Source organism: Silvimonas sp. JCM 19000, from assembly GCF_054652575.1.
This window is the reverse complement of the sequence record NZ_BAAIHC010000007.1, coordinates 1-57,499: the sequence shown is the minus strand read 5'-3', so window position 1 is coordinate 57,499 and position 57,499 is coordinate 1. Positions and strand designations below refer to the sequence as shown.

General features: G+C 59.9%; 56 protein-coding genes (1 of these 56 cut by a window edge). 19 read left to right on the top strand and 37 right to left on the bottom strand.

The window, feature by feature from the left end:
* Positions 1–190 carry the end of a peptide deformylase gene (gene def, locus ACYQ1A_RS08535; protein ID WP_499361685.1) on the top strand. 344 nt of this gene lie to the left of the window's left edge, so 190 of the gene's 534 nt are visible here — the last part of the coding sequence; the start codon falls outside the window, past its left edge; it ends in the stop codon at positions 188–190.
* Positions 191–271: 81 nt separating this feature from the next.
* On the opposite strand, the gene ACYQ1A_RS08530 is transcribed toward def, so the two are convergent.
* Positions 272–475 carry a hypothetical protein gene (locus ACYQ1A_RS08530; protein ID WP_152969209.1) on the bottom strand — a complete coding sequence of 68 codons (204 nt, stop codon included), beginning with the start codon at positions 473–475 and terminating at the stop codon, positions 272–274.
* Positions 476–826: 351 nt separating this feature from the next.
* Positions 827–1,036 (bottom strand): transcription antiterminator/RNA stability regulator CspE, encoded by a 210-nt coding sequence (gene cspE / locus ACYQ1A_RS08525; protein ID WP_053938488.1) that lies wholly within the window; start codon positions 1,034–1,036, stop codon positions 827–829.
* Positions 1,037–1,460: 424 nt separating this feature from the next.
* Between cspE and ACYQ1A_RS08520 the strand changes: the two genes are divergently transcribed.
* The 6 genes from ACYQ1A_RS08520 (at position 1,461) to ACYQ1A_RS08495 (ending at position 6,590) form a co-directional block, all read left to right on the top strand.
* Positions 1,461–2,768 (top strand): NAD(P)/FAD-dependent oxidoreductase, encoded by a 1,308-nt coding sequence (locus ACYQ1A_RS08520; RefSeq protein ID WP_062224030.1) that lies wholly within the window; start codon positions 1,461–1,463, stop codon positions 2,766–2,768.
* Positions 2,769–3,325: 557 nt separating this feature from the next.
* A complete protein-coding gene (gene purE, locus ACYQ1A_RS08515; protein WP_499361684.1) occupies positions 3,326–3,811 on the top strand; it encodes a 5-(carboxyamino)imidazole ribonucleotide mutase in 486 nt (161 codons plus the stop codon).
* The gene (locus ACYQ1A_RS08510) at positions 3,808–4,074 is read left to right on the top strand and encodes a hypothetical protein (protein WP_053938485.1); all 267 of its coding nucleotides are present in this window, start codon (positions 3,808–3,810) and stop codon (positions 4,072–4,074) included. Before purE ends, ACYQ1A_RS08510 begins: the two co-directional genes overlap by 4 nt.
* A gap of 5 nt (positions 4,075–4,079) precedes the next feature.
* A complete protein-coding gene (locus tag ACYQ1A_RS08505) occupies positions 4,080–5,219 on the top strand; it encodes a 5-(carboxyamino)imidazole ribonucleotide synthase (RefSeq protein ID WP_499361683.1) in 1,140 nt (379 codons plus the stop codon).
* Positions 5,216–5,638, top strand: coding sequence for a fosfomycin resistance glutathione transferase (gene fos / locus ACYQ1A_RS08500; protein WP_062224028.1), 423 nt, complete (start codon positions 5,216–5,218; stop codon positions 5,636–5,638). The genes ACYQ1A_RS08505 and fos overlap by 4 nt, the downstream gene beginning before the upstream one ends.
* A gap of 70 nt (positions 5,639–5,708) precedes the next feature.
* Complete coding sequence (locus tag ACYQ1A_RS08495) at positions 5,709–6,590, top strand: phosphoribosylaminoimidazolesuccinocarboxamide synthase (RefSeq protein WP_499361682.1); 882 nt, start codon at positions 5,709–5,711, stop codon at positions 6,588–6,590.
* Between the two features lie 1,012 nt (positions 6,591–7,602).
* Here ACYQ1A_RS08495 and ACYQ1A_RS08490 read toward each other — a convergent pair.
* The gene (locus tag ACYQ1A_RS08490) at positions 7,603–9,057 is read right to left on the bottom strand and encodes an ammonium transporter (RefSeq protein WP_499361681.1); all 1,455 of its coding nucleotides are present in this window, start codon (positions 9,055–9,057) and stop codon (positions 7,603–7,605) included.
* Positions 9,058–9,084: 27 nt separating this feature from the next.
* Positions 9,085–9,423 (bottom strand): P-II family nitrogen regulator, encoded by a 339-nt coding sequence (gene glnK, locus ACYQ1A_RS08485; protein ID WP_053938482.1) that lies wholly within the window; start codon positions 9,421–9,423, stop codon positions 9,085–9,087.
* Between the two features lie 270 nt (positions 9,424–9,693).
* Between glnK and ACYQ1A_RS08480 the strand changes: the two genes are divergently transcribed.
* Entirely contained in the window at positions 9,694–9,954 is a 261-nt protein-coding gene (locus ACYQ1A_RS08480) for an accessory factor UbiK family protein (protein WP_053938481.1), read from the top strand.
* A gap of 358 nt (positions 9,955–10,312) precedes the next feature.
* Here the strand turns inward: ACYQ1A_RS08480 and hslU are convergent, their stop codons facing one another.
* A complete protein-coding gene (hslU, locus tag ACYQ1A_RS08475; RefSeq protein ID WP_499361680.1) occupies positions 10,313–11,641 on the bottom strand; it encodes an ATP-dependent protease ATPase subunit HslU in 1,329 nt (442 codons plus the stop codon).
* Between the two features lie 148 nt (positions 11,642–11,789).
* Here hslU and yedA point away from each other — a divergent pair, with 148 nt between their 5' ends.
* A complete protein-coding gene (gene yedA / locus ACYQ1A_RS08470; RefSeq protein ID WP_499361679.1) occupies positions 11,790–12,680 on the top strand; it encodes a drug/metabolite exporter YedA in 891 nt (296 codons plus the stop codon).
* Positions 12,681–12,753: 73 nt separating this feature from the next.
* Positions 12,754–14,316 (top strand): DUF3369 domain-containing protein, encoded by a 1,563-nt coding sequence (locus ACYQ1A_RS08465; RefSeq protein WP_499361678.1) that lies wholly within the window; start codon positions 12,754–12,756, stop codon positions 14,314–14,316.
* Positions 14,317–14,489: 173 nt separating this feature from the next.
* On the opposite strand, the gene ACYQ1A_RS08460 is transcribed toward ACYQ1A_RS08465, so the two are convergent.
* The 17 genes from ACYQ1A_RS08460 to mraZ form a co-directional block, all read right to left on the bottom strand.
* Positions 14,490–14,678 (bottom strand): hypothetical protein, encoded by a 189-nt coding sequence (locus ACYQ1A_RS08460; protein ID WP_499361677.1) that lies wholly within the window; start codon positions 14,676–14,678, stop codon positions 14,490–14,492.
* Between the two features lie 6 nt (positions 14,679–14,684).
* Positions 14,685–15,599 (bottom strand): UDP-3-O-acyl-N-acetylglucosamine deacetylase, encoded by a 915-nt coding sequence (gene lpxC / locus ACYQ1A_RS08455; RefSeq protein WP_062222553.1) that lies wholly within the window; start codon positions 15,597–15,599, stop codon positions 14,685–14,687.
* Between the two features lie 245 nt (positions 15,600–15,844).
* Positions 15,845–17,029: a cell division protein FtsZ gene (gene ftsZ, locus ACYQ1A_RS08450; RefSeq protein ID WP_499361676.1), complete on the bottom strand. Its 1,185-nt coding sequence runs from the start codon at positions 17,027–17,029 to the stop codon at positions 15,845–15,847.
* 156 nt (positions 17,030–17,185) lie between these two features.
* Positions 17,186–18,418 (bottom strand): cell division protein FtsA, encoded by a 1,233-nt coding sequence (gene ftsA / locus ACYQ1A_RS08445; protein ID WP_201782442.1) that lies wholly within the window; start codon positions 18,416–18,418, stop codon positions 17,186–17,188.
* Positions 18,419–18,504: 86 nt separating this feature from the next.
* Positions 18,505–19,251 (bottom strand): cell division protein FtsQ/DivIB, encoded by a 747-nt coding sequence (locus ACYQ1A_RS08440; RefSeq protein WP_499361675.1) that lies wholly within the window; start codon positions 19,249–19,251, stop codon positions 18,505–18,507.
* Between the two features lie 2 nt (positions 19,252–19,253).
* On the bottom strand, positions 19,254–20,171 hold the full coding sequence (locus tag ACYQ1A_RS08435; protein WP_499361674.1) for a D-alanine--D-alanine ligase: 918 nt from the start codon (positions 20,169–20,171) through the stop codon (positions 19,254–19,256).
* Positions 20,172–20,181: 10 nt separating this feature from the next.
* Positions 20,182–21,588, bottom strand: a complete 1,407-nt coding sequence (murC, locus tag ACYQ1A_RS08430) for a UDP-N-acetylmuramate--L-alanine ligase (protein ID WP_499361673.1) — start codon at positions 21,586–21,588, stop codon at positions 20,182–20,184.
* Positions 21,585–22,658 (bottom strand): undecaprenyldiphospho-muramoylpentapeptide beta-N-acetylglucosaminyltransferase, encoded by a 1,074-nt coding sequence (gene murG / locus ACYQ1A_RS08425; protein WP_499361672.1) that lies wholly within the window; start codon positions 22,656–22,658, stop codon positions 21,585–21,587. The genes murC and murG overlap by 4 nt, the downstream gene beginning before the upstream one ends.
* Entirely contained in the window at positions 22,651–23,841 is a 1,191-nt protein-coding gene (ftsW, locus tag ACYQ1A_RS08420; RefSeq protein WP_499361671.1) for a putative lipid II flippase FtsW, read from the bottom strand. The genes murG and ftsW overlap by 8 nt, the downstream gene beginning before the upstream one ends.
* Positions 23,838–25,262: a UDP-N-acetylmuramoyl-L-alanine--D-glutamate ligase gene (murD, locus tag ACYQ1A_RS08415; RefSeq protein ID WP_499361670.1), complete on the bottom strand. Its 1,425-nt coding sequence runs from the start codon at positions 25,260–25,262 to the stop codon at positions 23,838–23,840. Before murD ends, ftsW begins: the two co-directional genes overlap by 4 nt.
* A gap of 13 nt (positions 25,263–25,275) precedes the next feature.
* Positions 25,276–26,349, bottom strand: coding sequence for a phospho-N-acetylmuramoyl-pentapeptide-transferase (gene mraY, locus ACYQ1A_RS08410; RefSeq protein ID WP_499361783.1), 1,074 nt, complete (start codon positions 26,347–26,349; stop codon positions 25,276–25,278).
* A 14-nt stretch (positions 26,350–26,363) separates the two neighbouring features.
* The gene (locus ACYQ1A_RS08405) at positions 26,364–27,767 is read right to left on the bottom strand and encodes a UDP-N-acetylmuramoyl-tripeptide--D-alanyl-D-alanine ligase (RefSeq protein ID WP_499361669.1); all 1,404 of its coding nucleotides are present in this window, start codon (positions 27,765–27,767) and stop codon (positions 26,364–26,366) included.
* Positions 27,764–29,245, bottom strand: a complete 1,482-nt coding sequence (locus tag ACYQ1A_RS08400; protein WP_499361668.1) for a UDP-N-acetylmuramoyl-L-alanyl-D-glutamate--2,6-diaminopimelate ligase — start codon at positions 29,243–29,245, stop codon at positions 27,764–27,766. The genes ACYQ1A_RS08405 and ACYQ1A_RS08400 overlap by 4 nt, the downstream gene beginning before the upstream one ends.
* Before the next feature lie 2 nt (positions 29,246–29,247).
* Positions 29,248–31,089 carry a peptidoglycan D,D-transpeptidase FtsI family protein gene (locus ACYQ1A_RS08395; RefSeq protein ID WP_499361667.1) on the bottom strand — a complete coding sequence of 614 codons (1,842 nt, stop codon included), beginning with the start codon at positions 31,087–31,089 and terminating at the stop codon, positions 29,248–29,250.
* A complete protein-coding gene (gene ftsL / locus ACYQ1A_RS08390; protein WP_499361666.1) occupies positions 31,086–31,391 on the bottom strand; it encodes a cell division protein FtsL in 306 nt (101 codons plus the stop codon). The genes ACYQ1A_RS08395 and ftsL overlap by 4 nt, the downstream gene beginning before the upstream one ends.
* A complete protein-coding gene (gene rsmH, locus ACYQ1A_RS08385; protein WP_499361665.1) occupies positions 31,388–32,317 on the bottom strand; it encodes a 16S rRNA (cytosine(1402)-N(4))-methyltransferase RsmH in 930 nt (309 codons plus the stop codon). The genes ftsL and rsmH overlap by 4 nt, the downstream gene beginning before the upstream one ends.
* Entirely contained in the window at positions 32,314–32,751 is a 438-nt protein-coding gene (gene mraZ, locus ACYQ1A_RS08380) for a division/cell wall cluster transcriptional repressor MraZ (protein WP_062221380.1), read from the bottom strand. The genes rsmH and mraZ overlap by 4 nt, the downstream gene beginning before the upstream one ends.
* Positions 32,752–33,065: 314 nt before the next feature.
* On the opposite strand from mraZ, the gene ACYQ1A_RS08375 reads away from it, so the two are divergent.
* The 8 genes from ACYQ1A_RS08375 (at position 33,066) to udp (ending at position 40,547) form a co-directional block, all read left to right on the top strand.
* On the top strand, positions 33,066–33,299 hold the full coding sequence (locus tag ACYQ1A_RS08375; RefSeq protein WP_499361664.1) for a protein MIGRI: 234 nt from the start codon (positions 33,066–33,068) through the stop codon (positions 33,297–33,299).
* Positions 33,300–33,330: 31 nt separating this feature from the next.
* Positions 33,331–34,278 carry a protein-methionine-sulfoxide reductase catalytic subunit MsrP gene (gene msrP / locus ACYQ1A_RS08370; RefSeq protein ID WP_499361663.1) on the top strand — a complete coding sequence of 316 codons (948 nt, stop codon included), beginning with the start codon at positions 33,331–33,333 and terminating at the stop codon, positions 34,276–34,278.
* A gap of 341 nt (positions 34,279–34,619) precedes the next feature.
* Positions 34,620–35,894 (top strand): NupC/NupG family nucleoside CNT transporter, encoded by a 1,275-nt coding sequence (locus ACYQ1A_RS08365; protein WP_499361662.1) that lies wholly within the window; start codon positions 34,620–34,622, stop codon positions 35,892–35,894.
* Between the two features lie 95 nt (positions 35,895–35,989).
* Complete coding sequence (gene deoC, locus ACYQ1A_RS08360) at positions 35,990–36,763, top strand: deoxyribose-phosphate aldolase (protein ID WP_499361661.1); 774 nt, start codon at positions 35,990–35,992, stop codon at positions 36,761–36,763.
* Positions 36,764–36,765: 2 nt separating this feature from the next.
* Positions 36,766–38,088 carry a thymidine phosphorylase gene (gene deoA / locus ACYQ1A_RS08355; RefSeq protein ID WP_499361660.1) on the top strand — a complete coding sequence of 441 codons (1,323 nt, stop codon included), beginning with the start codon at positions 36,766–36,768 and terminating at the stop codon, positions 38,086–38,088.
* A gap of 13 nt (positions 38,089–38,101) precedes the next feature.
* Complete coding sequence (locus tag ACYQ1A_RS08350; protein ID WP_499361659.1) at positions 38,102–39,328, top strand: phosphopentomutase; 1,227 nt, start codon at positions 38,102–38,104, stop codon at positions 39,326–39,328.
* A 19-nt stretch (positions 39,329–39,347) separates the two neighbouring features.
* A complete protein-coding gene (locus ACYQ1A_RS08345) occupies positions 39,348–39,755 on the top strand; it encodes a cytidine deaminase (protein WP_499361658.1) in 408 nt (135 codons plus the stop codon).
* Between the two features lie 18 nt (positions 39,756–39,773).
* A complete protein-coding gene (udp, locus tag ACYQ1A_RS08340; RefSeq protein ID WP_499361657.1) occupies positions 39,774–40,547 on the top strand; it encodes a uridine phosphorylase in 774 nt (257 codons plus the stop codon).
* Positions 40,548–40,629: 82 nt separating this feature from the next.
* Here the strand turns inward: udp and ACYQ1A_RS08335 are convergent, their stop codons facing one another.
* Genes ACYQ1A_RS08335 through ACYQ1A_RS08290 form a run of 10 tightly spaced genes read right to left on the bottom strand, consistent with a single transcriptional unit; the run spans position 40,630 to position 53,201 of the window.
* A complete protein-coding gene (locus ACYQ1A_RS08335) occupies positions 40,630–41,763 on the bottom strand; it encodes an MraY family glycosyltransferase (RefSeq protein WP_499361656.1) in 1,134 nt (377 codons plus the stop codon).
* 48 nt (positions 41,764–41,811) lie between these two features.
* Positions 41,812–42,681, bottom strand: a complete 870-nt coding sequence (locus ACYQ1A_RS08330) for a glycosyltransferase (protein WP_499361655.1) — start codon at positions 42,679–42,681, stop codon at positions 41,812–41,814.
* Complete coding sequence (locus tag ACYQ1A_RS08325; protein WP_499361654.1) at positions 42,678–43,775, bottom strand: glycosyltransferase family 4 protein; 1,098 nt, start codon at positions 43,773–43,775, stop codon at positions 42,678–42,680. The genes ACYQ1A_RS08330 and ACYQ1A_RS08325 overlap by 4 nt, the downstream gene beginning before the upstream one ends.
* Entirely contained in the window at positions 43,772–44,710 is a 939-nt protein-coding gene (locus ACYQ1A_RS08320; protein ID WP_499361653.1) for a glycosyltransferase family 2 protein, read from the bottom strand. The genes ACYQ1A_RS08325 and ACYQ1A_RS08320 overlap by 4 nt, the downstream gene beginning before the upstream one ends.
* A complete protein-coding gene (locus tag ACYQ1A_RS08315; RefSeq protein WP_499361652.1) occupies positions 44,707–45,807 on the bottom strand; it encodes an O-antigen ligase family protein in 1,101 nt (366 codons plus the stop codon). The genes ACYQ1A_RS08320 and ACYQ1A_RS08315 overlap by 4 nt, the downstream gene beginning before the upstream one ends.
* Positions 45,804–47,024, bottom strand: coding sequence for a CDP-glycerol glycerophosphotransferase family protein (locus ACYQ1A_RS08310; RefSeq protein ID WP_499361650.1), 1,221 nt, complete (start codon positions 47,022–47,024; stop codon positions 45,804–45,806). The genes ACYQ1A_RS08315 and ACYQ1A_RS08310 overlap by 4 nt, the downstream gene beginning before the upstream one ends.
* Positions 47,021–48,415, bottom strand: coding sequence for an SDR family NAD(P)-dependent oxidoreductase (locus tag ACYQ1A_RS08305; protein ID WP_499361648.1), 1,395 nt, complete (start codon positions 48,413–48,415; stop codon positions 47,021–47,023). Before ACYQ1A_RS08305 ends, ACYQ1A_RS08310 begins: the two co-directional genes overlap by 4 nt.
* Positions 48,412–49,644, bottom strand: coding sequence for a lipopolysaccharide biosynthesis protein (locus tag ACYQ1A_RS08300; RefSeq protein WP_499361645.1), 1,233 nt, complete (start codon positions 49,642–49,644; stop codon positions 48,412–48,414). Before ACYQ1A_RS08300 ends, ACYQ1A_RS08305 begins: the two co-directional genes overlap by 4 nt.
* 28 nt (positions 49,645–49,672) lie before the next feature.
* Positions 49,673–50,869, bottom strand: coding sequence for a GumC family protein (locus ACYQ1A_RS08295; RefSeq protein ID WP_499361644.1), 1,197 nt, complete (start codon positions 50,867–50,869; stop codon positions 49,673–49,675).
* A gap of 1 nt (position 50,870) precedes the next feature.
* Positions 50,871–53,201: a polysaccharide biosynthesis/export family protein gene (locus tag ACYQ1A_RS08290; RefSeq protein WP_499361642.1), complete on the bottom strand. Its 2,331-nt coding sequence runs from the start codon at positions 53,199–53,201 to the stop codon at positions 50,871–50,873.
* Between the two features lie 642 nt (positions 53,202–53,843).
* On the opposite strand from ACYQ1A_RS08290, the gene ACYQ1A_RS08285 reads away from it, so the two are divergent.
* On the top strand, positions 53,844–54,299 hold the full coding sequence (locus tag ACYQ1A_RS08285; protein WP_499361640.1) for a hypothetical protein: 456 nt from the start codon (positions 53,844–53,846) through the stop codon (positions 54,297–54,299).
* Between the two features lie 113 nt (positions 54,300–54,412).
* Here the strand turns inward: ACYQ1A_RS08285 and gloA2 are convergent, their stop codons facing one another.
* The 5 genes from gloA2 to ACYQ1A_RS08260 form a co-directional block, all read right to left on the bottom strand.
* On the bottom strand, positions 54,413–54,796 hold the full coding sequence (gene gloA2 / locus ACYQ1A_RS08280) for an SMU1112c/YaeR family gloxylase I-like metalloprotein (protein ID WP_499361639.1): 384 nt from the start codon (positions 54,794–54,796) through the stop codon (positions 54,413–54,415).
* Positions 54,797–55,098: 302 nt separating this feature from the next.
* On the bottom strand, positions 55,099–56,322 hold the full coding sequence (locus ACYQ1A_RS08275; RefSeq protein WP_499361637.1) for a type II toxin-antitoxin system HipA family toxin: 1,224 nt from the start codon (positions 56,320–56,322) through the stop codon (positions 55,099–55,101).
* Positions 56,319–56,633: a helix-turn-helix domain-containing protein gene (locus ACYQ1A_RS08270; RefSeq protein WP_499361636.1), complete on the bottom strand. Its 315-nt coding sequence runs from the start codon at positions 56,631–56,633 to the stop codon at positions 56,319–56,321. Before ACYQ1A_RS08270 ends, ACYQ1A_RS08275 begins: the two co-directional genes overlap by 4 nt.
* 162 nt (positions 56,634–56,795) lie before the next feature.
* Entirely contained in the window at positions 56,796–57,203 is a 408-nt protein-coding gene (locus tag ACYQ1A_RS08265; RefSeq protein WP_499361635.1) for a helix-turn-helix domain-containing protein, read from the bottom strand.
* Between the two features lie 87 nt (positions 57,204–57,290).
* A partial coding sequence (locus ACYQ1A_RS08260; RefSeq protein WP_499361634.1) for a hypothetical protein occupies positions 57,291–57,499 on the bottom strand: 209 nt, incomplete at its 5' end.

Genomic DNA, 57,499 nt, shown 5'->3' with positions numbered 1-57,499 from the left:
GATCCGCTATCAGGGCTTTGATCCGGAAGGCAATGTGATCGATCGCGTGGCCGAGGGTTTTCATGCCCGCGTGGTGCAGCATGAATGCGATCATCTGTGGGGCGTGCTCTATCCGCAGCGGATCACGGATATGACGAAATTCGGCTACGTGGACGTGCTGTTTCCGGGACGCGAAGACAAAGACGACTGAGCGCACGCGCCACGCAAACGCCGGACGCAAAAAAGCCTGCAACGTGTGCAGGCTTTTTTCATGATCGGGATCAGTCGGGAATTATTCGACGATCAGAACCAGATCGGAAACAGATTCAACGCTTTGCTTGCCCGGACCCCAGCAAACTTTAGCCTTGCTGCCCTTTTGATAAACCACCAGACCGTCAACGGCTTCTTCGCGGCCGATGCCAGCGGGGCGATTCACGCGGTCGTTACGGGCAAATTGTTGTTCAGTCTTGCCAAAGAAAGGGATGCTGATTGCCATGATTTGATACTCCAGTGAGTTCTTGAATGTTTTCGTCTTTGAGTGATGCCAGTATACATCAGTCGTACCTTTACTACGTAGTTTTTTTACGTGTAACGATAAGCGGCAACTACCAAAATGAACGGTCAAGAACCTCACAAACATCGCCACAACCCGCATTAAACCGTGACAAATGTCGTAGTGCTGGCCGGAGACAACTACAAAATGCGTAGTAATTCTGCAATATAAAATGTAGTTTTCGGCCAATAACGCGAAACTACACTTTTAATCGGCACTTGTCGTACTCAACGCCAGGCGCAAAAAAACCGCAGCGGATGGCTGCGGTTTTGATGTGGCGCTGACCGGGTGTGATCAGATAGCGCGGATGGCGCTGGCCTGCAGACCCTTGGGGCCTTGCTTGACTTCAAATTCAACGCGCTGTTGTTCTTTCAGCGTTTTGAAACCTTGACCGGTGATTTCGGAGAAGTGCGCGAACAGATCAGCACCGCCGTTGTCGGGGGTGATAAAGCCGAAGCCCTTGGTGTCGTTGAACCACTTGACGGTGCCGGTAGTAGTAGACATTGCTACATTCCTTTAAAACAAAAACAAAAAACGATAGAGATAAACCGGGTGGCGCAAGATGCGCATCAGCCCGTTTGCTGCTGCATAAGACGACCAGGAAAAGTACCGGAAACCAACGAGATACCACGCAAGGCGCGGTCAGGGGAAAACCGAGGACACACTGAATCGAAACTGCGGTTTGCGAAGATACACAGGTTTATCTGAAGTGTCGATGACCGCCAGGTATCCGGATGCGCGGCAGCCGCATCGCTTGTTTGCCGCAAACGTCTATATATAAGCGCACAACGTCGCGCAACCTGTAGCCAAGTGACTGTATCCTACGTAATTATTTTGTTTTCAAAGCAGGGTGGGCCTGGGCATCCTCTCTTGAAACCAAGATGGGCGGATTACGCCTATAAAAAAGATCACATTCCTGGGAATCACTATGAATACAGCATCAGCGCACCGCATCGTTATCGTGGGGGGGGGCGCGGGCGGTCTGGAACTGGCAACGCGGCTTGGTCATACGCTAGGACGTAGCGGCAAAGCGCGTGTAACGCTGGTTGATGGCTCTCCGACGCATATCTGGAAGCCTCTTTTGCACGAGGTAGCCACCGGCGCTTTGAACACCGGTGAAGACGAAGTCAACTACTTCGCGCATGCCCACCAGCATGGTTACGAATTCGAGTACGGCTATATGAAAGCCCTCGATCGCGATAGCAAAACCATCCAGATTGATGACGTCATCGACCATGACTGCACTGTTTTACGTAGTGCCCGCACGCTCGGCTACGACACTTTGGTGCTCGCGGTTGGTGCCGTCGCCAACGATTTCGGTACACCGGGCGTACAAGAACACTGTATGCAACTGAATACGCGCGATGATGCAGACCGTCTGCGCCGCGCCATTCTGTCGCAATCCTTCATGGCCAGCGCCGACGACCAACCGCGCCGCGAATTGCGCATCGGCATTATCGGCGCCGGCGCCACCGGCGTTGAACTGGCCGCTGAAATCCACCACGCGATCACCGAAATCCACAATTACGGTTCGCATATGTCGCCGGACCAATTGCGCATCAGCATCGTCGAAGCTGCGCCGCGTATTCTGGCAGGCGCACCGCAAGCCCTGTCTGATTACGCCACCGAAGCGCTGCAACGCCGCAATATCGCGGTACTGGTCAACAGCAAAGTAGCGGCCATCCACGCCCGGCACATCGAACTGGCGGATGGTAGCGAGATTCCGGCCGATATTCTGGTCTGGGCAGCGGGCGTCAAAGCCGCGCCGTGGCTCTCGCAACTGGGGCTGCTGACTAACCGCAATGGTCAGATTGAAGTGACTTCCGTACTGCAAACGGTGAGCGACAAGCATATCTTTGCGATCGGCGACTGTGCCTTTGCCCGCGACGGCGAAGGCGGCCCGCCGCTGCTGGCCACCGCCCAGGTGGCGCACCAGCAAGCGCGCTGGCTGGCCAATATGCTGGAGAACTACTTTGCGGGCCGAGAAGTGCAGCCGTTCCGCTTCAAGCCGCAAGGCATCATGGTATCGCTGGGCAAACACACCGCTGTGGGCAGTCTCGCCGCCGTGGTCGGCCCCAAGCGCGACTATTATGTGGAAGGCCGCGGCGCCAAGCTGATCTACGCCTCGCTCTACCGCATGCACCAGGCCGCCGTACATGGCTGGCCGATGGCGATGTTGCTGTATCTTGGCGACAAACTGCGCCGCATCGCGCAACCGGCATTGAAGTTGCATTAAGCCATCAGTAAAAAACAGGGCGCGTTATCCAGACGGAAATGCGCCCGAATTTTTGGGTGCAGTGAGTGTGGCGATGGCTTGGGGTGGTGGGTCTTGACCCACCCTATGCAACAGCGCAGCGCATTGCCGATGTCGACAGACTGTGCTCGTCAGCAGTTGTCCCGAGCGGCGTGGAAGGGGATCGCGCCGGAGCGCAGGAAGCGGATTGGGCGGAATGCCCATGAATATTTCGAGGGAGCGGCGGTTCGCTAGCGCTGATTCGCAAGAGGTGCCCGCGCAGTAGCCATCCGCCAAAAAAAAACGCCGGCCTGGCAGGTCGGCGCGTAAACAGAGGATGGAAACGAAACCGCGCGGCAAAGTGCCGCGCAACCTGCATCCTCGGCGACTGGCTACCGCTGGTCATTAACACGATCCAAGTATTGACAGCGCCCGCGCAATCCGTATACCGCGCGGGCATGCTGTTTATGTGTAGGTTTTCCGGCTGATCGGCAGGGCGCAACTGGCCCGCGTTCGCCGTTTACAGCTAGTATTCAGCGTTTTGGGCAAAGGACTCGGGCATGGCGCAGGTGGGCGTAGTAATGGGCAGCAACAGTGATTGGGAAGTCATGCGGCATGCTGCTGACCAACTGGCTGCGTTCGGGGTCGAATTTGAAGCGCGCGTGGTGTCGGCACACCGCACGCCCGATCTGATGTTTGAATACGCCGAAAGCGCGCGCGCGCGTGGCATCCAGGTCATCATCGCCGGTGCCGGTGGCGCGGCGCATCTGCCTGGCATGATCGCCGCCAAAACCACGCTGCCTGTGCTCGGCGTGCCTGTGCCATCGCGCTATCTGCGCGGCGAAGACTCATTGTTGTCGATCGTGCAGATGCCCAAGGGCGTGCCGGTAGCCACCTTTGCGATTGGCGAAGCGGGCGCCGCCAACGCCGCGTTGTTTGCCATCGCCATGCTGGCCAACACTCAGCCCGCACTGGCCGAAGCCCTGGCGGCATTCCGTCAGAAGCAGACGCAAACCGTGCTGGATATGGCCCTGCCGCTGGAATGATTCCGGACGAGCTGACCCGCTGGCAACGCGTGATTGACGGCGGGTGGTGGCGCTGTGTGCTGTGGAACGGCGTGGTGTGCTGGGGCGTGCCCCTGACCGTGTTGTTGTCTGCAGTGCGCACGCTAACTGGTATTAGTGGAAGTATTATTTCAGAGCTATTACGCACGTTTCCCTTTGGTTTGGCCGCAGGTTTCGTCTACGGACTGGCCTTATGGGGCTACGCGCAGTTGCAGATTGTTAAAGCTAGACATAAAAAGGATTGATTTTGATGGTCAACAAGCCGATTTTGCCACCCGCCATGCTGGGTATTCTGGGGGGCGGGCAACTTGGCCGCATGTTTACCGTAGCCGCCAAGACCATGGGTTACCAGGTGACCGTGCTCGATCCCGATCCCAACGCGCCCGCGGCGGATTTTGCCGACGTGCATCTGGCGCAACCGTATACCGATGTGCACGCGCTGGCCGAACTGGCCAGAACCTGCGCCGCCATCACCACCGAATTTGAAAACGTCAACGCCGACAGCATGCGCTGGCTGGCGCAACAAGGCATTCCGGTCAGCCCGTCTGGCGAATGCGTGGCCATTGCGCAAGACCGCATCGCCGAAAAGACCTTTATCCGCAATAGCGGGCTGGATACCGCACCGTTTCTGGCCATCCGCAATTCGGGTGATCTGGATGTCGATCTGAGCCCTTACCTGCCCGGCATTCTTAAAACGGCGCGTCTGGGTTACGACGGCAAGGGCCAGGTGCGCGTGCAGACGCTCGAAGAAGCCCGCCTGGCGCTGTCGAACATGAAGCATCAAGCCTGTGTGCTGGAGAAAATGCTCCCCTTGGTGGCGGAAGTTTCGGCCATCGTCACCCGTACCCGCGCGGGCGAAGCCACGTGCTTCCCCGTTGCAGAAAACCAGCACAAGAACGGCATTCTGGATGTCTCTATCGTGCCCGCGCGCATCAGCGCAGAACTGCTGGACCAGGCGCGCAGCATGGCGCTGCAGCTGGCCGAAAAGCTCGATTACATCGGCGTGCTGGCAGTGGAATTCTTTGTGCTGGAAGGCGACCGCCTGGTTATCAACGAAATGGCGCCGCGTCCGCATAACTCGGGCCACTACACGCTCGACGCCACGCTAACCAGCCAGTTTGAGCAGCAAGTGCGCGCCATGTGCGGCCTGTACCCGGGTAAAACCGATCTGCTGCGCCCGACCGTCATGGTCAATCTGCTGGGCGATACCTGGGGCGAAAACAATGCCGCGCCGCATTGGGAAGTCCTGATGACCGCACCCAATACCAAGCTGCATTTGTACGGCAAGAAGGAAGCGCGCATCGGCCGCAAGATGGGCCACTTTAATGTGCTAGCCGATAGCGTCGACGCCGCGCTCGAACAAGCCGAAGCCATCAAAGACACGCTATGAGCGGCGTGTCTGCCACCGGGCTTAACCATCTGACGCTGGCCGTCACTGATCTTGACCGGTCGGTGGCGTTCTATCGGCGCGGTCTGGGCGCACGCCTGGCGGCGCAGTGGGATCGCGGCGCCTATCTGGCGCTGGGCGATTTGTGGTTATGCCTGAGCCTGGGCCAGCGCGATCTCGCGCACGATTACACGCATTACGCCTTTGGCTGTGTGCCCGAGCAATTTGGTGCGCTATGCGAGCAATTGCGCGGCGCGGGCGCGACCGCCTGGCAGGACAATCGCAGCGAAGGCGAGTCGTACTACTTTCTGGACCCCGATCAGCATCGCCTGGAGCTCCATATCGGCGATCTGACTACCCGCCTGAACGCCTGTCGCCAACGGCCCTATGCCGGGATGACCTTTGGCGAGCTGGCGCCATAAGCGCGCCAGACTGACCGCAGCATGCTTCAGGCATAATTCTTTTTTTTGCCCCCTCACGGAGAACGGCGCCATGTCTTCTGGCCTGACCACCACCAACCTCACCAGCCTGAAAAAGATTTATTCGGGCAAGGTGCGCGATCTGTATGAAATCGATGGCCAGCGCATGCTGATGATCGCCACCGACCGCCTTTCGGCGTTCGACGTGATCCTGGCCGAGCCGATTCCCGAAAAAGGCAAGATCCTGACCGCGATTTCCAATTTCTGGTTTGAAAAGCTGCGCGACCTGGTGCCCAGCCACTTTACCGGCGAGCAACCGGAAGACGTGGTCGACCCGATCGACCTGCCGCAAGTGGAAGGCCGCGCCGTGGTGGTCAAACGCCTGCAAGCGGTGCCGGTAGAAGCTGTGGTGCGCGGTTATATCGTCGGCGGCGGCTGGAAAGACTATCAGGCCACCGGCAGCGTCAGCGGCATCAAATTGCCCGCAGGCCTGGTCGAAGCCGACAAACTGCCGGAGCCGATCTTTACGCCGTCGACCAAAGCCGCTGTGGGCGACCATGACGAGCCCATCTCGTTTGAGCAATGTGCGGATCTGATCGGCGCAGAACTGGCGGCCAAGGTTCGCGATACTGCCATCAAGCTATATAAGGCGGCATCGGAATATGCGGCCACGCGCGGCATTATCATCGCCGACACCAAGTTTGAGTTCGGCCTGGATGAAGACGGCACGCTGTGCCTGATGGACGAAGCACTGACGCCCGATTCCAGCCGCTTCTGGCCCGCCGACCAATACCAGCCCGGCAAGAACCCGCCCAGCTACGACAAGCAGTTCGTACGCGACTGGCTGGAAACCACCGGCTGGAACAAAACCCCACCCGCTCCCGCCTTGCCGGAAGACGTAGCACTGCGCACCGCCGCCAAATACCGCGAAGCGCTGGACAAGCTGACCGCGTAACCAGCACCAGCCGCGCCGGCGCGTTAGTCCGGCGAGCCGGCGGCGCTGCCGGCAGCATCCTTGCCAGCAAAAATGTGCGTTGCCCTACGGGTAACGCACCCTACCCATCATGCTTGCGCACCCGGCAGAACCGGCCGCAGGCGCGCATCCTCTGCATTCTTCTCTTTGGCTTTGAGTGGTGGGTCCAGACCCACCCTATCCAGCCCCACCCAGCCCGCGACAGATCAGCGCATCACCAAGCGGCAGCGCAGCGCCCCGCCAAAGGGCAAAGGCGCAGCCAAGCCCTCCGCCTCGCAACAGCGCAGCGCATTGCGTACCCGCAAAGCCGCATCGGGTCGAATTATGGCGCAGGCAGTTTGCAGACCGCCGGAGCGCAGGAAGCGTAAACGTACGTCCTTGTACGTGCGCATTCCGAGCACCGCCGGGCTGCAAAATGCCTCGCCAGAATCGACCAACAGAGCAAAGGCGCAGCCAAGCCCCCCGCCTCGCAACAGCGCAGCGCATTGCGTACCCGCAAAGACGCATCGGGTCGATTATGGCGCAGGCAGTTTGCAGACCGCCGGAGCGCAGGAAGCGTAAACGTACGTCCTTGTACGTGCGCATTCCGAGCACCGCCGGGCTGCAAAATGCCTCGCCAGAATCGACCAACAGAGCAAAGACCGCCGGAGCGCAGGAAGCGTAATCGTACGTCTTTGTACGTGCGCATTCCGAGCACCGCCGGGCTGCAAAATGCCTCGCCAGAATCGACCAACAGAGCAAAGACCGCCGGCGCGCAGGAAGCGTAAACGTACGTCTTTGTACGTGCGCATTCCGAGCACCGCCGGGCTGCAAAATGCCTCGCCAGAATCGACCAACAGCTGCAAAAAAAAAACCCGCCTTGCGGCGGGTGAAGGTACGACTCTGCTCTTTTGGGATAAACCCACCTGCATATATTTACAAACCAGCTAACACGCCTCGCATACCGCAGCGAACCCCCGGCAACCGAACTTGCCGCAATCCGCCGCGCTACGACTTACTCCACGCGCTCGCCATGCAGGGTTACATCCAGACCCTCGCGTTCTTCTTCTTCAGTTACGCGCAGGCCCATCACAACATCAATAATCTTCAGCAGTACGAAGGTCAGCACGCCGCTGTAGATCAGGGTGCACAGCACGCCCTTGATCTGCAGAACCACGTTGCCATCCACACCGCCGATATCTTTTACCGCAAACACACCGGTCAACACCGCACCCAGGATACCACCCACGCCGTGCACACCGAATGCGTCGAGGGAGTCATCGTAGCCCAGTTTGTGTTTCAGCCACGTTGCGGACCAGAAGCAAACGACACCCGCCAGCAAACCGATGATCAACGCACCGCCCACGCCCACAAAACCAGCAGCCGGGGTGATGGCAACCAGACCTGCAACGGCGCCAGAGATGATGCCCAGTACCGAAGGCTTGCCCTTGGCGATCCACTCGGCAAACATCCATGCCAGTGCGGCCATGGCAGTTGCAACTTGCGTGGTCATCATGGCGAAGCCGGCGCGGCCATCAGCAGCCAGTGCGGAGCCGGCGTTAAAGCCGAACCAACCCACCCACAGCATCGAAGCACCGATCAGCGACAGCACCAGATTGTGCGGTGCCATGGCTTCCTTGCCGTAGCCGACACGCTTGCCCAGTACTAAAGCACAAACCAGGCCAGCTACACCGGCGTTGATGTGTACGACCGTACCACCAGCAAAATCAAGGATGCCAGCGGTGGCCAGCCAACCCGTCGGTTCCCACACCATGTGCGCAATCGGTGCATACACGATGATCGACCACACGCCCATGAACACCAACATGGCAGAGAACTTCATACGGTCAGCAAATGCACCGCAGATCAGCGCCGGGGTGATGATGGCAAAGGTCATTTGATAGACCATGTACACCGATTCCGGGATCGACTGTGCCAGGTGGCTGACGGTCAGCGTGGTAGCCGACGCGCCCTTCACATAGGCCATGCCAGACAACATGACGCGGGAGAAGCCGCCGATAAAGCTATTGCCCGGCGTGAAGGCCAGCGAATAACCAATCACGACCCAGATCACGGTGATCAGCGCGGTGATGGCAAAGCTTTGCATCACGGTGGCCAGCACGTTCTTTTTGCGCACCATGCCGGCATAGAACAGCGCCAGGCCCGGGATGGTCATGAACAGCACCAGCGCGGTGGAGGTCAGCATCCATGCAGTGTCGCCACCGCTGATCTTGGACGAATCAACCGAGAACGGCGCAGTCGGTGCCGGTGCGGCAGCAGGCGCCGCAGCGGCTGCAGAAGCATCAGAGGCAACAACAGCGGCAGCCGGCGCCGGTGCAGCGGCAGATGCGTCGGACGCGATAGCGGCCGCAGCATCAGACGCGGCAGGCGCTGAAGCATCGTCGGCAAAGCCGGGGGCAGCCACAAACATGGCGCCCAGCAACGCGACCATTGCAAATAGTTTTTTCATCGGGGCATCTCCTTCCCTTATTTTTGCTTAAATCGCAGATTCGCCGGTTTCGCCAGTGCGGATACGCACCACGGATTCCAGTTCAAATACAAAAATCTTGCCGTCGCCGATCTTGCCGGTGTTCGCCGCTTTCTCGATGGCTTCGACGGTTTGATCGAGCAGATCGTCAGCAATGGCGACTTCGAGTTTGACCTTGGGCAGAAAATCAACCACGTATTCCGCACCACGATACAACTCGGTATGGCCCTTTTGACGGCCAAAGCCCTTCACTTCGGTTACGGTCAACCCGGCAACACCAATTGCTGACAGGGCTTCACGAACCTCATCAAGCTTGAATGGCTTGATGATGGCGGTAACAAATTTCATGGGTTTGCTCCTCATGTCCCGGTAACGACAGTGCAACATGAGCAACAAGCATGCCATGTGCCGCAAAGCCCGAAAAATACCGGCTTGTCGGAGAAAAACCGACACGCCGCACCAGAAGCGCGCGCCACGAACCAACGTGGAAAACAGCCGGGCACAGTTTCGGTGCGGCAGGCCTTGTCAGAAACATAGTGCACATCACGTCAGCCCGCCATCAGCGCGGGCGCGTCTGCTACACTGCAAAAAATCCAGCAAAAACCCGGAGAAACCATCATGTTGAAAGACAAGTTTTTTGACGACATCGCCAGCCGCATTTCCGATGCCATCGCCAACAGCCCGGCCAAAGACGTAGAAAAGAACGTGCGCGCCATGATGAGCACGGCGTTTAACAAGATGGATCTGGTCACGCGCGAAGAATTTGATATCCAGCAAGAAGTGCTGGCCCGCAGCCGCGAAAAACTGGCGGCACTGGAAGCCCGTATTCTGGAACTGGAACAACGCGTGACTGGCGGTAACCCGCAAGACAGCCTGTAAGGCTGTTTCTTAAGCACAAATTCGGCGCAGGACGGGCTGCGCGGTTGATCATCTGGACGGTCAGTCGCGTAATGCCCTGAAGTGGCGCTTGCAATAAAAAAGGCGATGCCGTGGCGGCATCGCCTTTTTTACGCGGATGAGGAACGTTGAAGCCCGTGGATGAAACCCGCAACCCTTGGCGTTCTGATTGCTGGCTTTGGTGGGTGGGTCATGACCCACCCTATGCATCGCAGCTCACGCTGGAAAAATTGGTGGCATAGGGTGGGTCTAGACCCACCGTCAAAGCCGCTGAGAGATTTGCCATTGCATGCTTCTTTGGCAACTTTGGAAGGTGGGTCTCGACCCACCCTATGGGGCATCACAACATAAACCGCGCCAGATCCTCGTTGCCCACCAGCGGGCCCAGTTTGGCGCTGACGGCGGCGGCGTCCAGTGTTACGGCGCCGGTCCTGGCCTCGTACGACAAATCTTCCAGCAGCTTTTCCAGCACGGTCGACAAGCGTCGCGCGCCGATGTTTTCGGTGCGCTCGTTCACCTGCCACGCAATTTCGGCAATGCGCTGGATGGCGTCTTCGCTAAACGTCAGCGCCACACCCTCGGTTTGCATCAGCGCCTGATATTGCTTGACCAGACAGGCATCCGTTTGAGTCAGGATGCGTTTGAAGTCATCCACAGACAGCGATTCCAGCTCAACGCGAATCGGAAAGCGGCCTTGCAGCTCGGGGATCAGATCAGACGGCCGCGCCAGATGGAACGCACCCGATGCAATAAACAGAATGTGATCGGTGTTGACCATGCCGTACTTGGTGCTCACGCTGGTGCCTTCCACCAACGGCAGCAGATCGCGCTGTACGCCCTGGCGGCTGACTTCGCCGGCGCTGCCTTCGGCGCGGCTGGTCACCTTGTCGATCTCATCGATAAACACGATGCCGTTCTGCTCCACCGAGCGCAGCGCTTCGGCGCGGGCGTCTTCTTCATTCACCAGCTTGGCGGCTTCTTCATCGGTCAGTCGCTTCATTGCTTCGCTGATCTTCAGCTTCTGCTTTTGCGTCTTGCCCGCCATCGCGCCTTTAAACATGTCTTGCAACTGGCTGGTGAAATCTTCCATGCCCGGCGGGCCCATCACGTCCATGGTGGGTGCAGCGGCGGCCACTTCGATTTCGATTTCTTTATCGTTGAGCTCGCCTTCGCGCAGCTTTTTACGAAATTTCTGCCGGGTCTCGCGGCCCGCTTCGTCTTGCTGCGGGTTGGGCGCAAACGGGCCCTTGGGTGGCCCGGGCACCAACACATCGAGGATGCGGTCTTCGGCGGCGTCCTCAGCGCGCACGCGATTACGCTGCATGGCGCGTTCACGCGCGCCTTTAACCGCCACTTCGATCAGATCGCGGATGATGCTGTCGACGTCTTTGCCGACATAACCCACTTCGGTGAATTTGGTGGCTTCCACCTTGATAAACGGCGCATCGGCCAGCCGCGCCAGGCGACGGGCGATTTCGGTTTTGCCCACGCCGGTGGGTCCGATCATCAGGATGTTCTTGGGGGTAATTTCGTGGCGCAGCGGCTCAGCCACTTGCTGGCGGCGCCAGCGATTGCGCAAGGCGATTGCCACGGCCTTTTTGGCGTCGTGCTGGCCCACTATGTGTTTATCCAGCTCGTGGACAATCTCGTGCGGCGTCATGGTGGTCATCAGGAATTCCAGGCAGATTTGGCTGCAGCGGAGGCAGCGATAGCCTTCAAGGTTCAGGCTGTGACGGCGATTTTCAAGGTCGGCTGTGGCGTGCAGCCGCGGCGCCAGGCTGGCATGATGGGCAGCTCCTTGCCTGACTGCTACCGCCGTGTCCGATACCCGCCCCGCTGTTCATCCCACCTTGTTGTTGCTGTGCCTGGCCATCGTGTACGTGGTGTGGGGTTCCACCTATCTGGGCATACGCATCGGGCTGGAAGGCATTCCGCCGTTGCTGCTTTCAGCGGTGCGTAACCTGAGTGCCGGCGCCATTTTGCTGGCCTGGCTGCGTTGGCGCGGCGCGCCGTGGCCCACGCTGCGACAGTGGCGTAATGGCGTGATCATCGGCTTTATGATGATGAGCGTCGGCAACGGCTTTGTCTGCGTGGCCGAGCAGTCGGTGCCGTCCGGCATCGCCGCACTGGTGGTAGCCAGTGGGCCCATTTTTGCCATCCTGTTTGGCTGGCTGTTTGGCACCCGTCCGCGGGTGATTGAATGGATAGGCGTTGGCTTGGGCTTTGCCGGCGTGGCCTTGCTCAATCTTGATCTGCGCGCCGCAGCCAACCCGGTGGGCGTGATTATCGTGGTCATTGCCGCCGCCAGTTGGTCGTTTGCCACCATCCTGCAGCGACGGCTGGACATGCCGGTCGGCACCTCGGCGGCGGTGCAGATGCTGGGCGGCGGCGCTTGTCTGATCCCGATGGCGGCCATCCATGGCGAAAGCTGGCCCATGCATGTCCCCACGCAAAGCTGGCTGGCGCTGCTCTATCTGATCGTGTTCGGCTCCATCATCACCTATAGCGCGTTTGTCTACGTCATTACGCATTCACGCCCGGCGCTGGCCACCAGCTATGCCTATGTGAACCCCGTGGTGGCGGTGGGCCTGGGCGCGGTGTTTGCGGGCGAACAGGTCAGCTTGCCCTTGGTCCTTGGTATGTTGGTCATTCTGGCCGGCGTGGCGCTGATTGTGCTGGGCCAGCGTAAGACCGCCGGCAACAAGTAAGCACCCACGCCCGATGGCGCTTGTTTTCTGACTGCTGTTTCTATCTATACTCTTGTCATAACAAGGGGGCAGCATGTCACAAGAAGATGACTGGTTAATTGACGACGACGACGCGGCGACTGAAGCGCCTGCGCTGGAGCCCTGGAATGTGCTGATCGTCGACGACGAGCCCGACATCCATCACGTCACCCGGCTGGCACTGGCCAATATCAATTTTCTAGGCCGCCCGCTCAATTTGCTGTCTTGTTATTCCGGCAACGAGGCGCTCGATTTTTTGCGCACGCGGGATGACATCGCGCTGGTCTTGCTCGATGTGGTCATGGAAAGCGAAGACGCTGGCCTGCGCGTCGCGCGTGCCATTCGCGAAGACCTGCGCAACCGGCATATCCGCATTATCTTGCGCACCGGCCAGCCCGGCGTGGCGCCCGAGCGCCAGGTTATCGAAAGCTACGATATCAATGATTACAAAGCCAAAACCGAGCTGACGCGCGACAAGTTGTTCACCGCGGTACTGGGTACGCTGCGCTCGTACAACGACATCATGTTGATCGAGCAGCAAAAACGCATGCTCGAGGCCAATCGGCGCGGCCTGCTCAAGGTGATTGATGCGTCCAGCACCATCTTCCAGCAGCAGTCCATCGTGCAATTTGCCCAAGGCGTGCTGGAGCAGCTGCAATCGCTGCTGTTCTTTGAGCAAGAAGCGTTGTTTGTGGTGGTGCATGGCGGAATGGCGGCCTTGTCGACCGATGACGATGTGCGCGTCATCTATGCCACCGGTGGCTACGAACAATATCGCGGCCAGGCCTTATCGACAGTGGAGCATGAGCGCTTTGGCAACAGCATCCGCGCCGCCATCACCACCGAGCAAAGCGTATTCGCGCCCGATCATTTCATCGGCTTTTTCAAATCACAGCACGGGCCGGTCAATCTGCTGATCATTGATGGCCCGGTGGCCCTGTCGCACGCGGATCGTGATCTGGTTGAGCTGTTTTGCCGCAATGTCAGCATCGCCTATGAAAACCTGATGCTGTCGGCGGAAATCGAAAATACCCAGCGCGACATTATTTATCAGCTGTCTGAGGTGGTGGAAACGCGCTCGCAAGATACCGGCAACCATATCCGGCGCATGGCGGAGTACGCCGGTTTGTTGGCGCTCGAGATGGGAATGAGCGAGCAGGATGCCGAAATTATCCGGGCGGCCACACCGCTGCACGATATCGGCAAGGTGGGCATCCCGGACGCCATCCTGCACAAGCCAGGGCCGTTGGATGCCGAAGAGCGCAAGGTGATGGATACGCATTCGGCGCTGGGTTTCGCCATGTTGCGCGATGCACGACCGCGGATTTTGCAGACCGCGGCGATTATTGCGCATCAGCATCATGAACGCTGGGACGGTAGCGGTTATCCGGGTGGGCTGGCGGGCGAGAATATCAATATCGCGGCACGGATTACCGCGCTGGCCGATGTCTACGATGCGTTAACTCAAACCCGCGTGTACAAACAACCGTGGCCGCGCGAGCAGGTACTGGACGCCATCCGCGCCGGCAGCGGCACCCAGTTTGATCCCGCCGTGGTCGACGCCTTCTTCCGGCTGCTGCCGCAATTTGAATCACTGCAAAAAGAAGTCGGGGCATAGGGTGGGTCTGGACCCACCCCTCAAAGTACCTGGACGCGCCAATGTGGCGCGGGATGCAATCGCGCAATTTTCAGCGGCGTAAGACATGCATGTCTGGAAGGTCGGTGACGCCAATTGCGACGGTTCGAGCACATATCTTTGGCGGTGGGTAGACGGGGACGCCGAGTCCCACCCTATGGGTAGCCCATCGCCCGCTGAATAATCAGCCCGCCAAAAAACACCACCAGCAGCGCCAGCACAAAATACAGCACCCACGTGATCACCCTGATCCAGTAACGATCACGGGTGCGTTGGTATTTAAACGCGGCAAAGCCGATCAAGATCACGGCCAGGATAAACAGCAGCCGGATGAGGGCAAACATGGGCGCTCAGATGGTCAGCGGCGGCAGGGCGTGGAAGGACGAGGGCACTTTGCTGTCGTCATCAAACGTTACCAGCTCAAAGTTGTCCGGATCGGCCAGCAGCTCGCGCAGCAGCTTGTTGTTCATGGCGTGGCCCGATTTGTACCCGGAGAACGACGCAATCAGCGGATGGCCCAGGATATACAGATCACCAATCGCATCCAGCAGTTTGTGCCGCACAAACTCATCATCAAAGCGCAAACCGCCGTCGTTCAGCACACGATATTCGTCGATGACGATGGCGTTATCCATACTGCCGCCGCGCGCCAGGCCGTTCATGCGCATGTATTCCACTTCATGGATAAAGCCGAAGGTGCGCGCGCGCGCGATTTCGCTGATGTAGTTGGTGTTGGCAAAGTCGATGGTGATCGACTGCAAAGATTTCTTGAACGCCGGGTGTTTGAAGTCGATGGTCAGCGCCGCTTTATAGCCATCAAACGGCTCCAGTTTCACCCACTTGTCGCCTTCCACCACATGTACCGGCTGCAACACGCGCACAAAGCGCTTGGGCGCGTTCTGCATCACCACCCCTGCCGATTGCAGCAGATAGATAAATGGTGCGGCCGAGCCGTCCATGATGGGCATTTCGGGGGCGTCGACTTCGACCAGCACGTTATCGATACCGAAACCGGCAAAGGCCGACATCAGGTGCTCGATGGTGCCGACGCGCACGCCGTCCTTGACCAGGGTCGAGGACAAACGTGTGTCGTTGACCAGATCCGGACCGACCTTGAAGCTTTCCGATCCGGGTAAATCAGAGCGGCGGAACACAATGCCGTGCTCAGCGGGCGCCGGCTTCATCACCAGCGTAACGCGCTCGCCGGAATGCAGACCGACGCCGACGGCGCGAACCGTGGATTTCAAAGTGCGTTGCTGAAACATGGAATTCCCCGCCCATTCAAGAATGACAATCGCTAAGGACGCAATTCTAACAGCCCCGGGCAATGGGCTGGATTGATCATCCCAATATCGGCGATTGGTGGAATTTATCCATTTTGATAAATCAATAAAGACAACAGCGCGCGCGCCGGCTTAAAAACGCTGGAGACGCGCACAGGCACGGTGCCATTCGGCAACCGTGCCTGCCCCGGGTCAGGGGGTAGAGCTTTACAGCGATAGCGGAATAATCAGTCTGCCTGACGACGCAGGAAGGCCGGGATATCCATATCGATGTTGTTCAGCGCCGGGCGAGCAGCCGGGGCATCGGCGGTCTCGCTGGCACTGCCGCCGCGACGCGTACGCCAGATGGCGGGCGTGTCGTAGTCTTCGGCGTTAAAGCCCATGTTGTCGGTGCCGGTGCGTTGTTGCTGGCCGCCTTGCACCACTTTCAGCTTGTTGTTGTTTGACTCGCGTGCGCCAAGGCCGGTGGCGATCAGCGTAATGCGGATCTGGTCGCCCAGGCTTTCGTCGTACACCACGCCATGCTTGACCTGGGCATCGTCGGCCACGTGGGCGTTGATGATTTCCAGCGACTGGCGGATTTCGCTCTTCTTCAGCGTAGTACGGCTGGCGCTGAAGTTCACCAGCACGCCGCGCGCACCGTTGAAGTTGATGTTGTCCAGCAGCGGGCTGCGGATGGCTTCCTCAGTAGCAACCACGGCGCGATCGGCACCGCTGGCGGTGGCCGAACCCATCATGGCCATGCCCATTTCACGCATCACCGTTTTCACGTCGGCAAAGTCGACGTTGATCAGGCCCGGGTAATTGATGATTTCAACAATCGAACCCACGGCGCTGCGCAGGACGTCATCGGCGGCGCGGAAGGCTTCGTCGATGGTGACATCTTCGCCCAGCACTTCTTCCAGCTTCTGGTTGGATACCACGATCAGCGAATCGACAAACTTGGCCAGTTCGTCGATACCAACCTGTGCCACTTTCTGGCGCATGCCTTCATCGATGCCCGGCTTGGTGACCACGCCGACGGTCAGAATGCCTTTCTCGCGCGCCACTTGTGCAATCACAGGGGCAGCGCCGGTACCGGTGCCACCGCCCATGCCGGCGGTAATAAACAGCAGATCAGCGCCTTCAATCAGATCGGCGATATGGTCGCGATCTTCTTCGGCGGCCTGACGACCAATATCCGGATTGCAACCGGCGCCAAAACCACGGGTGAGCTCAGCACCCAGCTGAACTACGTGGTCGGCGCGTGCCAGCTTCAATACTTGCGCATCGGTGTTGGCCGAAATGAACTGAACGCCTTGCATGGCGTTGTCGATCATGTTGTTGATGGCGTTACAACCGGCGCCGCCAACCCCAATGACCTTGATGTTAACGAGGTGTGCAACCTCTTGAACTTCAAACGTAAGTGCCATCTGAATATCTCCTCTGACCCTGCATGACTGACCCGGAATTCCAACTGCAAATTACGGAAAAAAAGGTTGATAAATGCCCGTTTTTGCTTCGACTACTTTTATTTTCTTAAGCGTGTACTGCGTGTTCCCTGCCTGGACCAAGCTGCCGTCCTGACATCAGAAATTGTTCTGGAACCACGATTTCATGCGGCCCAACATATCGCCGAACGAGCCATCTTTGGCACGGCCGACCGGGTTCTTGATGTACTGCTCGCGGGCGATCAACAGCAGACCTACCGCGGTGCTGAAGCGCGGGTTCTTCACCACTTCAGCCAGACCACCGACGTACTTGGGATGCCCCAGGCGCACCGGCATATGGAAAATCTCTTCACCCAGCTCCACCATCCCCGGCATCAGCGCCGCACCGCCGGTAATGACGATGCCGCTGGAAAGCCGGTCTTCAAAGCCGGCGCGACGCAGTTCGGCCTGCACCAGGCTGTACAACTCTTCCACGCGCGGCTCCACCACTTCGGCCAGCGTATGGCGGCTCATCTGGCGCAGCCCGCGTTCGCCCACGCCCGGCACTTCGATCATTTGCTGCGGATCGGTCATATGGCGCAACGCCACGCCGTATTGCAGCTTGATGGTCTCGGCCTCACCGGTCGGGGTGCGCAGCGCCATGGCGATGTCGTTGGTGATCTGGTCACCGGCAATGGGGATGACCGCGGTATGGCGGATGGCGCCATTGATAAACACCGAGATATCCGTGGTGCCGCCGCCGATATCCACCAGACACACGCCCAGTTCTTTTTCGTCTTCGGTCAGCACGGCATAGGCCGACGCCAGCGGCTGCAACACCACTTCGGCAATTTCCAGGCCGCAGCGACGCACGCACTTGGTGATGTTCTGCACCGCCGAAACCGCGCCAGTGACGATGTGCACGCGCACTTCCAGCCGCACGCCGGACATACCCAGCGGCTCTTTGACGTCTTCCTGGCCGTCGATGATGTATTCCTGCGCCAGGATGTGCAGCACCTGGTGGTCGGTTGGAATATTCACCGCGCTGGCGGTCTCGATCACGCGGTCCATATCAGCCTGCGTGACTTCCTTGTCCTTGATGGCGACCATGCCGTGCGAGTTGATGCCCTTGATGTGGCTGCCGGCGATGCCGGTGTAGACCTCGCGGATTTTGCAGTCCGCCATCAATTCAGCTTCACCCAGCGCCGACTGGATGGCATTCACCGTTTTCTCGATGTCCACCACCACGCCACGCTTCAGACCTTTGGACGCGGCCGAACCCAGACCGACCACATTGAGTGATCCGTCGTCCTGGATTTCGGCCACCACCGCCACCACTTTGCTGGTGCCGATATCGAGGCCCACGATGAGGTTTTTGGTATCCCTGGTCACTGACAACCTCTTTGCAATCTTTGATCCATCACATTCATAAACAGCCGGGCTGGCTCTCTCAAATACTCACTCGACCCGGTTGTGCCTTACGCCGGTGCTACCTTGGCGCCTTTGGCGGGCGGTGCGGGCTTGTAGCCAGGCAACCGCACGGCAAAGCCGTTGGGATAGCGCAAATCTACATAGGCAAACGGCTGGGTCTCGCCCAGTCGCGCCAACGAACCCGGCCATGCGCCGGCGAAGCGCGCAACCCGGTCCATCACTTCATTACGACCCACCTCGACAATCACTTGCCGGTCCAGCTCAAAGCGCCACGCGCGGCGGTCAGATAACCACACATGCGTGGGATGTTTGCCGATGGGCGCCAATGCCTGCTTCAGCTGGCCATAGCCGTCCACCATCAGTTTTTCTGTGCCCTCCGGGCCTTCCAGCACCGGTAGCTGATCATTGCTGGCGGCATCAAAGCGCTCGCCATAGTTGTTCAACAACGCCACCGAACCCCAACGCGCAATGGCGTGTTGTTCTTCGATATTCACTTCCAGCCGGTCGGGCCAGCGCCGGCGCACGCTCACCTGGCGCACCCACGGCAGCTTTTCAAATGCCTGCCGCGTCTTGTCCAGATCCAGCGTAAAAAACGTGCCCTTCAGATCGTTACGGATTACGTACTGCAACTGCTCGCGGGTGACGTGGGCCAGGTCGCCATCCACCTTGATGCGCTTGACCGGAAACAACGGCGAATGCACGCCCAGAAACACCAGCGAATAAAACAACAGCAACACCGCCAGCGCCGTCAGCAGGTTGGCAAACCACATCAGCAGTTGCGGCTTATCCCACATGCTTAAGCGTTTCCTTCCAGCGTGGTGGCCAGAATATCCACCACCAGGTCTTCGTAACTGATGCCAACCTGGCGGGCCGAAATCGGAAACAGACTGTGGCTGGTCATGCCCGGCGCGGTATTCACTTCCAGCAAATAATGCTGACCAGCTTCATCCATCAAAAAGTCGACACGGCTCCAGCCTTTGCAGCCAATTACATTGAACGCCGTCAGCACATCGCGGCTGATGCGCGCTTCCTGCTCGGCGCTCAAGCCACACGGGCAGCGATACACCGTGTCGTCGCGGAAATACTTGGCCTGGTAGTCATAAAACTCGGTGGCCGGTTCGATCTTCACAAACGGCAGCACGCGCTGGCCCAGCACCGAGGCGGTGTATTCGCCGCCACCGACAAACTGTTCGGCCAGCACCAGGCGGTCGTACTTGCGTGCCTCGGCAAAGGCCGCCGCCAGTTCGCCCGGCTGCTTGACCTTGATCACGCCCACGCTGCTGCCTTCCGACGCCGGTTTTACAAACAGCGGCAGGCCCAGCTTTTTTTCCACGGCGGCAAAGTCGGTCTGCTCGTCGATCAGCTCAAAATCAGGGATAGGCAAGCCCATGGCTTTCCAGATCAGCTTGGTGCGCAGCTTGTCCATGCCGATGGCCGAACCCATCACGCCGGGGCCGGTATACGGCACGCCCAACACTTCCAGCGCGCCTTGTACCGTGCCGTCTTCGCCAAACGGGCCATGCAGAATCAAAAAGGCGCGGTCGTAACCTTCGTCTTTCAGCGCCTGCAACGGCTTTTCGGCCGGATCAAACTTGTGCGCGTCCACACCTTTGCTTTGCAAGGCGGCGAGCACGCCCGTGCCGCTCATCAACGAGACTTCGCGCTCGCTGGAGTTGCCGCCCATTACTACCGCTACTTTTCCGAATTGCTTCATCGTCCGGTTCTCATTGCTGCGCCAGCTTGCCGGGGACCGCCCCGATCGAGCCCGCGCCCATGGTGATTACAACGTCGCCATCCTGCGCCGCCGCCAGAATCGCCTGCGGCATATCCAGGATGTCTTCAACAAATACAGGTTCCACTTTGCCCGCTACGCGCAAAGCGCGGCTCAAGCTGCGGCTGTCGGCGGCAACGATGCGCGGCTCGCCGGCGGCATACACCTCGGCCAGCAACAGACCATCGACGGTCGACAGCACTTTGACGAAATCCTCAAAGCAATCACGCGTCCGGGTATAGCGATGCGGCTGGAACGCCAGGATCAAACGGCGGCCAGGAAACGCGCCGCGCGCAGCGGCCAAGGTGGCGGCCATTTCCACCGGGTGATGTCCGTAGTCATCCACCAGGGTAAAGCTGCCGCGGGCGTTGCCATCTGCCGCGGGCGGCAACGCCACCTCGCCATAACGCTGAAAGCGGCGGCCCACACCGGTAAAGCCCGCCAGCGCTTGCTGGATGCTGCATTCGCTGGCGCCTACCTCCAGACCAATACCGATCGCGGCCAGCGCGTTCAGCACGTTGTGACGGCCCGGCATATTCAGCGTGATTGGAATGCGTTTGGTTTCGCCGTTTTCCCATACCGCATCAAACTGCATGCGACCGCCATCGGCGACAATGTTTTCGGCACGCAAAGTGGCGTCGGGGCTGGTGCCATAGGTGGTAATCGGGCTGGTCACTTCCGGCAGGATGGCGCGCACATGCGGATCATCAATGCACAGCACGGCGCGGCCGTAGAACGGCAGATGGCGCAGAAAATCGACGAACGCGCCTTTGAGCTTGCCGAAATCATGTTCGTACGTGTCCATGTGATCGGCATCGATGTTGGTCACCACCGAGATCACAGGGTTCAGATATAAAAACGAAGCATCCGATTCATCGGCTTCGGCCACCAGAAAATCACCCTGGCCCAGACCGGCATTGCTGCCCGCCGAATGCAGCCGGCCACCGATCACAAAGGTGGGATCAAGCCCGGCCGCTTGCAGCACGCAGGCGGTCAGGCTGGTGGTGGTGGTTTTGCCGTGCGTACCCGCGATGGCGATGCCCTGCTTCAGCCGCATCAGCTCGGCCAGCATCATGGCGCGCGGCACCACCGGCACCTTGGCCTCACGCGCGGCCATGACTTCCGGGTTCTGTTCATTGACGGCGCTGGAGATAACGACCACGTCCGCGCCTTTGATGTAATCCGCCGCATGGCCCTGATGCACGATGGCACCGGCGTTGGCCAGGCGTTGCGTGGTGGCGTTGCTGCCCAGGTCCGAACCGCTGACCTCAAAACCCAGGTTAAGCAGAACCTCAGCGATGCCGGACATGCCGACGCCACCGATGCCCACAAAATGGATGTGTTTGACTTTGTGTTTCATGCTGCCAGTTCCTCTAACACCCGCACCACCTGTTGGGTAGCGTCAGGACGCGCCAGCGTGCGGGCCACTTCGGCCATACGCAGGCAATCAGCGCGGTTTGTCTGTTGCAACAACGCGGCCAGCCGCGCTGCGGTTAAATCGGTTTGCGCGATCAAGCTGCCGGCACCGGCATCGCTCAAATAACGTGCGTTACCGGTCTGGTGGTCATCCACCGCGCTGGGGTACGGCACCAGCACGCTGGCGGCGCCGACGCAGGCCAGCTCGGACACGGTGAGCGCCCCGGCGCGGCAGATCACCAGATCGGCCTCGGCGTAAGCGCTGGCCATATCGGCGATAAACGCCACGCAATCGGCCTGCACACCCGCTGCGGCGTAATTGGCGCGCAACGTTTCAATATTCTTTTCGCCCGCTTGGTGAATCACGCTGGGGCGTTGTTCCGGGCTCAGCAAGGCCAGCGCCTGCGGCACTTCGCTGTTGAACACTTGCGCGCCCAGGCTGCCGCCCACCACCAGTACTTTCAGCGGCCCGCTCCGACCGGCAAAACGCGCGGCCGGTTCCGCCACATCAAGGATCGCGCCACGCACCGGGTTGCCGATGCAGGCGCGGTTTTCGCCCGCAGCAAAGGCGCCGGGGAAGGCAAACAACACGCGGTTGGCGATGCGCGCCAGCGTCTTGTTGGTTAAACCGGCCACCGAGTTCTGTTCGTGGATGACCAGCGGCAGCCACATCAAGCGTGTGGCCAAGCCGCCAGCAAAGCCGGTAAAGCCGCCAAAGCCGATCGACACATCGGGCCGGAAACGGAAGATAACCACCACCGCCTGCAGCAGCGCGCGCAATTGCACCCACGGCTGGATCAGTTTCTTCAGCAAGCCCTTGCCGCGCACGCCGGTGATCTTGAGCGTTTCCAGCGGAATGCCATGCTGCGGCACGATGCGGGTTTCCATGGCACCACTCGCGCCCAGCCACACCACCTCCCAGCCTTGCTGGCGCACAGCATCCGCCACCGCCAAAGCCGGGAAAATATGGCCGCCCGTGCCGCCTGCCATCACCAATAACGTGCGTTTACTCACGGCGCACCCCACGGATCAGCTGACGGTTTTCAAAATCGACGCGCAGCAATACGCCCAGCGCCAGCAGATTGGCCACGATGCCGGAGCCGCCAAAGCTCAGCAGCGGCAAGGTCAGACCCTTGGTGGGCATCAGGCCCATATTCACGCCGATATTGATAACCGACTGCACCGCAAACCAGATGCCGATGCCTTGCGCCACCAGCGCCTGATAAGCACGGTCGAGCTTGGCCGCCTGCACGCCAATCAAAAATGCGCGCAGCACGAGGAAAGCAAACATCAGCACCACGCTGGCCACGCCAATAAAACCCAGCTCTTCGGCGATGATGGCCATCAAGAAGTCGGTATGCGCTTCGGGCAGATACGACAGTTTTTCCACGCTGGCGCCGAGGCCCACGCCGGTCCATTCGCCACGGCCAAACGCGATCAGCGAGTGGCTGAGCTGATAGCCTTTGCCGAACGGATCTTTCCACGGGTCCAGAAAGCCCAGTACGCGCTGCATGCGGTAGGGCGAGCTGACCACCAAGCCGACGAAACCGGCGGCCAGCGCCACGATCAGGCCCGCAAACAAGCGCCAGTTAAAGCCACCAAGGAACAGCAGGCCCATGGTGATGGCGGTAATCACGGCGAAGGCGCCGAAGTCCGGCTCCAGCAGCAGCAAGCTACCCACCACCAACATCACCACCAGCATCGGCAACAGACCGCGGGTAATGCTCTCGATCAGCTTGCCGCCCATAAACGCGGCTTTGCGCACGGTGTAATCGGCGGCGTACAGCGGCACCACAAACTTCATGATTTCGGACGGTTGCAGGTTGATGACCACAAGGGACAACCAGCGGCGGCTGCCGTTCACTTCGCGGCCGATCCCGGGGACCAGCACCACACCCAGCAACAACACGCCCAGGATAAACAGCGCTGGCGCGTACTGCTGCCACGTCTTGGTCGAGATATTGAAGGCGATAAAGCCGCCGATCAGCCCCACCACCAGAAAGATCACGTGGCGGGTGACGTAATAGGTGGAGCGAAAACCGGTGTCTTTATCCACTTCAGCCTGGGCGATCGAGGCGGAATACACCATCACCAGGCCAAAGGCGAGCAGCAGCAGCGTGCACCACAGCAGCGCCTTGTCATAAGACGCCATGCTGGGTCGAACGCGCTTGAGGGCCTGGTAGAAAATGTGTTTCACGCCGATGCTCCGGCACGCGCTTTGACCGCGGCGATAAACACGTCGGCGCGGTGCTTGTAGTTGCGGAACATATCCAGGCTGGCGCAGGCCGGCGACAGCAGCACGGCGTCGCCCGGTTGCGCCAGGTTGGCGGCGATATCGACGGCCATTTCCAGCGTCGGCACTTGCAGCACCGGCAGGAAGGCTTCGTCGTCATCATCTTCGTCATCACCAATCGCGATATACGGTGAGGACGCGTCGTTGAGCACTTGCGCCAGGATAGGCGCATCGCGGCCGATCAGCACCACGGCGCGGCAGACGCGTTCGCAGGCAGGCAGCAAGGGGCGGAAATCCTGGCCTTTGCCGTCGCCACCGGCGATCAACACCACCGGCTGCGTCATGCCTTTCAGCGCCGCTTCGGTGGCGCCGACATTGGTGCCTTTGGAATCGTCGTAATAGGTCACGCCGTCGATTTCGGCGACGAACTCAACGCGGTGCGGCAAGCCTTTGAAGGACTTGAGTGCAGCCACCAGCGGACCAGTCGGCAGGCCAATCGCGCGGCACAGCGCCACGGCGGCCAGCGCATTGACGGCGTTATGCAAACCGGCCACCGGCAGCTCATCGGCGCGCAGCAATTCAAAATCGCCGCAGCGCAGGCTGGTGCTTTCGCTGACATCGACCAGACCGTATTCGCTGCCGTTACGCGGTGCATCGGCGCCAAACCAGACCACATTGCGGCCCGCCACGGCCATGCCGCGGCACCTGCCGTCTTCCCGATTCAACACCATGCTGCCCAGGCCGTTGAACACACGCGCCTTGGTGGCGGCGTAGTCGGCCATGCCGCTGTAGCGGTCCAGATGGTCTTCGGTCACGTTAAGCACGGTGGCGGCATCGGCTTGCAGCGAGAACGTGGTCTCCAGCTGAAAGCTCGACAGCTCCAGTACAAACACATCGGGCAGGCTGCCTTTGTCTTGCCATTGCGCTAGCGCGTCCAGCACCGGCAAGCCGATGTTGCCCGCTACCACAGTCTTCAGGCCGGCGGCTTCGCACATCTTGCCGACCATGGTGGTGACGGTGGATTTGCCGTTGGAACCGGTAATGGCAATCACCTTGGCCGGGCTGCCCGCAATGGCCTGGGCAAACACTTCGATATCCCCGATTGCGGGTATGCCACGGGCCACGGCAGCAGCCACGTTGGGTTCGGCCAAAGGCACGCCGGGGCTAAGGACGAGCACATCGGCATCGGCAAACGTGGCAGCGCTAAATGCGCCCAGCCGCGTTTGCACAGCGGGCAACGCGGCTTTAAGCGCATCCAGGTTGCGCGGGGCGGTGGCGGTGTCGGCCACGCTGACGCGCGCGCCATGCGCAGCCAGCCAGCGGGCGGCCGCCAGGCCCGAATCCCCCAATCCCACCACGATGCAGTGTTTACCTTGCCATGCCATGTTCGTCTCTGCCTTAACGCAATTTCAAAGTGGCCAGACCTGCCAGCACCAGCAACAAAGTGATGATCCAGAAGCGGACCACCACCTGCGTTTCTTTCCAGCCTTTCAGTTCGTAGTGGTGATGCAGCGGCGCCATGCGGAACACGCGCTTGCCGGTCATCTTGAAGCTGGCCACCTGGATCATTACCGAAAGCGCTTCCACCACGAACACGCCGCCCATAATCAGCAGCACGATTTCTTGCCGCACAATCACGGCCACCGAACCGAGGCCCGCGCCAAGCGCCAGTGCGCCGACGTCGCCCATAAAGACTTCAGCCGGGTAGGCGTTAAACCACAAAAAGCCGAGGCCCGCGCCGGCCATCGCCGCGCAGAAAATCACCAGTTCACCCGCGCCGGGCACATGCGGCACACCCAGATAGCGCGAGAACACGGCGTTACCGGCTACATAGGCAAAGATGCAGAAGGCGCTGGCAACAAACACGGTGGGCATGATGGCCAGGCCATCGAGGCCATCGGTCAGATTGACGGCGTTGGAGGTGCCGACAATCACAAAGTAAGTGAGCACGCAGAAGCCGATCGCGCCAAACGGATACAGGATTTCTTTGTAAAACGGGATGATGAAACCGGTGTGCGAAGGCAATTGCCCGGCATTGACCAGAAACACGCCCGCGCCGATGGCGATGGCAGATTGCCCGATCATCTTGGCCCGAGCGCTCAGACCCTTCGGATTACGCAACGCTACTTTCTTGTAATCGTCGATAAAGCCGATGACGCCGGTGGTCAGCGTAACGATCAACACCAGCCAGATGTATTTGTTGGTCAACTCACCCCACAACAGCGTGGTGATGGCAATGGCCAGCAGAATCAGCGTGCCGCCCATGGTGGGCGTGCCTGCTTTAACCAGATGGGTTTGCGGGCCATCGGTGCGCACGGCCTGGCCGACTTTCATTTCGGTCAGTTTGCGGATCACCCACGGGCCCAGCATCCACGAGATACCGAGCGCGGTAATCATGGCCAGCACCGCGCGCAACGTGATGTAGTTAAACACGTTAAAAGCGCGGATCGATTCGGCGAGCCATTGCGTCAGTAGCAACAACATGATCAGTGGTCCTCTTTATTATTTTTGTTTTCGGCGCCGCCTTGCAGCGCTTTGACTACGCGTTCCATCTGCATAAAGCGCGAGCCTTTGACCAACACCAGCGTCTGCGGCGTAACGGCGGGCGTCACCGCGACCAGCAGGTCTTCCAGATTGTCGTAATGCGTGCTGCCATACGCGGCAGCGGCCAGGCGCATGCCGTCGCCCAGCGTGAACAACTGATCGATGCCCTGTGCTTTGGCGTATTCGCCCACTTCGGTATGCATGGCCGGGCCGTCATTACCCACTTCGCCCATATCACCAATAATCAGCAGCGAAGGTTGGCCGGTGTTTTTGGCCAGCAGCGCCAGCACGTCGATGGCGGCGCGCATCGAATCCGGGTTGGCGTTGTAGGTGTCGTCGATCAGCAGTGCGCCGTTGGCGGCGGCTTTGCGTTCCAGGCGGCCTTTGACCCCGGTATGGGCGGACAGACCGCTGACAATCTGGTCGATGTCGAGGCCCGCGCCATAACAAGCGGCGGCGGCAGCCAGCGCGTTACGCACATTGTGTGTGCCTGGCACCGGCACAAAGGCGATGCGCTCATCCACCGGCACGCTGAGGATGAATTCAGAGCCGTCGGCGCGGCTGATGATCTCGCGCGCACCGACGTCGGCGGCGCCGATGCCAAAGCTGATTTGACGATGGCCAGCGGCCAGGTTGCTCCACAGCTCGGCGTGCGGGTCATCGATATTGATGACCGCAGTGCCGTTTGGCTTGAGGCCCGAGAAAATCTCGCCCTTGGCGCGTGCTACGCCATCCACCGAACCCAAGGCTTCCAGATGCGCGCGCAAGGCATTGTTGATCAGCGCGACATCGGGTCTGGCCAGTTTCGTCAGATGCTCGATTTCGCCGAAATGGTTCATGCCCATTTCGATCACGGCAAAGCGATGTTCCGGCGTCAGGCGTAACAGCGTCAGCGGCACACCAATGTGGTTGTTCAGATTACCGCGCGTGGCCAGTACAGCGGCCTCGCCATAGGCGGTGATCAGAATGCGCGCGATCAGTTCTTTGACCGTGGTCTTGCCCGCGCTGCCGGTTACGCCTATCAGCGTGACCGTCATCCGCTCACGCCAGGCACTGGCCAGATCGGTCAGGCCTTGCAGGGTATCCGGCACCAGCAACTGATTGCCGCCCGCGCCTTCGATTACATGGTCGACCATGACTGCGGCCGCACCTTGTGCCAGCGCAGCGGCAGCAAAGTCGTGGCCATCAAAACGCTCACCCCTGAGCGCCACAAACAGATCGCCGGGCTGAATGTCGCGGCTGTCGGTGGTGACGCGGTCGAAGGTAACTTTTTCGAACGAAGCCGCAGCATCACCGTGCAGGGTACCGGTGGTGGCGACGGCGGCTTCGCGCAAGCTGAATATCATGCTTGCTGCTTCCTTTGCAGTGCAGCGCGCGCCTCTTCGACATCGTCGAAGTGATGGCGCACGCCGTTGATTTCTTGATAAGTCTCGTGGCCTTTGCCGGCGATCAACACCACATCGCCCGCTTCAGCCACCGCAATCGCATCACCAATCGCGGTTTTGCGATCGATGCTGACGGTGTAATGGTCGTCGCCGCTACCGGGCACGCCACCGAGGCCAGCCACAATCTGGTCGACGATGCGCGCCGGGTCTTCGGTGCGCGGGTTGTCGCTGGTAATCACCACGTTGTCGGCGTGGTCGCAGGCGATGCGTGCCATCAGCGGGCGCTTGCCCGGATCACGGTCGCCGCCACAGCCGAACACACAGAACAACTTGCCGCCATCCATGCTGGCGCGCAGCGTGGACAGGGCTTTTTCCAGCGCATCCGGCGTGTGGGCGTAATCGACGATCACTAGCGGTTGGTGGCCGCCGCCCAAGCGCTGCATGCGGCCTGCGGCGGGTTCGATTTTCTGCAGTACTTCGGCTGCGTCGTTGAGCGGCACGCCGGACGCCAGCAAAGCGCCCAACGCCGCCAGCAAATTGGAGGCGTTAAAGCCACCGATCATGCTGCTATGCACGCGGCAACGGCCAAACGGGGTGTCGATTTCCAGCTCGATGCCGTCCAGCGAGGTCTTCACCCACAACGCACGGATATCGCCGGTGTTCAGGCCGTAGGTCAGCACTTGCGGCGCGGCGCACTGGTCGGCCAGTTGGCGGCCGAATTCGTCATCGACATTAATGACCGCGCTTTTCAGGCCTTCCCACTGGAACAGCCTGGCCTTCTCGGCGCCGTAGCTGGCCATGTCATGGTGGTAATCCAGATGATCACGCGTCAGATTGGTAAACACCGCCACATCAAACGCCACGCCATGCGCGCGCGCCTGCGCCAGGCCGTGCGATGAGACTTCCATCGCCACGGTGCTGACATCGGCGGCTTTGAACCGGGCCAGCCACTGTTGCAGGCTGAGCGGGTCGAGGGTGGTGTGGCTGGAATCGGTGATTTCGCCCCACACGCCGTTGCCCATCGTGCCCAGCACCGCGGATTTCTGGCCCAGCAGCGTAAACGCCTGGGTCAGCCAGTGCGCAATCGAGGTTTTGCCGTTGGTGCCGGTGATGCCAATCACGCGCATGGCTTGCGACGGATTGCCGTGCAGATGCGCCGCCACAATGCCGGCCTGCGCGCGCAATTGCGGCACGGCCAGGTTGGACACGCTCCATTCGGGCCGCCAGGCAAAGTCTTCGGCTTCCCAGATCACCGCAGATGCGCCCGCGGCGATGGCTTGCGCAATGTAATCGCGGCCATCCACATATTCGCCCTTGAAGGCGATGAACACGTCGCCCGCGTTCAGCTTGCGGCTATCGCTGCTGAAAGCGCGCCCGGCCACCAGGGTTTCGATGGCGGCGAGGTCGAGCGCGGGCAGGGTCCAGGTTTGCGGCTTCATGTTTATTCCCTCGAATCCGATTCGTCAGGGGCGGGGATCAGAATATTGTCGGTCGGCGCATCGGGCGGTACGCCCAGCAGACGCAAGCTACCCGCCATGACATTGCTGAAGACGGGGCCGGCCACCGAGCCACCAAAATGCTTGCCGGCGGTGGGGTCATCGATCATGACGGCGATGATCAGGCGTGGATCAGACGCGGGCGCCATGCCGATAAACGAGGCCACGTAACGGTTTACGTACACGCCGCCTTCCAGTTTGTGCGAAGTGCCGGTTTTGCCCGCCACGCGATAACCCACCACGCGCGCCGGCATGCCGGTGCCGCCCGGTTGCACCACGCTTTCCATCATGTTGCGCATTTCCAGCGCGGTTTCCGGCTTGATCACTTGCTTGCCGGGCACGGGCGCGACCAGCTTGGTAAAGGTAATCGGATGAATCTGGCCGCCATCGGCAAACATCTGATAGGCGCGCGCCATCTGCATCAGGCTGACCGAAATACCGTTGCCGAAGGCCATGGTGGCTTGTTCAATCGGCCGCCAGTTTTTCCAGTTGCGCAAAATGCCGCCCGCTTCACCGGGAAAGCCACTGTGCGGCACTTCGCCAAAACCGGCGTTGTGATAGGCGTTCCACATATATTCACGCGGCATCATCAAAGAGATACGCGCCGCGCCCACGTTGGACGATTGCTGGATGACCTGGGCAATGCTCAGCACGCCGCCGTGGTGGGTGTCGTGAATGGTGTTGGGGCCGATGGCCATGGTGCCGTTGAAGGTATCGACGCGCGATTCGGGCGTCAGCTTGCCCGCGTCCATCACCGCCGAAATCGTCACCGGCTTCATCACCGAACCGGGCTCATAGATATCAGTGAGCGCGCGGTTGCGGCGTGCGGCCGGGTCGATGCGTTCGCGGCTGTTGGGGTTGTATGAAGGCGCGTTGGCCAGCGCCAGCACTTCGCCGCTCTTGGCGTCGAGCACGACAATGCCGCCCCCGGCGGCATGGTTGCTTTCGACTGCGGCTTTCAGCTCTCGATACGCCAGATATTGAATGCGGCGGTCGACCGAGAGTGTCAGGGTTTCGCCATCGCGCGGCGGCACGATGGTGGAGATGTCTTCCACGATATAACCACGGCGGTCGCGGATCACGGTACGGCTGCCGTGCTTGCCCGCCAGCATGCTGTCGCGCGTCAGCTCAAAGCCTTCCTGACCTTTGCCGTCGATATTTACAAAACCAATAATGTGCGCCATCACCTCGCCCGCCGGGTAATAGCGCCGGTATTCGGTCTGCGCGTAGATGCCGGGCACGTTCAGTGCCAGCACGCTCTTGGCGTCGGTGGGCGACAGGCCACGTTTGACCCAGACGAAATCAGGGCGCACCAGTTCGCCCTTGTCATTCTTGCGGCCGTCGCTGACTTTCTTGATCAGATCGGCGGCGGGCATGCCCAGCGCACTGGCCAGTTTTTTCAGTTCGTCCTGGCTGACCGGCACCGGGTCTTTGTCGTTGGCGGGTTCCCAGTCTTCATCACGCTTCTGGCCCGGCGGCAGCAGGGTCATGCCGCGCGGACTGGCCCAGATCGACTGCACCGGGGTGGAAATCGCCAGCGGATCGCCATTGCGGTCGGTGATCATGCCGCGGTTGGCTTCGGTCTTGAGCGTGCGGGTATAACGCGCATCGCCCTGGCCTTGCAGAAAGGCTTCGTTAAACGCTTGCAGCCACAGCCCCCGCGCCAGCAGCACCATAAACAGCAGCATCAGCGCAGTCAGCATGGTCCAGACGCGCCAACGCTCCAGCTTCAGCACATGGGCATAACGCTGGGCGCGAATGGAGGCGGTGGCCGTCGCGCGGTTCACAAGGGGTCGTCCTTGACCGTGGTGCGGCCAACGGCTTTACCGTCCGGCAAAATCACCTGGGTGCGCGGCGTGCCCGGCATTTGCATGCCCAGCCGCGTGGTGGCTTCGGCTTCGATACGCGAATGCATGGCCCAGGTGCTTTCTTCCAGCTGCAACTGGCCCCATTCGACGTCGAGCTGACGCGCAAACTCTTGTTCTTTCTGTAATTCGCCATAGGCTTTGCGCGCGCGATGCTGGCTGGTGACCACAGCAGCGGCGCAGATCATGGCGAGGGCCAGTAAAAACAGATTGAGGCGGGTCATAGCGCCGCCTCGGTTCTCTGCGCGACCCGCAGTATGGCACTGCGGGCACGCGGGTTATCGCGGACTTCCTCCGCGCTGGCGCGTATCGGCTTGCCGACAATTTCCAGCGGCGGCACCGGCATCTCGGACGCGCGCAGCGGCAGCCGGTTGGGCATATGCGCCTTCGAGCTGTCTTGCATAAAGCGTTTGACGATGCGGTCTTCGAGCGAATGAAACGCGATGATGCTCAGGCGCCCGCCCGGCTTCAGCCGCGCCAGCGCCTGCGGCAGAATCAACGCGAGCTCTTCAAGCTCCCGATTAATGAAAATCCGTATAGCCTGGAAGGTACGCGTCGCCGGGTCCTGGCCCGGCTCGCGGGTACGGACGGCTTTTGCCACGAGCGTGGCAAGTTGTCTTGTCGTTGCAATGGGTTGGTCGGCCCGACCCGCAACAATCGTTGCTGCAACCTGCTTAGCAAACCGCTCTTCGCCATAGTCACGTATCACCTCGGCAATGTCTTTCTCTTCGGCGCTATTGATCCAGTCAGCGGCGGTCATGCCGCGTGTGGTATCCATGCGCATATCGAGCGGGGCATCAAATCGAAAACTGAAGCCCCGGCTCCCGTCGTCCAGCTGCGGTGAGGAAACCCCCAGGTCCAGCAGCAGGCCGTCAATCTGGCCCACGCCCAGCGCGTCGAGCGCGCGGGCGAGGCCGGCAAACCCTTCATGCACGATCTGGAAGCGCGGATCAGTGATCGTTGCGGCTTCGGCAATGGCGTGCGGGTCTTTGTCAAAAGCGATCAGGCGGCCGTGCTCGCCCAGCTGGCTGAGCAGCAGGCGGCTGTGGCCGCCACGGCCAAAGGTACCGTCGACGTAAATACCATCGGGCCGGAGGCCCAGGCCGTCGACGGCCTCGGTCAGAAGAACTGTCTTGTGGATAAAACTCACAGCACGATGCCTTGCATTTGCTGCGCCAGCTCAGCGGGATCAATAGCCAGCACATTGGCGGTCTGTGCGGCCCAGCGGGCGTCATCCCACAATTCGAACTTGTTACCCATACCCACCAGCGCGACTTCTTTGTCGAGACCGGCGATCTGGCGCAGGCGCGGCGGAATCAGCACGCGGCCGGCGTTGTCCATTTCGGTTTCTTCGGCATGACCGACGATGACGCGCCGAATCTGCGTTTGCGCGCCAGACAGCTGGTTGAGTTTGTCGCGTACAGGAATCCAGTCGGGTTCTGGATAGATAAGCAGGCATCCGGCGGGCTCGACCGTGATGACCAGTTTGCCGGCGCAATGGGCGGACAGCACTTCGCGGTGTCTGGCCGGAATCGCCAAACGCCCTTTGCTGTCGAGATTGAGAGTTGATACGCCGCCGAACATTGCCCCGGTTCCAGGTGGTTACAGAGGCATCGGGATTACACGTTGGCCAACGCTGGATGCCTCAAGCAGGGCAGATAAAATGCACTTTTACCCACTTTTTCCCACTGCGCCCCACTATAGAGCAAAAAAATGGGCGCCACAAGAGGCGCCGCCGGGGTTTTCCTGTTTCTATACAATCACTTATAATCGTTTTTCGAAGTGGAAGACAAATCTATAAAACGCTTGTGAATGAAGCATATAGCGTTCTGTACTTAAAGTGACACTTTAACAAGCGCATGCAGCCTTGGGCTGACTTGTACCGACAGCCGTAGCGTGTGGCCGCGCTCACCCTTGCTGACCGCCCGGTAACCCTTGTCCTACCCCGCCTGGAGCATCCATTGCTGCAGTTCTTGCGTATAGCGCTGTATGTGGTCGTCGCGTTTGCCATCCTGAGCGCGCTGTTTCCGGCGGCACGGCAACGGGCGGACCGCCTTATGCGATCAGTGGCACTGGTTTTGCTGATCAGCACCGCGATATTCATCGCACTTCATTTGATGCACCTGCTCTAAGCGGCAGACCCATCCCCCTAAGGAGCCCTTCATGGCCCGCAATCTGTTCCAGACTGATATCGCACCCAGCGAAATAACGCCCGAAGCGGTTTATGCCGATCGCCGCCGTATCATGCAGGCGGGGGCCGCGCTGGCGGTCAGCAGCATCCTGCCATCCGGCCTTGCCCTGGCTGCCAATGCCCCGGCGCCATCGTTCGCGGGCAAGCCCAGCGCGTTCAGTACCACTGAAACGCGGAATACCTTTGAGCAGATCACGCATTACAACAACTTCTATGAATTCGGCACCGATAAAGAAGACCCGGCGGCCAATTCCACCCACTTTGTGACGCGGCCGTGGAGTGTACGGGTGGAAGGCGAATGCATGAAGCCACAAACGTTTGATCTGGATGCACTGCTCAAGCTGGCCCCGCTGGAAGAACGCGTGTACCGGCTGCGTTGCGTGGAAGCCTGGTCGATGGTCATTCCGTGGGAGGGCTTTCCGTTGGCGGATCTGCTCAAGGCGGTACAGCCGACTTCGAAAGCAAAGTTTGTTGAATTCACCTCGCTGGCCGATCCCAAGCAAATGGTCGGCGTTAACCAGCGCAGCATTGACTGGCCATATACCGAAGGCTTGCGCATTGATGAAGCCATGCATCCGCTGACGCTGATCGCGGTCGGTTTATACGGCAAACCGCTGCCCAACCCCAATGGCGCGCCGATCCGCGTGGTCGTGCCATGGAAATATGGTTTCAAGAGCGCCAAGTCCATCGTCAAGATTCGCCTGCTTGACCACCAACCGGCCACGGCCTGGAACAAGCTGGTGCCCAGCGAATATGGCTTCTATTCCAACGTGAACCCCGAAGTGGACCATCCGCGCTGGAGCCAGGCCAGCGAACGCCGCATCGGCGAAATCCTGCGCCGCAAGACGCTGATGTTTAATGGCTACGGCGACCAGGTGGCGGGGATGTACAAGGGCATGGATTTAAAGAAGTTTTATTGATGCCCCACGGCGGGTGATCCGCATACCTGGCATAGGGTGGGTTATGGCCCACCCTATGCACGGCATCTTGCATGCCTTGATTTTCCTCATGGCGGTGGCGCCAATCCCCTTCTACTATTTCGCAGATGGCTATCAGGGAAAAACCTCCCCTGTCGGCGCCTGTCATTGCGCGCAAAATAAACGCCACGTTCAACTGACCGACTGGTCAGTTTTGTAACGAAAACCGCTCTGCACCGTTACCACCGATACATCACCGCTACGCAAGCACCGCAGAGTGCACGGCGCGGATACACACAACCTGTAGCGCCTTGAAAAAACTATCCTGAGGGGGATTAAGCAAGATGGATATTGCTCGTAGCCTGCTCGGCATGCTGGTACTGCTTTTGATTGCATTTGCAGTGTCCAACAATCGCCGCTTGATCAAACCGCGCGTCGTGATCGCGGCCTTGTTGTGTCAGATCTTTATTGGCGCATTTATTCTGTTTGTGCCCATCGGCAAGGACTTGCTCGGTGGCGCGGCCAATGTGGTCAACCACGTGCTCGACTTTGGTCAGCACGGCATTTCGTTTCTGTTTGGCGGTCTGGTCGACAAGAAGATGTTTGAAGTGTTTGGCGACGGCGGCTTTGTCTTTGCCTTCCGCGTTTTGCCCGCCATCATCTTTGTCACCGCGCTGATTTCGGTGCTGTATTACGTCGGCGTGATGCGCTGGATTGTGCTGATCCTCGGCACCGTGTTCCAGAAGATCATCGGCGTGTCCAAGCTCGAATCATTCTCTGCGGTTACCACCATTTTCCTCGGCCAGTCCGAGATGCCTGCAGTGGTCAAACCTTTCGTCAAAGACATGAACGGCCCCGAGTTGTTTGCCGTAATGGCCAGCGGCATGGCCGCAGTGGCTGGTTCGGTGCTGGCGGGTTATGCCGGGCTGGGCGTCAAGATGGAATATCTGCTGGCAGCGTCATTTATGGCCGTACCCGGCGGTTTGCTGTTTGCCAAGATCATCTGCCCCAGCACCAGCGAAAGCACGGTTGCCTTTGATAACGTCAATTTTGATGAGCACAAGCCCGCCAACGTGATCGAGGCCGCGGCGTCGGGTTGCGGTATCGGGCTGAAGATTGCGCTGAATGTCGGTGCGATGCTGATCGGCTTTATCGGCCTGATTGCCTTGCTCAACGGCGTAGTCGGCGGCATTTTCGGCTGGTTTGGCCACCCGGGCTGGACGCTCGAAGTAATCCTGGGCTGGGCCTTCTCGCCGCTGGCGTGGCTGATTGGCGTGCCGTGGGAACACGCGCAAGTGGCCGGCAACTTTATCGGCCAGAAAATGATCCTGAATGAATTTGTCGCCTATGTCGGCCTGGCGCCTTATCTCAAAGACGCGGCCAGCGTCGCCGCAGCGGGCCTGCAAGTGCTCGACCCGAAAACCCTGGCCATCGTCTCGTTTGCCTTGTGTGGCTTCGCCAACTTTTCTTCGATTGCAATTCTGGCCGGTGGCTTCAGCGCCGTGGCCCCGGAAAAACGCAGCGAAGTGGCGCGCTATGGTTTGCGCGTGGTGGCGGCGGGCACCTTGTCCAATTTGATGAGCGCCACGATTGCCGGGATCTTTTTGTCGCTGCACTGATCCGCGCGCGTTATTCAGTTTTTGTTAGAACCAGCCTTACCTGACCCGCCGCAACGCTAATCCCGTCGCGGCGGGCCGTCTTACCGGAGTCTGCCATGCATCCCAACCTTCTCGCCCAGGCCGCCTTGCGCGCGCTGCATCTGATGGACCTGACCGCACTGAACGATAGCGATACACACGCGTCGATCCGCGCGCTGGCCGCCGCCGCCAACACGCCCGTCGGCACGCCCGCCGCCTTGTGTGTGTACGCGCAATTTGTGCAAACCGCCCAAGCCGCCCTGACCGAAGAAGGCCTGGATTTGCCGGTGGCCACCGTCACCAATTTTCCGCACGGCAACGCCGACCCCGCCGCCGCTGCCGCTGAAACCGCCGCCGCCATCCAGTTGGGCGCGGACGAAGTCGATGTGGTGTTCCCCTATCGCGCCTTGATTGCCGGCGATGCCGAAGTGGGCCGCCAACTGGTCGAACAAAGCCGCGCCGCAGTCGGCGACAAAATCCTCAAGGTGATTATCGAATCAGGCGAGCTGCAAGACCCGGCGCTGATCCGCCAGGCCAGCGAGATTTCGATTGCCGCAGGCGCACATTTCATCAAGACCTCCACCGGCAAAGTACCGGTCAACGCCACGCTGCAAGCCGCTGAAATCATGATTCAGGCAATCCACGATTCGGGCAAAGCCGTCGGCTTCAAGGCGGCCGGAGGCGTGCGCAGTGCGGCCGATGCCGCCGCCTATCTGGCCATTGCTGATCGCATCATGGGCCCGACCTGGGCCAGCGCCGCCACCTTCCGCTTTGGCGCGTCCAGCCTGTTGGGCAATCTGCTGACCACGCTGGGCCACGACGCCGGTGCCACCAAGACCTCGGCGTACTGACCATGGCCTTGCTGCCGCAAGAAATCATCCGCAAAAAGCGCGACCGCATCGCGCTCAGCCGCGAAGAGATCAGCGAATTTGTGCGTGGCATCGTCGATGGCCGCGTCTCCGAAGGCCAGATCGCCGCCTTTGCCATGGCCGTTTATTTCAACGATATGCCCACCGCCGAGCGCGTGGCGTTGACGCTGGCGATGCGGGATTCCGGCGAGGTACTGGATTGGTCGACGCTCGATTTGCCCGGCCCGGTACTGGATAAACATTCCACCGGCGGCGTGGGCGATCTGACCTCGTTGTTGCTGGGGCCGATGGTGGCGGCCTGCGGCGGCTTTGTGCCGATGATTTCCGGGCGTGGCCTCGGCCATACCGGCGGCACGCTGGACAAACTCGAAGCCATCCCCGGCTACACCATCACGCCAAGTACTGAACAGTTTCAGCAACTGGTGCGCGATACCGGCATTGCCATCATCGGCCAGACCGCGCGCCTGGCCCCGGCCGACATGCGCATTTATGCAGTGCGCGACGTCACCGCCACGGTGGAGTCGGTGGCGATGATTACCGCGTCTATCCTGTCGAAAAAACTCTCGGCCGGGCTACAGGCGCTGGTCATGGACGTAAAGGTCGGCTCCGGCGCCTTTATGCCGACACTGGAGCTATCGGTCGCGCTGGCGCGCAGCATCGTTGAGGTCGGCAACGGCGCTGGCTTGCGTACCGCCGCCCTGTTGACCGATATGAACCAGGCGCTGGCGCCCTGCGCGGGCAATGCCATCGAAATCCGTTGCGCCATCGATTATCTGACCGGGCAACAAAAGCCCGCGCGCTTGCATGAAGTGACCCTGGCGCTGGCTGGCCAGATGTTGTTGCAAGCCGGATTAGCCAGCACGCCAGCAGAGGCGCGCCAGCGGCTGGAAACCGTACTCGCCAACGGCCAGGCCGCAGAACGCTTTGGTCGCATGGTCAGCGGACTGGGCGGCCCGGCCGATTTGCTGGAATTTCCGGACCGCCATCTGCCCCGTGCCGCCGTCTGCGCGCCGGTGCTGGCAACGCAGTCCGGCATACTTGCCAGCGTCAACTGTCGGGCGCTGGGTATGACCGTAGTCAATCTGGGCGGCGGCAGAACCCGGCAGGATGACCGCATCGATTACGCCGTTGGTTTGACCGGTCTGGCCCCCCTGGGTACAGCCGTCAGCCCCGGCGATGCGATCGGTTATGTCCACGCCCGCGATGAAGCCAGCGCACAACGCGCAGCCCACGCGGTCGCCGCGGCCTACCGCTACAGCGTCGATGCGGTCTCGGTACCGCACGCCGTCTACCAACTGATTGAATGACAGGAAATACCGCATGCGTGCCATTGTTTTGATCATGGATTCTTTTGGCATCGGCGCCGCCCCCGATGCGGCGCAGTTTGGCGACACCGGGGCCAGCACCATCGGCCATATCGCGCAGTTTTGTGCCGAAGGCAAAGCCGATATCGGCCGCGCCGGACCGCTGCGTTTGCCTCATCTGGAACAACTCGGCCTTGGTCTGGCCGCGCAGTTAGCCAGCGGCGAATTGCCTGCCGGTTTTAACCCGCGCCCGCACTTGATCGGCGCCTATGCCGCCGCGCGCGAACTTTCGTCCGGCAAAGATACGCCGTCGGGCCACTGGGAGCTGGCAGGTGTGCCGGTGCGCTTTGACTGGGGCTATTTCGAAAAGAAAACCGACAGCTTTCCGCCCGAGTTACTCGACAAACTGGTCACACGTGCGCACTTGCCCGGCTATCTGGGCAACTGCCACGCCAGCGGCACCACCATCATTGCCGAGCTGGGCGAAGAACATATGCGCACCGGCAAGCCGATTCTGTATACCTCGGCCGATTCGGTGCTGCAGATTGCCTGCCACGAAGAAACCTACGGCCTCGACAAACTGAACGAGCTGTGTGAAATCGCTTATGAAGCCGTCAAGCCGTACAACATCTGCCGCATTATCGCGCGCCCGTTTGTGGGCACCTGCGCCGCCAACTTCAAACGTACCGGCAACCGCCACGATCTGGCCGTGGCCCCGCCCGCCGATACTGTGCTGAAAAAGTTGACCGATGCCGGCGGCGAAGTGGTTTCGATCGGCAAGATTGCCGATATCTACGCCCACGTCGGCATCACCCACAAGATCAAGGCCACCGGCCCGGAAGCCTTGTGGCAGGCCACGCTGGACGCCACCCGCACCGCGCCGGAACGCAGCATCGTGATGACCAACTTTGTCAATTTCGACCAGGATTTTGGCCATCGCCGCGATGTGGCCGGCTATGCCGCCGCGCTGGAATACTTTGACCAGCGCCTGCCCGAAATCTATGAGCTGCTGCGCGACGACGATGTGCTGATCCTCAGCGCTGACCATGGTTGTGACCCGACCTGGCCCGGCAGCGATCACACGCGTGAATACGTGCCGGTGCTGGTCTACGGCAAACGTATTCCGCCCGCCAACCTGGGCGTGCGTGCCAGCTTTGCCGATGTGGGCCAGAGCCTGGCGCACTGGTTTGATCTCAACCCGTTTCCGGATGGCCTGACGTTCCTGCAACGCACGCCTGCCTGAAACCCGACAAGGAGCCGATATGGACCATCAGACACTGAAACAGGAAGCCGCCAAAGCGCGCGAAAAAGCCTATGCGCCGTACTCAAAATTCAAGGTGGGCGCGGCGCTGCTCACGCGTGACGGCAAGTTGTTTCATGGCTGCAATGTAGAAAACGCCTCGTACGGCCTGTGCAACTGCGCTGAGCGCACCGCCTTGTTTGCCGCCGTCGCTGCGGGCTATCGCCCCGGTGATTTCGCCACCCTGGCGGTCATTGGCGATACCGACGGCCCCATCGCGCCGTGCGGGGCCTGCCGCCAGGTGATGATCGAAATCGGCTCCCCCACGCTTGAAGTGGTATTGACCAATCTGCAAGGCGATACCGAGGTCACCAGCGCCAGCGCCTTGTTGCCCGGCGCGTTTTATCTCGACCCCAACGCTAACGCCTAACCGAATCAGGACCCGATCATGTCGCAAGCTTCCAGCCAGTCCGAAGTGTTTCACCTGGGCCTGAACAAGGCCATGCTCAAAGGCGCCACCCTGGCCATCGTGCCGGGCGACCCGGCGCGCAGCCAACGCATTGCAGAACTGATGCAGAACCCGCAGCCGCTGGCCAGCCATCGTGAATTTGTCAGCTGGATCGGCGAACTCGACGGCAAACCGGTGGTGGTGTGTTCCACCGGCATCGGCGGCCCCTCCACCTCCATCGCGGTGGAAGAACTGGCGCAGCTGGGCATCCGCACCTTTTTGCGCGTCGGCACCACCGGCGCAATCCAGCCGCATATCAATGTGGGCGACGTGCTGATTACCACCGGCTCGGTGCGGCTGGATGGCGCCAGCTACCACTTTGCCCCGGCCGCATACCCCGCCGTGGCGGACTTTGCCTGCACCACCGCGTTGGTGGCGGCGGCCAGCAAACTGGGCGCAACGGCGCATATCGGCATCACCGCATCGTCCGACACCTTCTACCCCGGTCAGGAACGCTACGACACCTATTCCGGCCGCGTAAACAAGGAATGGCAAGGCTCGATGCAGCAATGGCAGGCGCTGCACGTGATGAACTACGAAATGGAATCGGCCACCTTGCTGACCATGTGTGCTTCGATGGGTTTGCGTGCAGGCATGATCGCCGGCGTTATCGTCAACCGCACCCAGCAAGAAATCCCCAACGCCGAGACCATGAAAAAAACCGAAGTCGACGCCGTCGGCATCGTCATCGAAGCGGCGCGCGCGCTGGCTTGATCCCGACCGGCGCCCCTTGATGCAAAAAACGGCATGGCAGCTCAGGCTGCACATGCCGTTTTTATACCCGCCTGCCTGTGGATTATTTTTCGTCCAGCACGCGGTCTTTTTTGCGACGCGGTGACACCGTCAGCCACACCGGATGCTGGAAGTTCACGATGGCCGTATACAGCCAGACATAAAACCAGCAGAAGATGGCCGCCAAGATCCACAACGCCACCGAGCTATCCCAGAAGATCATCGCCGGGATGGCGCTGATGGCCGCCAGCGCCCACAGATAAATCGACGTAAACGAATTGCGCAGCGTCTTGGAGCGCGCATTGGTCGAGCGCAGATGCATCCGCACCAGCCGCTTGTAGATCAGCATATGCATGTGCACGCCGTCCGGCTGGCCCGGAGACTGACCGCGGACAAATTTCTTGCGATAGATAGAAAACAGCGTCTCGAACACCGGATAACTACACAGCACCAGCGGATACCACACCGACACGGTGGGATTGCGTACCAGCAACAGTACGGACAATTCGCCCACCATAAAGCCGACAAAATAAGCGCCGCCATCCCCCAGAAAGATCAAGCCGCGCGGGAAATTCCAGATCAGAAAACCCAGCAACGCCAGGATCATGCCCAGACTGGCATGCAGCACCAGATGGTCGTTTACCCTGAAGGCGGCATAGGCCAGCCCGGCAAAGATCAGACAAGACACGCCCGCCGCCAGGCCGTTGTAACCATCGATGATGTTGACCGCGTTCGACACACCGGCCACCGCCACCAGGGTGAAAGCAAACGACAGCGCCGAAAACTGCATCAGCGTATCCAGCCCGACCACATCCAGCCGATCCAGCCGGGCGCCTAACAAGGCCACCCCCACCGCAGCCGCCACCATCACGCCCACCAGCCGCATGGCGGGCGAGACGCGCTTGGTCATGTCTTCGATCAGCCCGATCACAAACGCCGGAATGCTCGACACCCACAGCAGCAATAGCGGCGTGGACGAATGCCAGTTCCATGCCTTGGCCGCCAATGCCATCAATGCCATTGCGGTAAACAGCCCGACGCCGCCAATGCGCGGCACCGGTAGCGCATGGAATTTTTGCGTGCCCGTCAGATCGTGATCGGCCGTCAGATGACCGTGCAGATGGTCAAAGCGGATAACCAGCCAGGTCATGACAAAAGACACCAGCAAAGTGCCGCCATAAATCAGAAACGTGGCCACGTGCACCTCCAGATCGACAAATTCATTCTTGTAATAGCCATTGCAAATTCACACTCGCGCCGCCTGGGCACGTAAAGGCACGCGATAAACCCAACCGCGCACCGCCGCCGGCAACAAGCGCACCGGCAGACGCGTCGCCGCGCTCTTTAATAACTGCCGCCCACCAATAAAACCGCTGCGATAGAACTGCCACAGCAAACGCCATTCGCTCAAGGCATAACGCCAGCCGCCACGGCGCTGATACATGCCGACGCCGGTGCGGGCATAGGTCAGGATGGTGGGCAGATTGTCGGTGCGATAACCCGCCTGCAGCAGCCGCACCCACAAGGCGTAATCCTCAAACAGATGCTCGCCGCCATAGCCGCCCACGCTTTGCACCGCCTGTTTGCGGAACATCACCGTCATGTGGTTAAACGGATTGCGCTGGCGCGCGTAGCGTTGAATGGCGTCATGCGACACCGGCGTACGCCGCTCCGCATGCGGGTGCGCCGGGTCATTCACAAATTCGGCAATCCAGCCGCCCAGCAGGGCCAGATCCGGCTGGCTGGCAAAGCGCTCGGCCTGCAGCGTAAAACGCATGGCCGGATAGATATCGTCCGTATCAAAGCGCGCCACCAGATCATGACTGCAGCGCGCCAGCCCCGCATTCAGCGCCGGGCCCAAGCCGACGTTGCGCGGCAACACCACGTCGACAAGGTGCATGCGCGCGCGAAAGCGCTCGATCACCGCCAACAACTCGGGCGTGAGCGGACCGTCCTGCACCAGCACCACCTCGGCCGTCTCCCCAGCCACGGCTATGGCGACGCTTTCCAGACACTGCGCCAACGCGGTCGGGTTTTCACGGATGTAGACGGAGCCGAGCAGGCTGTAGGGCTGAGTACCCTGCTTGGGCATGGTTTGCGGCGTCAGGCGGGTCATGTCGACTTTCCTTCTACGTGCCCATTGGTATCCATTGCTCCGGATGCCGGCAGGCGCAACGCGCGATACAGCGCAAGGTAGCGGCGCGCCATGATCTCGACGGTGAATTCACGCTCGTACAAAACGCGGGCGCGCCGGCCCAGCGTGGCGCCGCGTGTGCGTACCTGGGCCACGGCGGCGCGCAGCGAGTCCATGTCGTCCAGCTCAAAGAAAGCGGCCGCGTCGGCGGGTACAGCGTCTTTGAACACGGCTATATTCGAAACCAGAATCGGCCGACCACACGCCGCAGCCTCAATAAAGGACAGCGGGAACCCCTCTGAGCGCGACGGCAGCGCAACACAATCAAATAGCGGCAAAAACGCGCGGGCGTCTTCGCGGAATCCGGTAAACACACAGCGGTCCGCCACACCCAACTCGCCTGCACGCTGCTGTAGCGCGGCCAAGGTCTTGCCGTCGCCGACCAGCACAAAAACGCAGTCCTGCTCGAACACCAGCAGATCGATCATCTGCTCCAGGCCTTTACGCGCAGTGACCTGGGCGCACGCGCCGATCACAAACGCGTTTTGCTTGCGCGCAGCCACCGACTGCAGCACCGCATCGGGTTGCGGACTGGCGGAGTCCGCCCACGCCAGCCCGTTGGGAATAACGCAAAGCTTGTCGCCCGGAAAATAGCGGCGGTAATACTGGCGGGCGTCGTCGCTGAGCACGACCAGGCGCTGTTGATAACCCCACAACATGATCCACAAGGACGAGAACACCAGCGACACCAGCCGGTTGTACTGATAGGCCAGATCAATACCCACGTAGTTATGGATGGTGGAAATACTCGGCGTCTTCAGCCCCTGCAAACGCGCCTTCGCCACCAGGGCATCGGGCCGGATGCCATTGCTGTGGATCACATCAAAGCCAGTAAAGTCGAGCTTGTCCCAGAACGACACCCGCCGGGTTTCGCAGCCAAAATCAAGGCCAGCCAGGTCGTCCAGGTACCACACCGTGCAGCGATGGCCGCTGGCGGTCAGCGCCAGCGACAGTTGCTGGATCACCCGTACCGGGCCTTTGTTGGCGAGTGAGGGGACGATGAAAAGGAGGTTCATGCCTGCCTCCGCAATACGAGACGGAAAGCAATACGACGCGCCAGATATTGCGCGTTATATGGCGACAGCAATGCCGCACCGGCCACCAGCATGAAGCGACGCAAACCGGCAGCGCCAATGGCTGAGGCCAGCCAGCGTGAAGAACGGCTGTGCAACCAGTGCGTAAGCCCGTTGGCGCGCAACGCGGCTTGCCAGGCCTGCTCAGAAAAAGAGTCCGCACCACCATGCATTGCACGTTCACGGTACAGGCCCAGCACGTAGTTCTGCGCTTTGCGTTGGCGCAGTGCCGATGTGGAAGCCGTATTACCCGCACGCAGCCGGATCCGCATCAGCGCATCGGGGTGATTGCAGAAGCGCAGGCCGAGGCTATGCATCCGCAACAAAAAATCATAGTCCTCAACACCCGGCATCTCGCGGTAACCGCCCAATTGGTCATACAAGGCTTTCTTGCACAGCCAGATATGTGGCACCGGCGAAGACAGTGCAACCACGCGCGCAGCCTGAGCCGTAGATACAGGGCCATTTGACTGACCCAGATGGCGACCTTGCTCATCGATGCTGGTCATCTGCGACCCCACCAACGCGCAATCCGGATGCGCATGCAGCCATGCCAGCTGCTTTTGCAGGCGCTCTGGCTCGGCCACATCATCGGCATCCATGCGGGCAATGTAGGTGCCGCGCGCGTGGCTCAGTGCCACATTGAGCGTACGGGCAATCTTGAGATTGTGCGGATTGAAAAACACGCGCAGGCGCGGTGTATGTTGTGCCGCCGTCTGCAACCACTGGCGTGTGCCATCGGTCGAGCCGTCGTCAACGACGATGATCTCGAAATCCTGGAACGTTTGCGCCAGCAAGCTGGCGATGGCCTGCTCTATCCAGGGGCGTACGTTGTAAGCCGGGATAATGACCGAAATCTGAGGGTGTTCCAGCGTCATGAACGCGCTTCCTGCTCAAGGTGTTTTGCATAAAGCGCGAGCACCACAAAGATATATGGCGTGGCCAGGCTGGCCAACGACATCCCCGCGACCACATACAAAATAACCACCGGCGTCATTGATCTGGCTTTGCGCAAGAACGCGATGACAAGCGCGATATACGCAAACATCCCGACTACGCCGGTTTCAACAAACAAAGTGACCAACAGGTTGTGCGAGGCGCGGTCTATCAGTGCATCAATCGAATTGCCCAAGCCAACGCCGAAGAAAAGCTCATAGGTAGATGCTTTGTTGGCATACCAGACCGCAGACTGAAGAATCTCGATCTTGGATAGAAAGCTCTCGTCGGTGACGGCCCACGAAAAAAACACCGTGACCATGGTCGCGGCAAACCCGATATAGACCGGCTTGAAGCGCGAACGGGTATAGGCCAGATAGACCATGCCGAGGATAGAGGCGGCGATTGCCGCGCGTGAAAATGTCAGGCACAGCAACACGAACAGCGCCAGCATCCATTTGCGCCCGACGCCAAGGCCGCCAAGCAAGGCAATCAGGAAGGTAAACAGCAACCACATCCCGACGAAGTTCGAGTCCTGATACATGATGCTGGACATCTTGTACGGGTAGAACAGCAGGTTCTCGGTTTCCAGTTTGGCAATCTGGCTGGCGTTCCATTTATCGAACGACGGATGCGTGAGGCGATAAGCAGCCTCGGCAACGCCGAGCACGGTGGAGAAATAGATATAGCCCCGCACTGCGCTGGCAGCAGTGCGACGCGCCGATGGATTTACCGGATACGACCAATACACCATCAGCCCGGCCAGCAAGGAGAAGACGTAACCGACCAATGAGCCGAGGTCGGAATCGACGCCGTGCAAGGAAATCGCATAGGCCATGCAGATTGCGGACAGAAAAAAGATCGAATCAAGGCGCAAGCTACGGCTGCCGCCGAGCAAGGCGAGGCCGATGCCGAGCGCGGCCAGCACGAACAGCAAGTACACCGGGCTGAGCGACATGATCTGCGTCAGGTAGCAGCCGGAGCCGACTACAAACAGCGTGAAGCCGTATTTGCGCAGGATTTCGAGCGACAAGATCATGCCGCCGCCCTGTATGTACTGCGGCCCGCTGCAGCGGATTCGGCGATGTGCTGATAAATCTGCTGGCAACCCAGTTCCGGATGCGCCCAGAAACGCTGGAAAATCTCGCCGTGCTTGTGATCCACCGGCAACGCTGGCTGCTCAAGCAGGTTGCAGAGCTCGCCAAAGGTAGTCACGACGCAACCCGTCACGTTTTCCTGGTACGGATAAGCAAAATCACGTGATTGCGCGGTGTAGTCGCCGAAGTCGTAATTGAACAGCACCACCTCGGTTTTACCGAGCGCAATAAAGTCGTACAGGATGGAGGAGTAATCCGTAACCAAAACTTCGAAGCTGGCCAGCAGGGGATAAATATCGAGGTGGCCAGGCCAGATCATGATGTTGCTGAGATCGGCGAGCGCCGTAATGCGCTCGTTCGGATGCGCCTTGATCACCATTACCGAGTTGGTTTTGCGCAGCGATGCGTTCAGCGCATGCGGATCGCGGATCGCGACATCGATGCCGCTCGCGCGCGAATCACGCCATGTCGGCATATAGACGATGCGACGCGAGAAGCTCGATAGGGCGTGCTGAACTCCGCCATAGTCGCCAAAGCGCAACGCGGCCGATTGCAAGGCATGGTCGTGGTCGATATCAAGGCGCGGATAACTGGCTTCAAAACAGCGCGCCCGATCAATACGGAAACACTCGCTGAAGTGGTCCGTCATCATCGGCGAGGTCGACAAAAACACATCCGGACGCACAAATTTGTCCGGTAACAGCAAGCGGTAGGGGTTGAAGATGGTGCGCCGATAGTATTTGCGCAGCGCACCCTCATTGATCTTGAACTCAATCTTCTTCAGGCCCACACCATGCCAGAGGTTGACGCGTAACGCGGCACCACTGGTAAAGAAGTTGATGTCTTCAAGATAAGACGCATACACGTAAACGCCAGAACGCAGGCAGGTCCAGACCCCACGCCATGACCAGCGCAGATAGACTTCATAGCCTTGTTCACGCAGCGTTTTCAGCACGGTAGCCGAACCGGTAATCCAGACCGGCCGCACGTCCTTGGCATGCAAGGTGGTCCACAGATATAGATATTTGGCGTTATCAGCGAACACATCGCGATAGCAGCCGAACACCCACATCCTTTGGTCGCGTGGGATCAAAAACGACAGCGGATAGAGCGTGAACAGCCAGAAGATGGCCAGAAACTTGCGATGCTTTTCTTTCATCGCTTGCGCACATCCAGAATCTGCCCGGTCACTTTGCCGAGCAATACATTAAGACTTTGCTGCGCCACATCCTGCGACGACATCAGCGTACCGGCCGGTTCGGTGCCAAAGGCGCGTTTGCGCATGGGCGTGTCGGTGCGTTCCGGGTTGATGCAGTTCACGCGCACGCCTTCGCTGTGCCATTCCTCGGCCAGCGCCTGGGTCAGGTTGACCACTGCCGCTTTGGCCGAGCTGTACAGGCTGTAGAAGGCGCGACCGTAGGTATACGAACTGGAGGTGAAGTTGAGTAACTGGCCTTTGGACTGGCGCAGGTAATCAAACGACGCCAGCGCCACGTTTACCGCGCCCATGTAGTTGATTTGCACCGATTGCGCCACGTCGGCGTAATCCATATTGGCCAGCGGCTCACGCGTAAGCACGGCGGCGGTGTTCACCACGTAATCGATGCGGCCGAATTCGGCAGCGGTTTGCGCCAGGCACTGTTTGACCGCTGCAATATCGGTGATGTCGACGCCGGTGCTGCGCGCAGCAACCACCACGCGTGCCTGGTGCGCTTGCGCCAGGTTGACCATATCCAGGCCTATGCCGCTGCTGCCGCCAAACACCACCAGCACCTTGTGCTTCAGCTCGGCAAAGATTTGCGGATTGATGGGCTGATAGGCCGCGCGATGCGATTTCATCTGCAGCAGCTTGTCCAGAATCTGCAGTTCTTCGCGGTAGGTCAGCTTGATGTTGTCTTGCTCGCCGGTGACCAGATAGATCTTCTCGTCCGGCACATATTTGAGCACCACGCCGCAATCGTCGGTGGTCTTGAAGTCGGGATCACGCAACGCGCGTTCATAAGCCAGCTTGACCGTTTCGAGGGCAAAGCCTTGCGGGGTCTGGCCGTTACGCAAACGGCTGCGGTCGGGGATAAAGTCGATGGTGTTGGTCAGCGGGTCGGCCGAAACAATGGTGTCGGTGGTCGGCACCACCACATCGCAGGCGTTGTAATGCTTTAGCGCCTGCACCACGTCGGCGATGATGCGTTCGTTGACCAGCGGGCGTACGGCATCGTGGAACACCAGTTTGACGGCGTAATCGCGCGTCAGATGCTCGGTGGCGGCGATGGCGGCCAGCGAGGATTCGTAGCGCTCGTTGCCGCCCAGGATGACCGCTTTGACCTTGCTGAAGCGCCGGTTGGCGGTCAGTTCCTGGATCTGTTCCTGGCAGTCTTTGTTGGTGACCACGATGATCTGGTCTATATCCGGGCTGTCCTGGAACACCGCGATTGTGTGTTCCACCAGCGGGCGGCCCGCCAGCTTCATCATTTGTTTGGGGCGGTCAAAGCCGCTGCGTTCTCCGCGGCCGGCGGCGAGAATCACGCCGATGTGTCGGGAAGGCTTGTTCATATCAATCCAGAATGACGCGAATGAAAATAACGGCTGGCGCAAATGCCGAATTCGACCATCACCATTGCGGTGATGACATGCGCCACGGGGTCGGCGAAATACCAGCCACCCGCGATCCAGGCCAGCACGTAGGCGGCCAGGCCAACCACGATGCTCAGGCTCAGGGCCCAACGTTTGCCGTGAACCAGCAACACGCAGGTGCCCATAAAACTGTGGGCGGCGATGGGGATCAGCGCCAGGCCGTACAGCATCAGATATTTGCTGGCATGGGCCCATTGGCTGGGCAGCAACCACGGCCCGACAAATTGCAGCACCAGCACCAGCAACAACACCGTGGCGATGGCGGCAAGCAGTTGCACTTGCAGCAGCCGCTGGGCAAATGCTTTGCGATATTCGCGCGCCAGCCGGGGGTAGGCTGCGTTGGCCAGCATGTCGAACGGCACGCGGCCCAGGTTGACGGCTTTTTCGCACAGGCTGTAAATCGCCACCCCTTCCGGCCCGGCCGCCGCGCGCACCAGCATCGGTGAGCACGCCACGTAAACCATGATGATCAGACGCGACCAGAACACTTCACCGGCCTGTTTGACCACAACGCCGATCTCGCGCCACGGCAACAGGCCGGGCATGCCCACGGCACACAGCACCTGGCGGGCCGCGCTGATATTCAGCAACAGGCCCGACACCAGATACGCCAACGGCACCGCCCACATATCCTGCGGGCCGCGCACCAGCGCAAACACCAGTGCAAGCGTGCCCATACGCGCCAGCGCAGTCGGCATGATCATGGCGTGGATACGTTCCAGCCCCTGGAACAACCAGCCCGGATAGAACGAATTGACCACGCCCACGGCGGCGAAGGCGGCCAGCAACGGCAGGCTCAGGCCTGCGGCATCGGCCCATTGCGGCATCAGCGTCAGCACGGCAATCGCCAACACCACCAGGCCACTGAGCGCCAGCTTGATCAGATAAATACTGCCCACCAGCCGGGCCAGCCCGGCGCGATCATCGGTGCGGCCAGCGACTTCATTCACGGACCAGGTATTGAAACCAAAATCAACCAGCATCAACACAAACTGGCCCAGGTACTGGTGCAGCGCGATCACGCCGTACTGTCGCACGCCAAGCGTGTGCAACAGCCACGGGATCACGATGACCGGGGCCAGCATATTGAGCAGGTTGATCGAAGACAGCGAGGCAAAGTTAACCAGCAACTGACGTTGCCCGGCCAAACGCTGTCTTAGTCCGATAAAGCTCACATCAGCCCCGCCGCATCAAGCTGCGCAATTGCGCCAGGCGCTCGGCCTGGGCCGGATCGGCTTTGAGCATGCTGAGCGCATGGCCCACAAACGCAGCGACGATAGACAACAACAGCCCGGCCACCGTGGCCAGCAAGACCACCAGCGCACGCTTGGGGCGCGCTTTCTTTTCTGGCGGCAAAGCGTAATCGACCACCTGGATGATGGCGCCCTGATTGGCTTCGTCCAGGCGTGCCATTTCGTATTGGCGCGCCAACAGTTCAAACAGCGTCTCGTAGTATTTGACGTCACGCAGTTTGCGCACATAGGTCAGGCCGACCTCAGGCGCTTTCGATTTGGCCAGGATGACATCGTCGTCGCCCGCGCCCCCCTTCATCAGCGCCTGCAGTTGCTGATTCAGGCCGGACAACTCGGCACGGGTACGCGTGTAGTCCGGGTTGGAATCGGTCATTCCCTTGCCCATCACCTGCAATTGCACTTCTTTGGCCGCGATTTGCGCCTTGATCGAAGCCAGGCTCTGGATGGAAGCACGACCCTGATCTTCCAGTTGCAACACGCCGGTCTTTTCTTGCGTGCGCTTCAACTCGACTTCGGCATCGGCCAGATGATCTTTGGCATCTTTCAGGCGTTGTTCAAAGAACATGCGGCGGGTGCCGGCTTCGGTGGTGGCCAGGCGCTTGGTCAACGCTTGCAGCTCTTCGACATAAGCATTGGCCAGTGCGGCGGCACGCTTTGGATCTTCATCCTGCACCGTGACCGCCATCAAGCCATCTTTACCGTTAACCACATCGGTGTGATGGTTCAGATCCTTGATCGTCTCCACCATGGTTTTGTCGTTGTACAGCGCTTGCAGCTTGAAGCGCTCGATCAGGCGCAGTGCAATCGAATCGCTCTGCAGCATGGCGACGTAGATATCGGCCGGGTTCTTGAGGCCCAAGGCGCTGCTTCCCAGCCCGCCCGCAAGGCCGCCGAGTTGCGACATCAAGGCGGATGCCGCATTTTGCTGCTGCGGCGGCAACAGGGTGGTTTTGCCTTCAAAAACCGGCTTGGCCACAATGCAATAGACCACCGACGCCGCGCAGAACGCCAGCGTGGTCCACAAGATCATGCGTTTGCGCGACGCCAGAATAATCAGCAGGTCGAGCAGGTTCAGTTCGTCCGCGACAGCAGCGGTGGTTACAGGAGTCGGATTATTCATCTCAGTCACCCAACACCTTGATCGCCGCCACGCCAGTGGCAAAGTTGGACAGAATCTGCGTCCAGTCCAGCGCCGATTTCACAAAGGTGGTGTGATCCACTTGTTCCGGCACCACGATGGTGTCGCCCGGCAAGGCGGTGGCGCGTTTGACGTTGCCAAACATGCTGGTCTGGTTCTGGCTGATCACGCTGCCATCGGCGCGCACCACATAAATCTGCGCAGCATCGGCGTTGTTGGTGGGGCCGCCCGCCAGATGCAGGTAGTCGCCTATGGTTTTGCGCTTGTCGTACACAAAGGCGGTGTTGCGGTTGAACACGGCGCCGACGATGGCGATGGTGGCAGGCCGGGTCGGCACAAAAAAGGTGTCGCCATCTTCCAGCTCAACCTGCGGCAGCGTTTCTACATCGGCGGCATCCGGTTGCATGCCCAGCACGATGCGGCCGGTGGCCTTTTGCGTGCGCAGTTTGCTGATCAGCAACTGGTTGGCTTCTTGCTGGCTGGTGGCGTTGGCGGCCTGCGTGGCGCTGAAGGCATTCGCAGCCTGGCTCGCGCCTTCGCGCTGGGTATCCACCGCCATCTGATCCAGCATGCGATCAATCTCGGTTTGCTGATGTTCACGCACCGATTCGCGATTGAACTGGGCGGCATACAGATAGGCGCGCGGGGTGACACCACCTATGCGCACCACCAGCTCTTCCAGCGTTTCGCCCGGCTTTACTTCATAGATACCGGGCACGCCCACTTCGCCCTCGATCCGCACATAGCGGCTCTTGTGCACGCTGGATACCTGAATGTCGCTCTTGGCAAACACATGCACCGCATCACCCGCTTGTAGCACCAGGTCTTGTTGCGGATCTTTGCTGATGGCCTGGGCCAGGTTAAACGGCACCAGACGCGTGCTGAGCGTGACCGGGTCGATCCGCTCGATGGCGGCGTATTCCCAGTTGATTTCGTTTTGATCGGTGACCAGGGTGCGGCGCACGTTTTCAAGACCGCCCAGGGTGGCGGGCTTGTCATCGAGCTGATAGCGCGTGGTCCAGAATTCAGGCGCCAGCAACATGTCGCGGCTGGTGATCAGGTCGCTGACATGCATGCCGTCGTGCCACGCCTGCCGCACCGGCTGGGTGACGTTGCCGCGCAAGCTGACCATCTGGTCGATGCGGTTCGATACTTTGTAGACCTGCACGATGTCACCGGCGCGCAGAAAGACTTTGCTGGCATCGGCCATTCGGGTTGATTCCACCACGCGCCCTTTGCCTGCAGCCACGCGTTCAATCGAAACCACGGCATCCAGCGCATTAGAAGTGGAACCACCAGTCAGCTCGATCAGCTGTTGCAAAGATTCCTTGCCGTTTACTTCGTAAATCGCCGCCTGGCGCACCGCACCACGCAGCGCCACTTGCGGCCCGACTGCGGGCACGTAAATGACATCGCCCGGTTGCAGCATCACATCGCCGCTCTTGTCGCCCTTGAGCAGCAAGTCGTACAGATCAAAGTTCTGCACCACCTTGTTGCCGCGCTTGAGCTGGATATTGCGCATGCTGCCATTGGCGGTCGGGCCGCCAGCGGCGTACAGCGCGTTCATGATCGAGGACAAGGAGTTGACGTTGACGGTGCCCGGCTGCTGGACAAAACCCACCACAAAAACCTGCAGGTTTTTCAGCGCGCCCATGGTCACGGCCATGTCGAAATTGCGGAAGACGCGGCCCACTTCGTGGGTCAGATGCTGCTTGAGTGCGCCAAACGGCACGCCCACCACCGAGATCGTGCCCACGCGCGGAATAAACACGCTGCCGGAGCGGTCGACGGTCAGTTGCAGATCGGCGTCCAGTTGGCCCCAGATGCGCACCGAAAACGAATCACCTATGCCCAACACATAGTCCGGCGCCACCGCCACCGCATCGGGCTGGTTCTGCGCATTGGGCTGGCGAAACACGCTTTGGCCAAAGATGGGCAGATACACGTTATTGCCGACGCACAAATAGCGCTGGATTTCGTTGAACTGGCCCGGCATCAAGCACGAACCCTGCGGCGGCTGATTGCTGCCATTAAAACCGCTGAAGCCATTCATGCCGGGCGTCGTGCCCATGCCGAGCTGCTGGCCATTGCGCAATTGGGCTTGCATGGCGTTCATGCGCGGGTTTTGCAGAGACAGACCGTTGGCAGACTGGCCAGCGATCGAAGGAAATTGGGGAATCCCGCTGTAGCCACTGCCATTAACGCTATTGGCGCCGTAGCCGCTACCCGAGCCATCCGCGCCATCTGCGCCGTACACATTGGCTTGCGCGGGGTCATTGGCGCTTTGCGCGTTGGCTGCATTGATTGCCGACATGGGTATGGTCTGACAATCGCCATTACCCGACAGGCAAGTATCGGCGTAGGCGGAGGCAGCAAGGCAAACAGAGGTGGCAACGAGAGAGAGTTGGGCAGCAAGAAAATTCAGCTTCATTTCAACTTCACAAAACAGCCCCCGCGCCATGGCTGGGGGGCCACGCAGTCAACAGGGAATTTACAGAGGCCTGTGGCTGCGAAGGAACACCGCGTGAACTTCGACGCCGTCAGGAAACGGAGGTAATTCGTCGTAAGCGCATAGGAGCATTCCGAGAATCGCGAAAAATTATAAAAGAGTTCATGAGCGAACTCTCATATTTTTCCAATTGGTCGACAGCAGACCATCGGAGATATCGCAGTTTAGCTGTCTTATTTAGTAATTTTTTCTGAAAGCTCTAGGCCCCTAGCGGCTTGCACGCGTATCCGCCTTACGCGGCATGTTGTATACATTTTGCTACGCTTGTTGCACCCGCACGACACATATGGATACTTCCATAGCCGCTAGTCCTGATTCAACGGTAGGATTGCTCCCACAAATGCTTAAAAAACCCCGCTTACGCTACATAAAAATACAACAATTACTAAATCGATAATCGTCAGCGGCAATTATTAAAAAATTTATCGTCGTAAGAAAACGCTTGCCATGCCGCAAACTCCTGCACCTAAGCATTCGTTATTTGAACGAGTGCAAATTGGCGCCATCGCGGGCTTTATTGCCGCCTGGATTTCGCCCGAATTACCTGATGTCTTGAGACTTACTACGCCCGCAATTTTTGCCGTAGTGACATTGCTGCTGTTTTCTATCCTGTTGCCCACGTTGACGTGGTTGTTCCACGGCCAGGCGGATCGCAAACGCGTGTTGGTCGGCCGTGTGCTGCTCTGCATTGGCGGCTGGATCGCGTTATGGGCCGTGCTGGGCGCGCTGCGCAACGTCACCTTCGCCAAGAGCCTGCACGATGCGGTTTATTCCGATAACCTGGCCGTGACGCTGATGGCCGCCCTCGGTCTGACCTCACTCAGCATCACGGTACTGAAGCAATTGCTGCCACTGGCCATCAGCGCTAGCCGCATTGCTTCGGCCTCGCGCCAGACGCGCTGAACCACCGCCCCGGCGCTCAGGCGCCCAAACAAAAAGCCCGACCGCATCGCTGCGTCGGGCTTTTTTGTTGAGTCGGGCGGGCTATCCGGGGCGGGTGCCTGCTGCAACCTGGATCAACGTTCGTACAATTCGAGCGGCAGTCCGTCCGGATCGCTAAAAAAGGTAAAGCGCTTGCCAGTCAACTCATCGGTACGCACCGGCTCAGTGTGCACGGCGTGGGCATGCAACTCGGCGATCGCCACATCAATGTTATCCACAGCAAACGCCAGATGTCGCAAGCCCTGCGCCTCGGGATACGACGGCCGCGCCGGTGCGCCGGGAAAAGAAAACAGCTCGATCTGCGCTGCACCGATGGCCAGATCCAGCTTCCACGAGTCGCGCGCCTCACGGTAGGTCTCAGCAATCACCTGCAAGCCCAGCACCACGGTGTAGAAGTGCTTCGCCCGCGGGTAGTCGGAACAGATGATGGCGACGTGGTGGATGTGTTGCATGGGCATGAGCGTAGACAGTCCTCAGGCAGATCGGTGATAGCGGTAACGCGCAGAAGCGTGGACGGCGCGCCAGCCGCTTCTGCAGGCTGGCAGCCGGACCGCTCGGGGCAGCGGGCCAAGCACGCAGCCAGCCCGGCTTAGCCCCTTGGGCGCTCCAGTTAGACGTTAAGGCGCGATTGCGCCTGCGAGGCATTGATTTAAACAATTAACAGGCTACACCGCCCAAGAAAATACTCATGCTTGTACTCAAAGAACGCAGTGCTGAGTATGTTCAGCGGTGAACTCGAGCCATTGCGAGATGCTCGGATTCAGCGCTCCAAGCGCTGGCGACAGGTATCAATGACGGATTTTATCTGCTGCGCCATCGTCTGCCTAATCGGAACGCGCTCAAATCGCTCAGCCAATGAGCGTGCCTCCAGCAACATCCGGTCGATGACCTCCTCTGCCTGTTTGATCGATACGCCCCCCTCCTTCGCCAGGCGCAGCAGATGCTGGCGTTCGATGGCGGCGCCTTCGCCGCAAATGTCCAGGTGGTGCTGACCCATCGGGCCCTCGCTGAAGGTCAGATCGAAGGCGGGTGCCAGCCGCCAGCGCCGGTCACGTCCGAGACGCCATGCGAAATTCTTCGGATGATCGTCACGGTTGTGGAAGAGCACGTTGAAAACGGCTCGTGCATAAGCCTTCTCCACTTCGCGCTCGTCACGCGTCAAGAAGCGGGTGGCCCGCAGAAAGGCGGTGTAGTCGCTAGCACCAGGCATCCGGAAGTCCACCTGCAGCAATCCGGCCAGACTATGCACCGGCACGAGCAGCCCGCCTTCGCGGTCGAAGCGTGCGACGCCGAATGCCGCCAGTTCAGGGCCAAGGTCGAAGCAGCGACTTTCGGGTATGTCCAGCCCACAATCCCGAGCCAACTCGGCATAAAGCTGCTCGATGACACAGACTTCCTTGTGTTCGTTCTGCGCGGGAAACTTGACCAGCCAGGGGTTGCCGGGCGCATCAGGACGGGTGCTGACTTGCCCGGTCGCGGCGTCGTACTGCACCAGCGCCTTGGGCCTGGCGCCTTGCGGCGAGCCGCCGGTGAGCGCGAGTTCGCGCAGGGCGGCACCCGCTTCACCAGCCAGCGCGAGCCGGCTTTGCTCGGCCAGTGCGAGCAAGGACCAGTCGGGCTCCTGGGCGCCGGCATCGCTCACCGGGACAAAGCGCAAAGCACCCATGGCGCGCCCACCAATGAAGGCCAGCCGGTCCAGTGGCCCGGGGTGACGCACACCCTGCTGACGAAACAGGCGGTCCATCAGCAGCAAGCCCCAGCCGTCAGGAAGGCTGTCGGCGATCAGGCCCGGAAGGCGATGCAGGTGAGGCGGAAAGCTACCGTAGGCATCTGCACGCAACTTGAGGTGTAAGGGTGACAGTTCCAAGCCCTGAGCCAGAGCTTCGGCGGAGTATTCGAAGAGCAGGGATTGACCGTCATCAGCTAACCGCCCCAACGGCCAGTCTTCGCCCCAGCCACAATAATGCACGGTGAGCGACTTCATGATGCCTTCTTGCGCGGCGCACGCTGGCGGCGGCTGACAAGGTCAACCTGCTCCATCTGGGCGATGGATTGCCGTTTGAGCACGAAGAGATCGTCCAGCGCCTCCAGCAAGCCAAGCGCCTGCGCGACGCGGACCAGTGTTTCCAGCGAGCATTGTCCGTCCGTTTCGAGTTTGCGCAATGCCCCCAACGACAGCCCGGCCATTTGCGCCAGTTCACGCTGCGTAAGCGACTGGGCAAGCCGCTGCTCGCGCAGACGCACACCCAGTGCCTGCAGGATTTCAACGGGGGTCGAGAGATTAAAAGTCAACATAATGATCCTAATCGCAACAAAAACAGCTTAAGGATAATGATAATGACTTTTAATAAACATGAAAAGTGGCGTGTGCCGCGATAGCTACTGCGAGCGATCGGGCGGCATCGAAGGCGCCACTTAACACCTCATTCAAATTGGTTCACGAGCCTGTCGCTGCTCTTAGCTCGGTTCGGTTCGGTTCGGTTCGGTTCGGTTCGGTTCGGTTCGGTTCGGTTCGGTTCGGTCCGGTTCGGTTCGGTTCGGTTCGGTTCGGTTCGGTTCGGTTCGGTTCCTATCATCTACCCGTTGGCAGAGCTCACCCAGCGAAAGCTCCAAAGCTTCCGCAAGACGGTGCAGGACGCTGATGGTGGGCTGCTTCCGTCCGCTTTCGATCATCGTGATGAATGGACGGTCGACCTCACAGCGCCCGGCCACATCCTCTTGAGACAGCGCCAATTCTTGCCGGCGCACCTTTACCTCGACCCCGAGGGCTGTGATCAGCAGTTGGTTTCGGCAAATCGTGATGACCGTAATCGGTCCGCTACGGTAAGCACAAATGGTGGCGCCGAACGACTGAGATCGCTGCATTGCGGTCCTCGACACGGAGGTCGTCCTCGTCGAGTGGTAAAATTGCAGCATCCGAGTTCGTATGGCGTGACGTGTTTGTGCATGCATCTACAAAGGAGGCAACCAGACCGCTTCCTGCTCCAGTGCCATTCCCAGGTGCTGCATCTGCTCGGTCAGCTCGCGCACGGGCGCCGGTAGTTGCGCCGCGGCGGTGGTGAAGTGGCGCAAGGTGTCCCGCCATAGCTGGACGTTGCCATAGCGCGCCAGCTTCCTTTCCCACTGCGGCATCAGCCAGAAATCGCAAGCATCGCCCAGCG

Coding starts and splice junctions, on each gene's coding strand:
- ACYQ1A_RS08530 (WP_152969209.1), bottom strand. CDS start 475: ATGGCAATCAGCATCCCTTTCTTTGGCAAGACTGAACAACAATTTGCC.
- cspE (WP_053938488.1), bottom strand. CDS start 1,036: ATGTCTACTACTACCGGCACCGTCAAGTGGTTCAACGACACCAAGGGC.
- ACYQ1A_RS08520 (WP_062224030.1), top strand. CDS start 1,461: ATGAATACAGCATCAGCGCACCGCATCGTTATCGTGGGGGGGGGCGCG.
- purE (WP_499361684.1), top strand. CDS start 3,326: ATGGCGCAGGTGGGCGTAGTAATGGGCAGCAACAGTGATTGGGAAGTC.
- ACYQ1A_RS08510 (WP_053938485.1), top strand. CDS start 3,808: ATGATTCCGGACGAGCTGACCCGCTGGCAACGCGTGATTGACGGCGGG.
- ACYQ1A_RS08505 (WP_499361683.1), top strand. CDS start 4,080: ATGGTCAACAAGCCGATTTTGCCACCCGCCATGCTGGGTATTCTGGGG.
- fos (WP_062224028.1), top strand. CDS start 5,216: ATGAGCGGCGTGTCTGCCACCGGGCTTAACCATCTGACGCTGGCCGTC.
- ACYQ1A_RS08495 (WP_499361682.1), top strand. CDS start 5,709: ATGTCTTCTGGCCTGACCACCACCAACCTCACCAGCCTGAAAAAGATT.
- ACYQ1A_RS08490 (WP_499361681.1), bottom strand. CDS start 9,057: ATGAAAAAACTATTTGCAATGGTCGCGTTGCTGGGCGCCATGTTTGTG.
- glnK (WP_053938482.1), bottom strand. CDS start 9,423: ATGAAATTTGTTACCGCCATCATCAAGCCATTCAAGCTTGATGAGGTT.
- ACYQ1A_RS08480 (WP_053938481.1), top strand. CDS start 9,694: ATGTTGAAAGACAAGTTTTTTGACGACATCGCCAGCCGCATTTCCGAT.
- hslU (WP_499361680.1), bottom strand. CDS start 11,641: ATGACCACCATGACGCCGCACGAGATTGTCCACGAGCTGGATAAACAC.
- ACYQ1A_RS08465 (WP_499361678.1), top strand. CDS start 12,754: ATGTCACAAGAAGATGACTGGTTAATTGACGACGACGACGCGGCGACT.
- ACYQ1A_RS08460 (WP_499361677.1), bottom strand. CDS start 14,678: ATGTTTGCCCTCATCCGGCTGCTGTTTATCCTGGCCGTGATCTTGATC.
- lpxC (WP_062222553.1), bottom strand. CDS start 15,599: ATGTTTCAGCAACGCACTTTGAAATCCACGGTTCGCGCCGTCGGCGTC.
- ftsZ (WP_499361676.1), bottom strand. CDS start 17,029: ATGGCACTTACGTTTGAAGTTCAAGAGGTTGCACACCTCGTTAACATC.
- ACYQ1A_RS08440 (WP_499361675.1), bottom strand. CDS start 19,251: ATGTGGGATAAGCCGCAACTGCTGATGTGGTTTGCCAACCTGCTGACG.
- ACYQ1A_RS08435 (WP_499361674.1), bottom strand. CDS start 20,171: ATGAAGCAATTCGGAAAAGTAGCGGTAGTAATGGGCGGCAACTCCAGC.
- murC (WP_499361673.1), bottom strand. CDS start 21,588: ATGAAACACAAAGTCAAACACATCCATTTTGTGGGCATCGGTGGCGTC.
- murD (WP_499361670.1), bottom strand. CDS start 25,262: ATGGCATGGCAAGGTAAACACTGCATCGTGGTGGGATTGGGGGATTCG.
- ACYQ1A_RS08405 (WP_499361669.1), bottom strand. CDS start 27,767: ATGATATTCAGCTTGCGCGAAGCCGCCGTCGCCACCACCGGTACCCTG.
- ACYQ1A_RS08400 (WP_499361668.1), bottom strand. CDS start 29,245: ATGAAGCCGCAAACCTGGACCCTGCCCGCGCTCGACCTCGCCGCCATC.
- ftsL (WP_499361666.1), bottom strand. CDS start 31,391: ATGACCCGCCTCAATCTGTTTTTACTGGCCCTCGCCATGATCTGCGCC.
- mraZ (WP_062221380.1), bottom strand. CDS start 32,751: ATGTTCGGCGGCGTATCAACTCTCAATCTCGACAGCAAAGGGCGTTTG.
- msrP (WP_499361663.1), top strand. CDS start 33,331: ATGGCCCGCAATCTGTTCCAGACTGATATCGCACCCAGCGAAATAACG.
- ACYQ1A_RS08365 (WP_499361662.1), top strand. CDS start 34,620: ATGGATATTGCTCGTAGCCTGCTCGGCATGCTGGTACTGCTTTTGATT.
- deoC (WP_499361661.1), top strand. CDS start 35,990: ATGCATCCCAACCTTCTCGCCCAGGCCGCCTTGCGCGCGCTGCATCTG.
- deoA (WP_499361660.1), top strand. CDS start 36,766: ATGGCCTTGCTGCCGCAAGAAATCATCCGCAAAAAGCGCGACCGCATC.
- ACYQ1A_RS08350 (WP_499361659.1), top strand. CDS start 38,102: ATGCGTGCCATTGTTTTGATCATGGATTCTTTTGGCATCGGCGCCGCC.
- ACYQ1A_RS08345 (WP_499361658.1), top strand. CDS start 39,348: ATGGACCATCAGACACTGAAACAGGAAGCCGCCAAAGCGCGCGAAAAA.
- udp (WP_499361657.1), top strand. CDS start 39,774: ATGTCGCAAGCTTCCAGCCAGTCCGAAGTGTTTCACCTGGGCCTGAAC.
- ACYQ1A_RS08330 (WP_499361655.1), bottom strand. CDS start 42,681: ATGACCCGCCTGACGCCGCAAACCATGCCCAAGCAGGGTACTCAGCCC.
- ACYQ1A_RS08325 (WP_499361654.1), bottom strand. CDS start 43,775: ATGAACCTCCTTTTCATCGTCCCCTCACTCGCCAACAAAGGCCCGGTA.
- ACYQ1A_RS08320 (WP_499361653.1), bottom strand. CDS start 44,710: ATGACGCTGGAACACCCTCAGATTTCGGTCATTATCCCGGCTTACAAC.
- ACYQ1A_RS08315 (WP_499361652.1), bottom strand. CDS start 45,807: ATGATCTTGTCGCTCGAAATCCTGCGCAAATACGGCTTCACGCTGTTT.
- ACYQ1A_RS08310 (WP_499361650.1), bottom strand. CDS start 47,024: ATGAAAGAAAAGCATCGCAAGTTTCTGGCCATCTTCTGGCTGTTCACG.
- ACYQ1A_RS08305 (WP_499361648.1), bottom strand. CDS start 48,415: ATGAACAAGCCTTCCCGACACATCGGCGTGATTCTCGCCGCCGGCCGC.
- ACYQ1A_RS08295 (WP_499361644.1), bottom strand. CDS start 50,869: ATGAATAATCCGACTCCTGTAACCACCGCTGCTGTCGCGGACGAACTG.
- ACYQ1A_RS08290 (WP_499361642.1), bottom strand. CDS start 53,201: ATGTCGGCAATCAATGCAGCCAACGCGCAAAGCGCCAATGACCCCGCG.
- ACYQ1A_RS08285 (WP_499361640.1), top strand. CDS start 53,844: ATGCCGCAAACTCCTGCACCTAAGCATTCGTTATTTGAACGAGTGCAA.
- gloA2 (WP_499361639.1), bottom strand. CDS start 54,796: ATGCCCATGCAACACATCCACCACGTCGCCATCATCTGTTCCGACTAC.
- ACYQ1A_RS08275 (WP_499361637.1), bottom strand. CDS start 56,322: ATGAAGTCGCTCACCGTGCATTATTGTGGCTGGGGCGAAGACTGGCCG.
- ACYQ1A_RS08270 (WP_499361636.1), bottom strand. CDS start 56,633: ATGTTGACTTTTAATCTCTCGACCCCCGTTGAAATCCTGCAGGCACTG.
- ACYQ1A_RS08265 (WP_499361635.1), bottom strand. CDS start 57,203: ATGCAGCGATCTCAGTCGTTCGGCGCCACCATTTGTGCTTACCGTAGC.